This window comes from Acidithiobacillus sp. TH-A67 (assembly GCF_057473545.1).
The window spans coordinates 1-56,598 of the sequence record NZ_JBYCKU010000028.1 but is presented as its reverse complement, the minus strand read 5'-3'; the positions used below and the strand labels follow the sequence as shown (position 1 = coordinate 56,598).

Here is a 56,598-nt window from a genome sequence, read left to right as displayed (position 1 = left end):
CCAAATTCGTCGGCAATGATCTGCTGGAATCTGGCGACCAGTTCCGGTGCCCTCTGCCGCAGGCCGGGAGAGATCTGCACGGAGAATCCACTGCGCTCGTCGTAACCCAGCGTTTCAAGATCCGGCAACAACCCGTCCTGCACGGATCGCGGTGGCGGGGTCTTCCGTGGCGCCTCTTCCCGGATCGCCTGGCGAATACTGCGGCGAAGCAGATTCGACGAAGCGGATTTCTCCTCGCGCGCGGGCGCGCTGTTGGTATTTATTATATTTTTATTACTGGATATCGGAGTAAACGGATTATTGTTGTCGGCTTGCTCCGCCAACCCCCTGTCCAACCCCTGCCGGATTCCTGCGGGGAGTGGATGAATTTCTCCGGAAATTCCAGTGGTTAGCGGAATCCCCTGGCTGTCGGCTTGCTCCGCCCTCCCCCTGTCCAACCCCTGCTCACTTGTTTCCGTGACAAAAGCGCCGGTGGTCGCCTCTCGCCGCTGGTATTGGGCGAGAGAGACACAGTTCTGTGTTTCCTCCAGCGTTTGGGCAATCTCCCTGGCATAGACAGGATCCTGCAGTTTCTGCATCTGGGCGGCATCGGAATGGGCCAGGGGGAGCACAAACTGCAAGTGGTCGTTCTCCCGGTCGGTACAAAACGCCAACAGACCCTGCTTGACCATGCGACCGACCAGCCGCCGGGTCTGGGAGATCGTCGGGGTGACCGCGCGCCGTCCAGGTCCACCATCGCGATGGATCCATTCGGCCAGTTCGCCCCAGGTGATCCGCCGCTTGGGACCGCCAACGATCCCGGTCGCAAAATCCATGCGCCGGCGGAGTTTCAGATACAGGCTGGTCGCTTCCAGAGGACAGAGATCCAACGCATCACATTCTTCGTCATCGACAAAGGTCCGCATCTCATCGTCCTCCCCAAACCAGCCAACGGGGGGAAACCGCAACAGCTCGGAAGCCATTTGCATTCCTCGCAAAAATGGACATATAATTACCTCAGACTTTTGTTGTAAGGCCAACCTGGGCGGGTTGGCTTTTTTTTTTGCCCCGAGCCAGGCTGACTACGAGGCAACGCTTCGGCCCGTCGAGTGCCGGGCCTTATTTTTCTTGTAACACACAAAAACCTTTTTATTTCTGTTGGTTATGATCGATGTTCCGGGGAAAGAAAAAAGGTTTTCCGGGCCGTCACCGCTGCGGGTGAGGCTCCCGGAGCAGGTCGATCTCACACGACCCCAGGACGATCAACACCTTCCGGTGCCCCGTATGCGGTTGCCAATGCCACCGGGCAGGCGTGCCGGAGGAAAGCCCGCAAGCACTACCCAGATAGTCAGAGGCCTGCCGCACCACGCCGCCTCTGCCCCTCACCAGCACACGCCCACTGGGAGCGCGCAGCGCCCAGTCCCCGGGCGTTCCCCGCAGATTCCCCGTCAGCACTGGTAAAACCCAGCCGCGATCAGAGAGCGACAACGCCCGGTACTCGTGCGGCGACTCCCGAAGCAAAAGCCACCAAAGGCCAAAGCCCAACAGCAGGATTCCAACGAGCAGGAACCCCGCCCTTTTGCCAAGCCGGAAAAACCTTTTTTGTTTGCTGGAAATGGTAAAAATTGCAGTATCCCCTGGGTTCACATCGGAATGATGTTCACAGAAGACCGTTTTTGTTTACAAATAACCAAAGAAGGACTATTTTATTTTCAGATTTTCTATAGTTTATTTATCACTTTACGGAATCACCATTATGCGACATATATCGCCAGATTGCTGCTCCTCTACGCGCTAATACGCTCCGCTTCCGACGGCCGATTGATCAGGCTGTCCCGACTCATCGCGCAATGCACACAGAAACCCGTGCGCATTCCCTGTGGAAACACATACAACTGTTCAGGGAAAGCACAAAGTTGTTGCTTGATGACAAAGTTCAGGTAGTGCTCAATAGTGCTTGGCGACAGGTCCGCCACCTCCCGCACCCGCGCTTGTAGCCACAGACGAGCCTTATCCTTGCCGGCGTGCAGCTCTACCAGACGTTGAAATAATCCAGTGCCCAAAGAGAGAGACAGAGCCAAACCTGCAGACTCCCCCCGATATTCCAGAAATACATGGGACTGCTCTGCTTCCGCGACCGCATCCAAGGTTGCCTCTCGCAGTTCGTAAGACAATAATAACTTTCCCATGTCTCAACCCAGCTCTCATTTTATCTCGTCTTCTTCAAGTGTAGCACCAAATCAGGAGAACGTGCTGGCCGTTGAGAAAGAGAAATGCTTTCTGTCCCATGGCGTAAGCCAGACGATTGGCGCGCTGAAAGGTCAACCCTGGCACCCAGAAATGTCGTTCCCACCAGGCATCGGTCCCACCCCACATGGCCTGATAATATTGGCCTCCGAGCTTGCGCAACAAGCGTTGATCGCGTTTGCGATTGCGATATTCTGACTGCCAGCGTGAACCCGGATTCCAGGCGCCGAGTACAGCACCGTGCAGACGTGTGGGAGCACCAATCACGAATTCGACTTTTGAGTTTTCCACTCTGTAACGGGATCTTGTATAGGCTTCTTGCAGTTCCGGTGAAACTAGAACAGCGGGAAGGGTTCGCTGCTTTCGCTGCTGACGACGGCGACGTTCGGTCTCTTGTGTGTTACATACCTTGCCAGAAGCGCGAAGTCGCAGGTTGAACTTTCGGTAGATCAAAGCGCTAGACCGGAACCTGCAACTTCTCGTAGCGCTTCCGTTCCTGCTGAAACAACCCTGCCGGCATGAAGAATGCCAAGAGCAGGCTGGGAATCGCGGCAGCAAAACTGAGTAGGAAAAAGTGAAAATAACCCAGGTCTCGCACCAGGAAACCGCTGAAACTGCCCGCTACGGTAGCGGCGAGAGACATCAAGGCCGAGCCAATCGCGAAATGGGTAGCCTCAAACCCCTTCCGGCAACGTTGCATCAGAAAGACCATGAGCACTGCCGTACCCAGGCCACCGGCGAATTGCTCGAAAGCGGCAACAGCTGCAACTGAAAACACATCTGGCTTGGCCCAGGCAAGCCATGCGTAGGCAAGAATTGCAAAGGATTGAATGAAGGTCAGAACAAAAATGCTCCGTTGCAAACTCCAGCGTGCGATAATCAAGCCACCCAGAATAGAACCCGCGATTCCAGTGATGGTCCCCACGGCGCCAGTAAGTAAACCGCGTGCGATCAAACCATAGCCCAAGCTATGCAAAAATGGGGTAACCATCGCAAAAAGAAAGGCGTCGCCGGCGCGAAACAGCAATATGAATAGTAATGCCCAGACGATGTGTGGTTGCGCAAGATAGCTACGTACGGAGTTGATCACTTGCTCCCAGCGCTGCCCCTTGGGGGTCGTGCCTTTTTCCGGAACCGGCATCACGGCCCGATGCCAGAACGCCAAACCTAGCAACATCAATGCTGCAAGAGCGAAACAGGCAAACCAGGAGACCCACCCAGCAATGATCACCAGGGCCCCATTACCAACCAGCATTGCTACACGGTAGGCCGCAACCCGCAAACCGGAGTATCCGGCCTGCTCGCTTTCCGGTAAGGTCTGGATATAAAAACCATCGACGGACATGTCGTGGGTGGCGGACATCACCGCCATCAGCGCAAAAATCTTAAAGGCTAGTGACAGATCCATGGTCTGCGCGGGCCAGATGAGCAGCATGGCTACTCCCGCCAGGATCAGTTCCATAACAAAGATCCAGCGCTTTTTATTGCCGAAGAGATCAATCAGTGGGCTCCAGAACAACTTGAAGTTCCAGGGCAGCCCCAGCAGAGAGAGCAAACCAATTACGGGAGTGCCTGCCCCGGCCGCCGTAAAGAATTGCACAGACACTTGTTGTACCAGGGAAAACGGTAGCCCCTCAGCATAATAACTGCTGGCGATCCAAAATACTTTTCGCATAAAAAACCCCGCATGAAGCGGGGTTTGTATCATGAAACCAGCAGACTTATGAAGCCTTGGGCGGCGCGATGGGCTTTTGCGCCAGTACCCAGGAGGAAAGTTCTTTGGCTTGCGCAGGGGTAACATCCTGGGCCGGCATGGGCATACCGCCCCATACACCGCTGATACCATGCTGAATGGCATCCGCCAGTTTTCCTTCTGCCTTCGGATTGCCTTTGTACTTGTAGGCTACCCAGGCAAACGCCGGTCCTACGACCTTGACATCGACCTGATGACAAGCAAAACACCCCTTCGCCTCCGCCAGGGATTTGGCCTTGGCCATCTGGTCTGTGCTCATCGCTACTGGGACCAGATGAGCTGCGGGAGATGTCTGATAGGCCGCCGGTGAGCTGGTCTCTGCGCTGGATCCAGATTCTGCTGCCCCAGCACCACTGTCGCTGGAAGACATTGCCGTGCTGTCATTGCCACTTGCGGACGATGCTGCTGCATTGCTGCTTTCGTTACCTTTACCACAGGCTGCTGCAAGACCGATGATCCCCAGCATTACTACCGTCCGCGCCAGCGGATGAATACGCTTCCCTTCCATAACCATTGCAAAACCTCCCTTTGCTTCCGTGAGATCTTTCTCGCCCAACGTTCTGTAATTTGTGAAAGAGAATAAAACAAAATGGGCCGGTGGAGAAGAACCCACCGGCCCATTCCCGGATAGCCTCTATAGAGAGGATCAGTCGGTAGAGGTACTGGAGCTCCCATTTCCGTCATCACTGGAAGTCGCCGCATCCGAAGACTCGGTGCTGGCGGCGCCACTCATACCACTCATGTCAGAGGCCGTTGCTGCGGAACTCTCCGGCGCGGTGCTGGCTGCCGTGGCAGAACTCGTATTGGAGCTGGCAGCGGCAGAGGATTCGGTGGTGGCGCTGGAAGAAGCGGCGGCAGTGCTCTCCTCTTTCTTTGCGCAGGCACTGGCTAGGGCAATGACGCCAGCCAGCAGGACCAATCGGGTAACAGGCTTAATTTTGCTCATATCCAACATGCTCACACTCTCCCTGAATGAATGAGGAGGTAATCCCCGTTCAGCAATCTAGCACCATCATCTCCAAGCCTGCAAGAGAGTGAGAATCGGCTTGGAGAGAACCAGGGTTTGGGGCAGTGGTACTTGCTCTCCCTTTAAAATAAGGATATAAAGATACTAATACACTATGATGTTAGGGGGTTTGTGATGCTTCAAAATTCTCTGCAACAGGATCTGGCGCAGTTACGTCCCATCCGCCTACAGGAGCTGCGCGCGGCCATCCGGCCGGAACGTTATCAACAATCCATCACCCGAGCGCTGCTGGCTTACTTCTTTGACGCCCTGCTCTACCTGGGCGCGATTGCTGGTGCCCTGCTCGCTCCACATGGATGGCTGAAGCTGGTATTCGGGTTGTTGGCCGGTGCAGCCGTCGCCTTCATGTTTGTTTGGGCCCACGATGCGGCGCACGGTGCCCTCTTCCGCAGTCAGCGTTTATCGCGCTGGTTGGGGACGATTTTTATGCTGCCCTCTTTCAATATGTATCGCCTGTGGGCCTTCGGCCATAACCGCGTGCATCATGGCTTTACCAGTCTGAGTTCGGTTGACTGGATCTGGCGGCCCTGGACCCCTGCCGAATACCGCAAAAGCTCTTGGCCAAGGCGCCTGCTCTACCGCCTGGAGCGTACCCCCTATGCCTGTGCCCTGCACTATATTCTACGGGTCTGGTGGCCAGGCATGCTGCGTTTTCGTGGTGATGGGAAAAATCGCGCTGCATTTCGCAACGATAAAATTATTACCCTCGTCTTTTTTTTGGGATTTTCGGCAATTGTCTGGTGGATTGGGGGAATCTGGTCATGGATCTCAGCGGTGCTTCTGCCCTTCATCGTTTTCAACTACTTTATCGCGCTATTTGTCTTCCTGCATCACACGCACCCCGATCTACCCTTTTTCGCTGAAAAAGAGGACTGGGCACCGGCGCTGGGCCAGCTCTATTGCAGCACCATCGTACGTTGCTCGCGCATCAGTGAGATGCTGATCCACAACATCCTTATCCATACCCCGCATCATGTCGATGCCCGGATCCCTTTCTATCACCTGAAGGGGGCCTATGCCGATCTGCGCGAGCAGTATGGACAATATATCCACGAAATGCGCTTCAGTTTTCGCGCAGTATGGCGAATTTTTGCGCAGTGCCAGCTTTACGATTATGAACAGCATTGCTGGCTGCGTTTCCGCCAAGCGCGCTCGTGGCTTGCAACGCAGGAGCAGAATGGCCTGCTGACGCGGGTGATCGATGTCGCTCCGGTGGTCCGCAGGCAAGGGACTGCGCAGGGTTGAAAGGCTCTACTGGCCGCCGAAATAGTCGCGGTACCACGCAACGAAGCGTCCAAGCCCCGTCGCCAGGTCTGTGCGCGGGGCGAAATCCACCGTCCGCTGTAATTCGCTGACCTCGGCATAGGTGGCGTGCACGTCGCCATCCTGCATCGGCAGAAGCTCCAGTTCGGCGCTGCGTCCCAGCGCCTCCTCCAGCAGCCGAATAAATTCCAGCAACGCCACGGGCTGATGATTGCCGATGTTGTGAATGCGAAACGGCGCTGCGCTGCTTGCTGGATCTGCCGGCCAACTTTCCTGCGGCGCGGGCGCAAGAGGGAGCAGTCGCGTCACTGCCTCGACGATGTCATCGATATAGGTGAAGTCGCGCTGCATCTGCCCGTGATTGAATACCGGGATCTTTTCTCCGGCCAGGATTTTCTGGGTGAAACTGAAATAGGCCATATCTGGCCGACCCCAGGGGCCATAGACCGTAAAAAAACGTAAACCGGTGCAAGGGATGCGGTAGAGGTGGGCATAGCTATGCGCCATCAACTCGCCTGCCCGCTTGGTTGCGGCGTAGAGACTGACCGGATGATCGACGGGATCATGGGTGCTGTAGGGTAACTGGCTGTTGGCGCCATAGACAGAGCTGGAAGAAGCAAAGAGCAGATGTTGCACTTGCTGCTGCCGACAACCCTCCAGAACATTCAGAAAACCTTGCAAGTTACTGTCCACGTATTCGTGCGGCGCCTTCAGGGAATAGCGAACTCCCGCCTGGGCCGCCAGATTGATCACTACCGCAAAAGGCAAGCGTGAAAAGAGCGCTTCCATGCCGGCTCGATCAGCGAGATCGAGCCGTTGAAACTGAAAAGCGGGATGACTTTCCAACTGCGCCAGACGGGCGCGCTTGAGAGCGGGATCGTAATAGGCATTGAGGTTATCGATGCCATAGACCGAATACCCCTCAGCAAGCAGGCGGCGACTGAGGTGAAAGCCGATGAACCCTGCCGCTCCGGTTACCAGAATCCGTCCATTCATGCTCATTCCCTCTCACGCAGCCAGGCCAGATAGCGTCTCACGCCAGCTTCCACATCCAGGAAAGGAGCGGTGTAGCCCGCGGCGCGCAATTTTTCGATATCGGCCTGGGTATAACTCTGATATTTGCCATGCAGGGCTTCGGGCATGGGCATGTAGGTAATCACTCCCTGCTGTTGCAGTTCGGCGAGGGAGTGGGGCGCTTTGCCGGTTTCTGCGTCGATCGTCTGGATGACGGCGAGGGCGACATCATTGAAACTCTGCGCCCGGCCCGTTCCGACATTGTAGATGCCAGAATTTGGATGCTCCAAAAAGTGAAAATGGACCGCAACTACGTCGTCCACATGGATGAAATCGCGACGCTGTTCGCCATCCGCATAACCGGCACTGCCAGCAAAGAGGCGTACCTTGCCCTCCTGGCGATATTGCCGGGAAAAATGCAGAGCCACCGACGCCATACGCCCCTTGTGGAACTCCCGTGGCCCATAGACGTTGAAGAAGCGAAAGCCATGCACCGGTGCCTGCAAGGCGTGCCACTGGGCCCGCAGGTACTGATCGAACTGAAATTTGCTGAAGGCATAGACATTGAGGGGATCTTCCGCTGCACGCTCTTCGCAAAAACGACCGGTCATGCCATACACCGATGCGCTAGAGGCATAGAGGAACGGTACCCGGTTTTCCTGACACCAATGGAACAGGGCCTTGCTGTGGGCGTAGTTGTTGTCCATGACGTAGCGACCATCACTGGCCATGGTGTCGGAACAGGCGCCCTGATGAAAGATGGCGTCGATCTTACCCAGACGACCCGCAAGCAGTTCGGGCAGAAAGGCCTCGGCCTCGAAATAATCGCGAATGTCGAGATCGGCGAGATTGCGAAACTTGTCGGCACGTTGCAAATGATCACTGACCAGAATGTCAGAGATCCCGCGCTGATTGAGGGCGTGTACGAGATTGGCACCGATGAATCCAGCACCGCCAGTAACGATATACATGGGATTGGCCACCTCCTTTGCGCTATGATAGCAAAAACCCTGCTGGAAGGAGCCATGCCTGATCATTCTCTGCTGACGGTCGTTGTTCTGCTCGCCGCCGCAGTACTCACGGTGGCTGCGGCACGGAAAGTGCGCCTGCCCCCCATCATTTCCTATCTGCTGGTGGGAATGCTGCTCGGCCCACATGCCTTGGCGTTGGTGCCAGACGAAGAACGCATGCGACACTTGGCGCAATTTGGGGTCGTCTTCCTGATGTTCAGTATCGGGCTGGAGTTCAGCCTGGCGCAGTTCATTCGCATGCGTCGCTTGGTTTTTGGCCTCGGCAGCGCGCAGATGGTGTTAACCGCCATCGCCTTCCTTGGTGTTGCCCTACTCATTCCCCTATCGTGGCGGACTGGTGCCGTGCTCGGCGGGATTCTGGCGATGTCGTCCACCGCCATGGTGGTGCGCGCCCTAGCGGATCGTCTGGAAACCCAAAGCCGTCATGGCCGCATTGCCATCAGTATATTGCTGTTCCAGGATCTTGCGGTCATCCCTCTGCTCATTCTCATCCCGGCTCTCGCAGGTTCGCCCAAGGGCCTGCCCCATGATTTGGCTATTGCCGGTGGTAAAGCGGTTTTGGCTTTGCTGCTGCTGGTGGTCTTCGGTCGCCCGCTCGTCAGTCCCTGGTTTGAGTGGGTAGCTGCGCGCAAATCGAATGAGCTTTTCATGCTCAATCTCTTGCTCGTCACCCTCGGACTGGCCTGGATTACCGAGGCGGCCGGGTTGTCTTTGGCCCTGGGCGCTTTCATCGCCGGCATGCTGCTTGCCGAAACCGCCTATCGCTACCAGGTGGAGGCCGACATCGCTTCCTTCCGGGACATCCTGCTCGGGCTTTTTTTTGTGACCATCGGCATGATGGTCGATGTTCCTGTCTTGATTGAGTATCTACCCTGGGTCTTGCTGGTCCTGGTACTGATCTTCTTTCTCAAGGGCGGCCTGGTGTGGATCATTTGCCGTGTGACCGGCTTTGAGAACGGAGTGGCGCTACGTAGCGCAGTGGTCTTGGCGCAGGCGGGGGAGTTTGGCTTCGTGCTCATTTCGCTTGCCAGCCAGAAAAATCTGCTGCCGCCCGGCGTATTGCAACCGGTGTTGGGTGCGATGCTCCTGTCCATGCTCTTCGCGCCGGTGCTGGTGCAGTACAATGGGGCCATTGCCCGTCTCCTGGCTCCGGGTTACCGCAACCGCCGACAGCAGGATCTGGAAGAAGTCCGGCAGCAGGATCTGCGGGAACATGTCATCATCTGTGGCTATGGTCGCGTGGGGCAGAGCATCGCTCGCGTTCTCGAGGATGAGGGGGTTCCATACTTGGCCCTCGATCTCGACCCTACCCGGGTACGCCAGGCCCAGGCCGCAGGGGAAACCATTTTCTATGGGGACGCCAGTCGCCGCGACCTGCTGGAGGCAGCCGGTATTGGTCACGCCCGTGCCATCGTCATTACCTATGGCAATGTTCAGGAAACCGCCCGCGTGCTTGCCGTCGCCAAGGAGCTGCGGCCGCAGATTCCCAGTGTCGTCCGGGCGCATGACGACAGTCAGATGGCAGCCCTGGAGGCAGCCGGTGCCGATGAGGTCGTTCCGGAAGTTACCGAAGGGGCACTCATGCTTGCCTCCCAAACCTTGCTGCAAATCGGCTTTCCTCTAAGTACGGTATTGCGACGAGTGCGGCGTTTCCGGCAGGAACGCTACAGTCTCTTTCGCGGGAATTTTTGGGGTGGCTCAGCACCGGGAGAGGACCAGGAATCGCCCCGCCTCTACTCCATCGCTTTGGGCGAGACCGCCTATGCCCTCGGGCGCCGCCTGGGTGACTTAGAGCTGGAAAAGCGTGGGGTGCAAGTCGCCGCTGTGCGTCGCTTTGGAATTCGTGGGCGGGAACCTTCGCCAGAAACCAGACTCCGCCGCGGGGACGTTCTGGTACTTTTTGGTTCGCCAGAATCACTGACGGAGTCCGAGCGCTTCGTGTTGCATGGGGAGCAGGAGGAGAAAGACGCGAAAGGTGTGGAGGCAGTGTAGGTCGGAAATCACGCAATCGAGAGGAGATAGCGCTATGCGTTGGAGTTTGTTGGAAATTGCTGGTCGCGCGGAGATCGCCGTCTGGGTCGGAGAAAATGCCTTCCACCTGCGGGAATTGGACGCGAATCTGAGCGTAATCGATGTACTGAGCAGGAGTTCCCGCCTACGCGAGCAACTGGATCATATTCCGACACAATGCGCGCCCATCGATCAGCGCCAGATGCGTTATCTTCCTCCCCTGCTCGGCCAGAAGATTCTTTGTGCCGGACTCAATTATCGCGACCACATTGCCGAGACCGGGAGTGTTACACCAAAGTATCCCAATCTTTTTATTCGTTTCCCCGACTCACTGGTGGGGCACGAGGAGGCCCTGGAGATACCAGACGTCTCGGTTGAGTTCGATTATGAAGTGGAGCTAGCGGTGGTGCTCGGACAGCCTCTCTCTGGCCGGATCAGCCGGGAGCAGGCGTTGGCGGCAGTGTCCGGCTATACCATTTTCAACGATGGCAGCCTGCGAGATCTGCAGTTCCGCAGTAGTCAGTGGACCTTGGGCAAAAACGTAGCGCGCAGTGGCGCCATGGGCCCCTGGGTGGTAAGTGCCGACGATTTACCCGTCGGCGGCGCAGGGCTGCGCCTGCAGACCCGCATTGGTGAGGAAACCATGCAGGATGGCAATACCGGCGATCTTCTGTTCGATGTGGCGGACTTGCTGGTCGCCACTGCCGCTGCCCTGCCCTTGCGACCTGGCGATGTGTTGGCGACCGGCACGCCGGCGGGGGTAGGCTTCAGCCGCCAGCCGCCGCGCTTTCTGCAGGCCGGCGAGATCTGCGAATTGCAGATCGAGGGCATTGGCACGTTACGTAACCCGATTCGCCATGCCCGGTAATTCCTGTACTACTCCAGGTAGGTATAGCCCTGCAGACCATCGCGGAAGTCACGTAAAAAGCCCTCCCGTTCTGCGGCGGGGACACTGCCGGCGCCTGCCAGTTTCTGCTCGAACTGGCGGACCAGTTCCTCGGCAGAAAATTGCACATACTGCAACACCTCGGCCACCGAGTCTCCTGGCACTGCACCTTCCAGGCGCAGAGCGCCATCTTCTTCACAAATCACATTGACGGCATCGGTGTCGCCAAAAAGATTGTGCATATCGCCAAGAATCTCCTGGTAGGCGCCGACCAGAAACACCGCCAGATAATAGGGTTCGTCAGCGCGCAACCCATGAACTGGCAGCGTCGGCCCTAAACCATCAGCCGTGACGTAGGCATCAATGCGACCGTCGGAATCACAGGTGATATCCTCCAGGCGCGCGTGCCGCGTCGGGCGTTCATCCAGGCGGTGTACAGGCATGATCGGGAAAACCTGGTCGATCGCCCATACATCCGGCAGCGACTGAAACAGAGAAAAATTGGCAAAATATTTATCTACCAACTTTTCTTCGAGTTCATCCAGAACTTCACGATGGGCGCGCTTGGCGGGATCCAACAACGCGCGACAGCGCCACATCAGATGCGCGTACAAGCGCTCCGCCTGCGCTCGTTGGGCAAGGGTAATCAATCCGAGCTTGAACTCCTGTTGCTCCTCACCAATGCGGAACAGTGCTTCCTGATAAACCTCCAGGGCAGTATTGGCATCAGGGTGTTGCTGCACGCGACCAAGAAGGCGTCGCCACGGATGATTGATATCTTCCGGAAGATCATCGGCAGCCAAGGTCTCGCCCGAGGCGCGCTCGACATCGACCACATTGAACAGCAATACCGCGTGATGGGCGGTGAGGGCCCGACCGGATTCGGAAATGATTCGCGGCTGCGGCAAGTCTTCCTGATGGCAAATTTCCGCCAAGCCCCCCACCACCGCCTGGGCGTAGTCCCCCAGCCGGTAGTTAGTGGAACAGTAAGCCCGCGAGTGAGTGCCTTCGTAATCTACCCCCAGCCCGCCGCCGACATCGACCACCTGCACATCGGCACCCAGATGACGTAATTCCGCGTAGAGCCGCGCGCACTCGCGCATACCCCCGTGAATGAACTGGATATTGGGGATTTGTGAACCGAGATGAAAATGCAGGAGCTGCAGGCAGTCTAAAGCATCGGCGGCGGCGAGCTCGCTGAGGAGCTGCAGGATTTCCGTGGAGGAGAGCCCGAACTTGGATTTTTCGCCCCCCGTGTTCTGCCATTTTCCAGCACCTGCCGAAGCCAGACGAGCGCGCACCCCAATGCGGGGACGCACTTGCAATTCCTTGGCGATGCGCAAAATCAGCGGCAACTCGGCGCTTTTCTCGATCACGAGATACACCTGCAGGCCCAGACGTTCACCCATTAACGCCAAGCGAATGTATTCGGCATCTTTATAACCATTGCAGATGACGGTACCACCCACCGGCATCAATGCTAGCACGATCAGGAGTTCGGGCTTGCTACCGGCTTCCAGACCCAGTTGACCCTGCCCGGCGCGCAGGATCTCTTCCACCACGCGCCGTTGTTGATTTACCTTGATGGGATAAACCGGGGTGTAGGGGGCGACGTAACTCTCCCGCTGCATCGCCTCCTGGAAGGCAGTTTGCAGGGCTTCGACGCGCCGTTGCAGGATTTGCGGAAAGCGCAGGAGACAGGGTAACCCTAGATTTTGTCCGGCAAGCCGCTGAATGACGTCCAGCAGACCGGCGCGGCTACGAGCTTGCGGGCCATCGGGGGTGACCCAAAGCTGACCGTCTTCCCCGACCTGGAAAAACCGCTCGCCCCAATGGGGCAGATTATACAGATTGCTCGAGTCTTCCGGCGTCCAGCCCATCGTCCCTTCCTTCATTTGGCGCGCACAGTCTAGAAGTTGACAGGCTACGACTCAAGCTCTGCTAGAGCGCCTCGTTGGCATAATCCGCGAGACGCGAGCGTTCCCCGCGGCGCAGGGTGATATGGCCACTGTGTTCCCATTTCTTGAAACGATCGACGACATAAGTCAGGCCCGACGTCGTCTCCGTCAGGTAGGGGGTATCGATCTGGGCGATGTTACCCAGGCAAACGACCTTGGTTCCAGGACCGGCGCGGGTGATCAGGGTTTTCATTTCCTTGGGGGTAAGGTTCTGTGCCTCGTCGATGATGACGAACTTTTCCAGAAAGGTACGCCCGCGCATGAAGCTCATGGATTTGATACGCAGCCGTTTGCTGATCAGATCCTGGGTGGCGCTGCGCCCCCAACTGCCTGCCCCCTCGGGACCGCGCGACAGTATTTCGAGATTGTCCTCGATCGCCCCCATCCAGGGCTGCATCTTTTCCTCTTCGGTACCCGGCAGAAAGCCGATTTCATCACCGACGGGAACCGTTGCCCGGGTGATAATGGCTTCTGCGTAGCGCTTTTCCTCGAAAATCTGCTGCAGTGCCGCAGCCAAAGTCAGCAGGGTCTTGCCCGTACCTGCCGGCCCGAGAATGCTGATGAAGTCGATCTCGGGATCGAGCAGCAGGGCCAAGGCAAAATTCTGCTCGCGGTTGCGCGCACGAATACCCCATACTGCATTCCGTTCCGAGCCGTAATCGGTAATCCTCTCGATAATGGCATGATCGGGAGCCACCGTGCGGACGATGGCGGAAAAGTCTTCGCGCTGCTCCCCACCCGGACCCAATTGAATGAACTGGTTGGGGTACCAGTGTTCCACCGCCGGCCCACGCAGACGGTAGAAGCTGCGACCATTCTCCTGCCAGGCATCGAGGTCGCGACTGTGGTGCTCCCAGAAGTCCTGAGACAGGACGTCGACACCGGTATAGAGCAGATCGGCATCTTCCAAGGCGCGGTCATTGTGATAATCCTCTACACGAATGCCGAGGGTGCGGCCTTTGATGCGTAAGTTGATATCCTTGCTAACGAGGATGACCTCGCGATCGGGATGCATCCCTTGTAGCGCCAGAGTAACGGCAAGGATCTCATGGTCTGCCTTGCCACCCGCCAGATCTTCCGGCAGTTTTGCCTGATAGGCGGCCGTCTGAAAATAGAGTCGTCCCTGCGCATAGGGCAGCGGCAGGCCGAGCTCGAGGTCCGCGTCACTACCGAGCATTTCATCGAGATGCCGACTCACCTGGCGGACGTTACGGGCTTGCTCGCTTAAGCCCTTTTTGTGCTGATCCAACTCCTCCAGCACAATCATCGGCAGGAGGATGTCGTGTTCCTGAAAGCGGAACAGCGATGCCGGGTCGTGCATCAGGACATTGGTATCTAGCACATAGAGCCGCCTTTGTGCTGCCGCAGATCCCGCCGTCATCCGGCGAGCTTCTCGACGATGGCCAGGATATTTTCGGCGTGACCGGCTGCCTTCACCTTCCGTTCGATGTAGGCAAGTTTACCCTCGCGATCGATCACAAAGGTGCTGCGCTCGATCCCCAGATAGACCTTGCCGTAGTTCTTCTTTTCCCTGATGACGTCGTACGCCTTGCACAGGGTTTGGTCGGGGTCGGCAAGCAGGGAAAAGGGGAATTCGTATTTGCAAGCAAACTTCAGATGGCTGGCGACACTATCCCGGGATACCCCCAGTATTTCGGCGCCAGCCGCCTGAAACTTGGGGTAGAGGGCGGTAAATTCCTGCCCCTCGGTGGTGCAGCCAGGTGTATCATCTTTCGGATAGAAATAGAGCACGACGATCTTGCCCGGCAGGGAGCTCAGGGCGATATCCTCGCCTCGCTGATTTTTAGCGGTGAATTCTGGAGCAATTTGACCAATTTCGAGGCGTTCAGCCACGGCTTTTCTCCCATTGCGACGTCCTCGTGAATCTAACGCGCCCGCGACGTAGCTGTCCAGTTGCTTTGCTGACAGCGGATGCGCGGGGTACCATGCGGGGATGGAACGAGCGACGGATATTGCAGCACAAACAGTAGAGGCGGAACGGCGGGTTCGTGCCGCCGGTCAGCGTCCGACCCGTGCTCGCCTGCAAATCCTGCAATCTCTGCTCGATCTCGGGCAACCCGTGAGCCACAGCGAGATTCAGGAACACATCCAGACGCGCTGGGCAGAAAGCATCGACCGCGTCACGCTTTATCGGGGTCTGGAGTGGCTGGTGCAGCATCAGCTTACGCATCGTATCACCGCCGATGATCGCGTCTGGCGCTTCAGCGCCATCAACCTGGAGCACCCATCGCATCCCCATTTTCACTGTCTGCGCTGCGGCCAGGTGCTCTGCCTCCCGGAAAGTCAGCTCCCCGCGCCAAAGCTCCCCGCGGAGTACCGCGTGGAGGAGATCGAGGTGGTCGTCAACGGCGTCTGCCCGCACTGCCAACGACAGGATTAGTTCGGCATGGGCACATGGACGAGGATACCTGCCCTGCCGCTACCATCCGGGTTTAGCTCGCGGCGAGCCAATGCTCCAGCGTCTCCAGATCGACGACGACAGATGCGCCAGTGTCCCTTCCCTGCAGGATCCTTCCTGGATGCTCCGGCTCTCCGAGCTGATCGAGAACCCGTAATGCCCCGGTAAAGTCTTGTCCTTGGGTGTATTCCGTTTGCGTGATCAACACCGGCAGCCTGGCACCGAGCGCCGAGCGTAAACCATTCTCGGAGTCCTCCAAGGCCAGACAATCAGCGGCCATCAGGTCCAGGCGCTGCAAGACATGCTGATAAATGTCTGGCGCCGGTTTTTTCTGCGGGACGATATCGCCGGCACCGATGTAGTCAAAACGATTCCAGCCGCCCTCCCCCAAATTGCTTTGCAACAACGCCGCGACATTATCGGGGGTTGTGGTGGTGGCAATGGCCAAGCGCAGCCCCGCCGCGCGTGCGGACTCCAGCAGGCGTTTCACCCCAGGGCGCAAAGGAGCGATACCCTCGGCAATGATTTCTCCGTAGAGGGCGGTCTTGCGCCTGTGAATCTCGCGGATCTCGCTGTCACGCAGTTGCGGGTATTGGGGATGATCCTGCAAAAAGCCACGCAGACGCTCCTTGCCACCAGTAATCTTGAGGTATTTGCCATAGGTCGGCACATCCCACTCGAAAGGAAGACCAAACTCGGAAAATGCGCGATTGAAGGCGACGCGATGGGCATCGCGTTCGGTATCAGCCAAAGTTCCATCGACATCAAAAATGAGGGCGCGTAGGCGGGTCATGGCTACTATCTCCTGAGGATCGAATATTCTGGCTGGCTGCGAAGTGGGACGGATGGGACGCCTAGGATATACCGAAAAGCGCAGCGTTTGCCAAAGGCGAAAATCTCTGCTACACCATGCCCGATTTTCTCCACATCAAGATAGGAAGACAGACCATGACGGATAGCGCTGCGGCCATCAAAACTAGCAACCCGCAAGAGCTTCAGGCTTTCACCCCGTACCAGCCGGCGGCTGACGAAGAGTACATGAGCCCCGGCCAGATCGCCCACTTTCGCAAGATACTGGAAGACTGGCGAACCGAACTGATGGCGGAAGTCGATCGGACGGTCCAGAACCTGCAGATCGAGAATGTCAACTACTCCGATCCCAATGACCGTGCCAGCCTGGAGACCGACATGGGCCTCGAACTGCGCGCCCGCGACCGGGAGCGAAAGTTGATTCGCAAGATCAATCAGACCCTGGCACGGATCAATGCCGGTGAGTATGGGTACTGCGAGGCTTGCGGCGTGGAAATCGGCCTGCGGCGCCTGGAAGCCCGTCCCACCGCCACCCTCTGCATCGACTGCAAGACGTTGGAAGAAAAGCGTGAGCGGCAAATGGCGCAGGACTGATTCGCAGCTACCCGGGGGGGCTACCTCCGGCAGGCTTTGACGCAGGTAACGGAGATGCAATGGCGGAGATACAACGACTGCTGACCGAGGAAGATGCTGCCGAATTGCGTAGAGCCCGCGACCTTCTGGAAAACCCCGGCTTGGCAGCACGTCTTGTGGATCAGCTGGGGGCCCCTATCGAACAAGGTCTGCAACGACTGCCGCAAAAGTGGCACCGCGAGATTGGCCGAATCAGCGAGACGGCGCTGAATAAGGCTGCCGACGCGGCGCTTTTCACCCTGGATGACGCACCCTTCCGTACGCCATCTCTGCGTTGGCACCAGGCAGCCGTTGCGGCCTCTGGCGCAGTGGGGGGATTTTTTGGTCTTTCCGCCCTTGCTGTGGAGCTACCCATCTCGACCACGATCATGTTGCGTTCCATCATCGATATCGCCCGCAGTCAGGGAGAATCCATCAGCAGCCCTGCGACCAAAGCCGCTTGTCTGGAGGTCTTCGCCCTCGGGAGCACCAGGCAGGGCACAGATGATGCCGCAGAAACCGGCTACTACGCTGCGCGCATGGCCTTGAGTGGCCTGGTCAGCGAAGTTGGTCGGGCCGGTGCCAGTGGCGCCGGATCATCCGCCAGCGCCGCCCTATTGGCCTTACTGCGCAAGGTGGCTGAACGCTTTGGTGTAGCGGTGACCGACAAGGCCCTGGCGCAGCTTGTGCCTGCCCTGGGCGCCATTGGCGGCGCCACGATCAACAGCATTTTCATTACGTATTTTCAGGACATGGCGACCGGCCATTTCCTCGTCCGCAAGCTGGAACGCAAGTATGGGCGGGCATTAGTAGCAGACGCGTATCAGGGACTCGCCTGAGGAATCTTACGCTACGAGACAAGGGTACTCGCTTTCTGTGATGCCTTTTGCGGGCCCTCACAGGCCATCGGCAGGCCGGTCTCCTCCGATAGGCAGGGAGCCCGAAACAGCCTTCCCGTCCACATGCCAAGAAAGCTCTTGCGTGTTACGATCACCCAGAAAAACGCCAGCAGGATGGTAAAGACTGCTCCCAGGGGTTGGAAGACCCAGAAGCCGGTTTTGTCGGCCAGCAGGTACGTAGCCGCGTTGAACACCCCCAAAGGGAAGGTGAATCCCCACCAACCCATATTGAAAGGCAACCCCTCCCGCAAATAGCGCAGGGTGAAGAAGATCGCCATGCACATCCACCACAGGCCGAAGCCCCACAACAGCAAGGCGATCATGAGACCTGCCATCTGTGCGAAATGTGCCATTTCTGCTAGGACACCATGAAAACTGGCGAAATCGGCATTACCGAGGGTAATCATGGCCATCGCACCGGTACCGAGGGGGCCCAGGGTCAACCAGCTTGATACAGCCATGTCCTGATGCGGCAGCTTGTGCAAGGTCAGACGCAGTAGCAGGATGGCGAGGATCCCCATGGCCAGCAAAACCGAAATGGCCCACAGCACATAGCTCATGTAGATCACGTTCTCGGCTGCGGCGGAGGCCAGATGAGGAGCCACCAAACCGCCACTGGCCGCGGTAACCTCCGGTGGCACTATGGGGAGCAGCCAGGCTGCGGTCATCCGCTCCATACTGTGGCCTTGGCTGGTGAACATAAAATAGGGCACCAGCAGTACAGAAGTGAAAGCGAGAATTACATCCATCCACCAGAAGGCTGTTGCGACGGCCAGGCTTTCGGGACTCAAGGGCCAGATGATGAAAAAACCATTGACGATGGTGGCGAATCCCATGGGAATGGCACCGATGAAAAGAGACTGCACGGGATGGTCGAAGAGTTTCTGAAAATCCCGAAAGTAAAATATCGCCCGACTGAGGAACAGGATACTGAATAGCGCAAAGAAAAAGCTGTTGATGCACCACAGAGCCTTGGCAATCTCCGCTTGCCCCCAGTGGCCGTACGGAAAGAGGGCCAGCATCAGAGCCAGGATGCCCGTTCCCATATTGGCGGTGAACCAGTTGGGGGTAAAGTGACGAATCACCTGCCGGATGTCACCGTTTGGTACATGTGAGAGAAAACCCATGGCTGAGCACTCCTTACAGATTGGACTATGACATGTTATGCGCGCTAGAATATCAAATCCAATGCATTAAATTAATTTAGATGATTACAAAATCTAATTTTATGGAGAGGGCCGCATGGAGCGACGCATCGATCCCAGCCTGCTTTTGATTTGGGCACAAGCCGCACGTGCCGGAAACCTGCATCAGGCAGCCGAACGCCTGTTTCTTACCCAACCGGCCATTTCCCATCGTCTCAAACAGTTGCAGGAGCGTGTGGGGGAGCCTCTCTATCGTCGCACCCATCGTGGTATCAGCCCTACTCCTATGGGCATTGCTCTGTGGCGTATTGGTGAGCGCATCGAAGCCGCGTTGGCAGAAGCCGATTCCCTGTGCGCAGACAGTCAAAGCCTGCTGACCGGTACCGTGCACATGGCTGCCAGTCAAAGTAACGCCGAAGTGCTATTGCCCCGCCTGCTGGCGGAGTTTCACCGCGACTATCCTGGGATCCACTTGCAGGTTTGCGCGCTCAATAGCCGGCAAGCGCGACAAAACAAGGACGAATATGATCTGGTCTTTGTAGAAGACGAATTGCAACCGGGAGAGCAAGGGAACTGGCGCTTGGAAATCCTCGTCAAAACCGAGATCGGCCTGATCCTACCCATGCAACATCCATGGGCACAGGAAGGCTCGGCGATTCCCTTGCAAGTCCTGGCGGGCAAGGATCTGATCTGGCGGGAACCGGGCTCCGGCATTCGCGAGGCAGTGCAGCAGGCTGCCCGGCGCCTCGACATCGACTTGGCCATTCGCTATGAGTTCAGTGGCCACGCGGCCATCCGCGAAGGCGTTCGCAGTGGCTTGGGGTTTGGATTTTCTTCTTTTTATCGGAGCAATCTACCGGATGATCTGCGTCTGTTGCACTTCCATCCACCTATCCCGCATCGTCTCGCGGTCCTGTTCCGAGAAGATGCCAATCCGGCCACCCATACCCTGCTGCAAAGCTTGCGCTCGCATCTGCGAGGTGCCGACGCTTGAAACTACCTCCCCTTACCCCGGCAAAGCTATTGCGGCGTTATCAGCGCTTTCTTGCCGACTGTGAGCTCGAAAACGGAGAGGTGGTGCAGGTGCATTGTCCCAATCCCGGCAGCATGCGCAGTTGCGCCGAAGCAGGCCAGCCCGTCTTGTTGTCCTGGCATGCGGATAAAAAACGCAAGCTCCACTGGACTTGGGAACTCTACTGGAGTGGTGCGAGTTGGGTAACGATCAACACCCAAAGACCCAATGCCGTGGTGGCCGAAGCGTTGCGCGAGCAGCGGATCGTGGAGCTCGCCGGGTACCGCGAGCTACGCCGCGAAGTTGCCTACGGCGAGCGTGAACGAGTGGATTTTTGGCTGGGCGATCCCGAGCGCGGCGAGGTCTTCGTCGAGGTGAAGTCCTGCACTCTACTGGACGATGAAGGCGTGCTGCGCTTCCCGGACGCACACAGCAGTCGAGCTCTGCGGCATCTGCAGGCACTGGAAGGAGAACAATCACGCGGGCACCGTGCCGTCATGCTGTTTTTGCTGGGACGCGAGGATGGTCACGGTTTTGCACCCGCCGACGCGATCGACCCCAAGTATGGCGCCGCACTGCGCCAAGCCCGCGAGCGGGGTGTCGAGGTGCTTGCCTACCGAAGCCGAGTCAGGCCTGATAGTATAGAGCTTTGTGACGCGGAGCATCTGCTATTTTGAGTGGACCGCGCGAAGGAGCCTACATGTTACGCCGAGCCCAAGCCCGTCCCCCGGTAGTTGTTCACAACGCCGAAGAAATCGAAAAAATGCGCGTTGCCGGGCAACTGACCGCCATGGTCTTGAAAATGATTGCCGAGCATGTGCGTCCCGGCATCAGCACGGGCGAACTCGATAAGATCTGTCACGACTATATCGTCAACGATCTGCAGGGGATCCCGGCCCCCCTCAACTACCAGCCCAGCCCGGAGTATCCGCCCTTTCCCAAGTCCGTGTGCATCTCGGTCAATCACGTTATCTGCCACGGTATTCCTGGTGACCGCATTCTCAAAGACGGCGATATTCTCAATATCGATGTCACCGTTATCAAAGATGGCTTTCATGGTGACAGTAGCAAGATGTTCCTGGTGGGTAACGTCCCCTTGAAGGCGCGGCGCGTCGTCGAAGTGGCGCACGAATGCATGGTGCGTGGCATCGAAGTCGTGCGGCCCGGGGCAACTCTGGGAGATATCGGGCACGCCATTCAGAGTTATGCCGAAGCGCAGCATTGCTCGGTCGTACGCGAATTTTGTGGTCACGGTATTGGCCGCAAATTTCATGACGAACCACAGATCTTGCATTACGGCGAGCCTGGCAAGGGACTGGCCTTGCAGGTCGGGCAAACCTTCACCATCGAGCCCATGATCAATGCTGGCAAGCGGCATATCAAGGCCCTGCCCGACGGCTGGACCATCGTCACTAAAGATCACAGCCCCTCGGCGCAGTGGGAACACACGGTTCTGGTAACGGAGACCGGCTATGAGGTACTCACCCAGTTACCGGGAGATCCCCTCTGAGAGCAGCGGCCTTGGCCTCTGACAGCGAGTCGGTGCTTCACCCCGCCGATGTGGCGTTGCCGCCGCCTTTTCCCGCTACGGGCGGCATCACTCAGCGGCTGCGGGGTTTTGCGCGGGAAACCGATTCCCTGTTGCAGACCCTCTGGCACCAGTTCGAGCCGCCTGCTGGGCTTAGCCTGATTGCTGTTGGCGGTTATGGGCGCGGCGTCCTCTTTCCCTTCTCGGATCTCGATCTGCTGCTGTTGCGCGCGCCCGACTGCGTAGCGGAAGACTTTGTCAGACAATTTCTGACATCTCTCTGGGATCAGGGGCGGCAGGTTGGTGCCTCTTTGCGCACAATAGACGAATCCCTCGAGGCGGCGCGGGACGACTTGACTGTCGCAACCACTTTGCTGGAATGCCGCTTTCTTGCCGGCGATGCAGAACTCTGGCATGACCTGCAAACACGACTGCGGAACAATCCCCCCTGGTCCATCAATGCCTTTTTTGCCGCCAAGGTGGCCGAACAGGAGACACGCCATCGTCGTTTCCGTGACACCGCCTATCACCTGGAACCGCAGATCAAGGATGGCCCGGGGGGCTTGCGCGATGTGCACCAGCTGCTCTGGTTTGCAGGGCGCGTTTGGCAACGGCCAGAGCTGGCGATGTTCAAGCGAGTCGATATCCTGGATGCGGCGGACTTGCGCCAGTTGCGCGCGGCCGAGCGTTTCATCGCCCAAGTGCGGGTAGCCATGCATCTGCGTAGCGGACGTGCCGAGGATCGGCTGCGCCTGGAGTTACAGGAAGCCATTGCGAAGGATCTTGGTTTCTCGGCAAAACGCGGCAGAAGTGCGGCGGAGCGTCTGATGCAACGTCTCTACCAGTCCTTTGCCGAAATCCAGAGTTTGGCGGCCATTGTTGAGGAGGCGATTGCGCACTACCTGGCCACGGGAGAATCCCTCGACAGCTCCGTCGATGCCGAGGAGAGTCCGAGTGCGCTGCTACGCCATTGGGGACAACGAGCGAGTGTCGCGGCGGATTTGCCCGCCCAGATGCTGCGCGCCGCTCGGCGCCAAAAAAGAAATTGGAAACCACAACTGTTTTCCGATCCAGCCTTTCGTGTGGCATTTTTGCGGGCCATCGTCGAGCCTGTGCGCGCAAGCCGAATGCTGAACTGGTTGCATCGTGCCGACTTACTTGGGCGCATCCTCCCCGCATTCCAGCGGGTCAGCGGACTAATTCAGCATGATCTGTTTCATGCCTACACCGTCGATCAGCACACCCTCTTCTTGATCGATCAACTTGCGGAGCTCTGGCGCGACGAGGAGACCGGCAGCATACGCAGAGCCCGGCGCGAAATCGATCAACCGGCCTACCTGGTCCTGGCCGGACTCTTTCACGACGTAGGCAAAGGTCGCGGTGGGGATCATTCGCGTATCGGGGCACGGGAATGGCGCAGCTTCGCACGACGGCTACAGCTCCCGGAAAGCGAGCGCGCTCTGGTCGCCTGGCTCGTGGAAGAGCACCTGCAGATGTCCTCCATCTCGCAGCGACGCGACCTCGACGATCCGGAAATCATTCGCCAGTTTGCCCTCTGGGCGGGTACCCGCAAGCGTCTGGCGCACCTGTTTCTATTGACCGTAGCGGATATGCGGGCCACCAATCCAGAGCTCTGGAATGACTGGAAAGCCAGCCTTCTCTACAAGCTTTATGAGCGCGCCGACGCTTTTCTCGCCTCCGATACCGCCCCGGATGATCGCTTGGAAACTGCGCGCCAGCGCATCGAAATGCTGGGTCGAGATTTTCCCTCTATGCAGCGCGAACGACTAGAGCGGTTGTGGCGCGCACTGCCGGTAGGGTACTTTCTCCGCTACGATAGCGAGGAGCTGCTTTGGCAGGCACGACAGATCCTGCAAAGAGACGAAGAGTATCGCGTCGCCATCCGGCGCCATCGCCATCAGGGAGAGCAAATTTTTCTTTTCGGTCCCGATCGGCCAGGTTTGTTTCAGGATATTGCCGCGCTCCTCGATCGTCATTCCCTGGCGGTTCTGGATGCGCGGATCGATACCAGCGACAATGGTCTCGCTCTGGATACCTTTCACGTACTCGACGAAACACGCGCCTTTCAACGGTCGGCGGCGGCCCATGATGAGTTGGCGACGGAGCTCCGCAACATGCTGCATCTGAGGATAACCAGCCAACCCCACTTCGGGCTGCGCCACCGCGATGCGCGCCATCGTTTTTTCGCCAGCATTCCGCTGCAACTGCATCTGGATAACGATGCATTCCGGACGATACCTTGCTGGAAGTACAGGCCTGTGACCAGATGGGATTGCTCTATACCGTTGGTGCGGTGATTGCGGGTCTCGGATTCAGCGTCGTTGCCGCAAAGGTCTCCACCTTTGGCGAGCGTGTGGAAGATACCTTTTTTATCCGTAATGGGCAGGGGGAAAAATTGCGCCGCCGGGAGCGTCGACTCTTGCTGGCAGCCTTGGAACAACGACTGAACGACAAATTTCCCTCGGAAAGGGCGAAAGTTCATTGATCTCCCAGTTTCTACCCGCAGCACAACGTCTGCCTGATCGCTGCCTCGCCCTGGCAGGAATGCTCCGTGCCGCGCTCGAGGTGCAGGAAGCAGCGCGGCGCGGGCGTAGCGACAATCACCTATTGCTACTTAGCGTGCAGAGCATTCTGGCGATCAACGCGCAGGACAGCATTGCTGCCCTGGCGGGCCTCGAGGGATTGCAGCGTGGCTTGCAGGCCCTCTGCCCATTGCTGCATAGGGGCCCGGCACAGGCGGAGGAAGCAGAAATCTTGCGCTATACCCTCTCGCTGGCCAAGTTGAGCGGCCGCCTTCTGGCGCAGCCAAAGGCCCTGGATCGCGTGCAACGGGGCATAGAGCAGGCGCGGCGCCAAGTCGATCATTTTGGCGAGCTGCTGCATCCCAGTGTCCTGGCAGGTCTGGCCGACACCTATGCCGAGGGTATCGGTACACTCTCGCCGCGCATCATCGTGTCTGGGGAAAGCCGTTTTCTCACCCGCGACGAGGATACTGCCCGTATTCGCACCCTCCTCCTCGGGGGAATCCGTGCCGGCGTGCTGTGGCGCCAAGCGGGAGGCAGGATTTGGAGCACGCTGCTCGAACGGGGAAAACTCTGCGAGTGCAGCCGCGACTACCTGCGTCAGTTACCCGGCCGCTCCTGACTGGCTCCATAGGCACAACGCCTGCGTAACGGACATTGACCGCAAAATGGGCGGCGCGGTCGGCAAATATTTTTGCCCAGTTCCACAAGCAAGGCGTGTAATTCATTGCGCATTACGACATCGCCAGGTACCAGAGCCGACTCGATGTCACGCTGTAGCTCCGCGTAAGTCACCCGCTCTGTGCACCAGCCAAGACGGCTGGCGATGCGCTTGGTATAGGCATCGACAACCATGACCGGCAGATGGAGCGCGTAGAGCAGAATGGAGTCGGCGGTTTCCTCCCCAACCCCATGCACCTGCAGCAACTTCCCGCGCAGGTTGGGCAGACTCCGCCGCTCACGCAAGGACTCCGGCAGCTCGGCACAGCCCTCTTCCTGCAAAAAGGCACACAGGGCACGCAGGCGACGGGCCTTCACCCGATAATAGCCGGAGGGATGCAGACAGGACTCCAGATTCGCATCATTGCTGGTGAGAATCTTCTCGACGCGCATTAGGTCGGCAGCCTCCAGGCGTGCAATCGCCTTCTCCACATTCGACCAGGCAGTATTCTGCGTAAGGATGGCACCGACCATTACCTCGAAGGGTGTTTTGGCGGGCCACCAGTGTTGCACTCCCCAACGATCCAGCAATTGGCGGTACAACCATTGCCAATCGTTTACCGAAGCCCTCATCGCCGGGGTGGCATCCGCCGACCGCGTGCCGTACCAGAAGGGTTTCCCGGCGCGCGTTTTGCGGGTAGGTCGTCTTTTTCCTGCCAATCGATCTCTGCAAAAAGCGCCGCACGCTCCTCCTCCGGTAACTCCTCGAAGTACCCACTCTTCAAATGCCTGGGCATTTCGATAGGACCATAGCGTACGCGGATCAGACGGCTCACCGCCAGGTTCAGGGCACTGAACATACGCCGCACCTCGCGATTGCGGCCCTCCTCCAGGGTGACATGATACCAGTGATTTGCCCCTTCCCCGCCGGCATCTTCGATCTGCAGAAATTTGGCGGGACCGTCTTCCAGCTCCACGCCGCTGAGCAGTTGGTTTATCTGCTGATCCGATAGCCGACCGAGCACACGCACCGCATATTCCCGATGCAGCCCATAGCGCGGATGCATCAGCCGATTGGCCAGATCTCCATCATTGCTGAGGAGGAGCAGACCCTCGGAATTCAGATCCAGCCTACCGATCGAGACCCAGCGGCTGGCGCGCAGGCGCGGCAAGCGGTCGAAGACCGAAGGCCGGCCCTCGGGGTCACGACGACTGCAGATCTCCCCAGCCGGTTTGTGGTAGCGCAAAATCCGCAGCCGTCCCTGCGTCCAGGCGGGAATCTGCAGGGGCTTGCCATCCACCAGGATTTCCGCGTTTGCGTTTACGCGATCGCCCAGTTTGGCAACCTGCCCATTGACGCTGATGCGACCGGCGGCAATCCACTCCTCCAAGGCCCGACGCGAGCCCAGGCCGTAGCGCGCCAGCACCTTTTGCAACTTCTCATCCATTTGGCTGCCTCCCGGCAGTAACAAAACGGCCCCACCAAGCTGGTGGGGCCGATACTGGAGACGTCAGCGTGCCTCAGGAAGCCTTGCGCTGCTCGACTTCTGTCTCTTCCTTGAGACGGGTGATACCCATCATCTTGAAGAGCACGCGCTCGTAGAAGGGCTCGGAGACACCCATCTTCATCTTGCGGATGAAGTACTTCTCGAAGGCGACCTTGGCCAGATGGACCCAACGGCCGTACGCGAAGACATCCACTTTCCGCGGCTTGATCTGTGGCAGCGCCACAAAGGCGGCGCCACGATCACCCATATCCGCAAAGCAGACGGCATTCCAGGTACCCATGGTTTTGTCGCCCACGCGGCCTTCGATGTCCGCCTTGATGTTGTGTACCGAGGCGCTGACCATGGATTCGATCATATAACCGGTCTTGGGGGCACCAGTCGGTACCGGGGTCGCTTCCACGGGCGGAATGGCGATGGCAATGCCAACGGCGTAGATGTTGGAGTATTTCTTGCTGCGCTGGTTCTCATCGACAATGACAAAGCCGCCCGGATTGCAGAGCCCTTCGACATTGGCAACCGCAGGAATACCGCGGAAAGCGGGGATCATCATGCCAAACTTCACTGGCAGGGTGAATTCCTTGACGGTCTCGCCCTTGTCGTTGACCTGGGTGATGAACATTTCTCCATTCTCGACCTTGTTCACCTTGCAGTTGGTGTAGGCTTTGATGCCTTCTTCTTCCAGGCCTTTACTCAGGATGCCTGTGGAATCACCAACGCCGGAGATACCCAGATGGCCAATATAGGGCTCACTGGTGACAAAGGAGAAGGAAGGAATCTTGTCGCGCATCCCGCGCTTCTTGAGATCGGAAGCCACAATCATGGCGTACTCGTACGCAGGGCCGAAGCAACTGGCACCGGCCATAGCACCGATGACGATGGGACCGGGATTTTCGAGTAGTTCTTGGTACTTGCCATAGGCGAGTTCAGCATGATCGGTGGTGCAGACAGACTGCACTGGTCCTTCATGCGGGTCAGAGCCCGGGACCAGCTCAAAGGCCAGACGTGGTCCGGTGGCGATCATCAGATAGTCGTAATGCACCGAACTACCATCCGCCAAGGTAATGGTCTGCGCTTCGGCGTCGATCTTTTCCGCATTCTTGGCGATGAACTTGATGCCACGGCGTTCTACATAGGGCCGAATGGGGAAGGTAATATCTTCGCGCTTGGACCAGCCCACGCCCAGCCAGGGGTTAGACGGCACGAACTGAAAGTAGTCGTTGGTGCTGATCAATGTAACTTCGTGGCCCGCTCCCAGAGCGTGCTTCATCTCATACGCGGCTGGCATTCCACCCGTGCCTGCGCCCAAAATCACCACATGTGCCATGGCCTTGCTCCTCAAAGTTCTGCCCAATGCAAAAGTCGATATCGTCGGCAAAGATTTTTGTTCTCAGCTCCGTGTGAAACTATCAATCAGCGCGGGGCCACAGTCAAATCAGCAGTTTCTAATCTTTTCATCATATTTCCTTATGATTCTGGTAGCGCATTTTCCAGATTCGCCGCGGGTAATTCGGCCAAGGAGGATAGGCCAAAATGACGCAAGAATTCCGTCGTTGTCCCCCACAGCGCCGGTCGTCCTGGGGCATCGCGATGCCCCTTGATTTCTATCCAGTCAAAGTCCTGTAGTTGCTGCAGAATTCCACTGCCCAGAGCAACCCCCCGCCAATCTTCGATTTCGGGCCGCGTGACCGGCTGATGGTAGGCGATAATGGCCAGAGTTTCCAAAAGGGCCTTGCGCAACGGGCGCGGCTTTTCCAGCTGCAGCTCTTGGAGAAGATACAGATACCGCGGACGCAGGCGCGCCTGCACCTGTCCTCCCTGCGCAATCACCTGCAAAGGCCCGAAACCGGTCTCCACAAGCTCGGCCAGCTTTATCCGCCACTGTGGATGGTCGTTGGCGAGCAAAGCATCCAAGTCCTCCTCGCTTATACCGTCTGTACGCAAGAGCAAAATCGCCAGGAGGAGGTCGCGCAGGGGATCTTCAGACATTCTCGTCCCCGGCGACGGCACTCAGCAACCATACCTCATCTTGCCAGAGCAGATACAATGCCTGTTGCCGCAAGAGCTCAAGAATGGCCAGTAGATTCAGTCCCACTTGTAAGCGATCTCGTTGCCGCGGCAGGATTTCATGAAAATGCAGTGGGCGGATGGCACTACGACAGCATTGCAACACCTCGAGAATGCGTTGCCGCAGGTCGAAGGCGAAGCGTGGCGCTGGTGCGCGCGCCTGTCTGTGTCGGCGACGCTGCTCGATCTGTCGCAACAGCTCTGGCAGTCGGGATACGGCAAGCACCGGCGGTACGAGCGGCACCGGTTCATGGGCAAGGGTGGCGGGAAGCAGAAAATCCAGGCCGGCCCGCGGTAGGGTCGCCAACGCCTCGGCTTCCGCCTGTACCTGAGCGAGCTTGGCCAGGCGCAGCGTGAGCTCGGCGCGCGGATCCTCAGCCTCCGCCTCCTCACTGGGCGGCAGGGGTAAGAGCATGCGTGCCTTGATCTCTGCCAGCCAGGCTGCCATCAACAGGTAATCTGCCGCCAATTCCAGCCGTCGCCGCCGTGCCTCCTCCAGGTAGCTAAGATACTGGCGGGTGACTTCCGCGACAGGAACGTCGCGAATATCCATCCGATTACGGCGAATGAGCCATAAAAGCAGATCCAGCGGCCCGGAAAACTGATCGAGAATGACCTCCAGGGCATCGGGCGGAATATACAGCCCCTCGGGGATGGGCATGGCCTCCCCGGACGCAACTCCCTGATCAGCCGGCATTCAGGCCCATGACCTCACGGACGCGAATCAGGGTCTGCTCGGCGCGGGATCGTGCCTTCTCGGCCCCATGCGCAGCAATTTCCCGAAGCCGTTGCGGCCGTGCCGCCCAGTCCTCGGCGCGTGCACGGATGGGCTCCTGCTCCTCCAACACCTTGTCCACCAGTACGCTCTTGCACTCCACGCAGCCAATGCCAGCACTCCGACAGCCTTCTTGCACCCAGGCACGGGTGGTCTCATTGGAATAAATCTGGTGCAACGGCCAGACCGGGCAGCGCTCCGGGTCACCGGGATCGTGCCGCCCCACCCGCGCCGGGTCCGTCGGCATGGTGAGCAGCTTTTTGCGCACTATTTCCGGCTCCTCTCGCAGGGCGATGGCGTTGCCATAGGATTTGCTCATTTTACGCCCGTCCAACCCCGGCATTTTTGCGGCTTCCGTCAGTAGCGGTTGCGGTTCGATGAGAATCGTCCGTCCCTTGCCTTCGAGATTGGCAAGCAGCAGGATGCGAGTTGCCTCGTTGATACTGGCAGCGCTGTCGAGGAGTTCGCGTGCCTGCGCGACCGCACTGCCGTCGCCATCCTGTTGAAAACGCTCCAGCAGGCGCTGATATTGCTGCTTGCCTTTTTTGCCCAGGGCGCGCAGGCCTGCCGTGAGTGCCTCGCTATCCGCCTGGCTGCGGCCATAGAGGCTGTTGAAACGACGCGCCAGTTCGCGACAGATTTCCAGGTGCGCCACCTGATCGGCACCGACCGGCACCCAGGCAGCGTCATAGAGCAGGATATCGGCGCTCATCAAGGCCGGGTAGCCCAAAAACCCGAAGGTTGCCAGATCGCGGTCGCGCAACTGCTCCTGCTGATCTTTGAAGGTGGGCACCCGCTCCAACCAGGACAACGGCGTCAGCATGCCGAGCAGGAGGGCCAACTCGGCATGCTGGGGTACCCAACTCTGCACGAAAAGCGTTGCCTTTTCCGGATCGAGCCCTACCGCCAGCCATTCGATCAGCAGATCCCAGGTCGACTGGCGAATCCCCTCTGGATGCTCGTAGTGCGTGGTGAGGGCATGCAGATCGGCCACAAAGAAAAAGCTCTCCTGTTGCTCCTGCAAACGCAGCCAGTTTTTCAAGACTCCATGGTAATGGCCGAGGTGCAGGCGTCCCGTGGGACGCATGCCAGAGACGACCGTTGCGCTCATGCCAGCCCTCCTAGCCGAAAAAAGAATCCCTGAAACCATGTAAAGGCGGGGCCCAGCACCGTCCATAGGATCCCGGTAAAGAGCAGGACAATCAGAATGATGAAGCCATAAGGCTCGACCCGACTGAGGGCGTTGGACGCGTCACGGGGCAATAGACCCACCGCTACCCGCCCGCCATCAAGAGGCGGAATAGGAATGAGATTGAACAGAATCAGTACCCCATTGATCAGGATGCCCGCCTGTCCCATCAACTGCATCGGCTCGGCAAAATACGGCGCAGTACCTGCCAACTGCACCCCCAGCCAGAGGATCATCGTCCAGAAGATCGCCATGATCAGATTGGCGGCAGGTCCGGCGATGGCAACCAACACCATGTCGCGCTTGGGATCGCGCAGGCCTGCGAAATTGACCGGCACCGGTTTGGCGTAGCCGAACAGGAAGGGTGAATGGAACAGCAGCAACATGGCGGGCAGCAGGATCGTGCCAAAGGGATCGATGTGCTTGAGCGGATTCAGGGTCAGGCGACCCATCAGCATGGCCGTGGGATCGCCGCGTTTCCAGGCCATCCAGCCATGAGCGACCTCGTGCACGGTGATCGCGAAGAGCACCGGAATCGCCCAGATACTGATCTGCCGGATAATATTCTCGATATCGTTCATGCGCCGACTATACCTCTTCTGTGATCGGATTTCCGGTATCGGCAAGTTCGATTCCCAAAGAGTCCGGGTCACCCAGGCCGCGGCGAAGAAGACGTGGCGGCCACTCACCCAGATCAATCACCGTAGAGCACTGGGTTCCGCCGTCCTCGGCGCGGAGAAGTACATCCACGCGATTACCGATCCGATCCGTGATTTCATACACTTCGTGTAACGGCAGAGAATCACCAGGAAGCTGCAGAGTGGAGCTCATCAGCGGTTCTCCCAGCTCGGCAAGGAGCCCCTGTACCACCGGGGCATCCGGCACACGTACCCCGATGCTGCGCCGTCGCGGCTCCGCTAGGCGCCGCGGGACGTCGTGGGTTGCGGGCAAAATAAAGGTGAACGGACCAGGTAAGACCCGCTTCAGGATGGCAAAGCTGCGATCATCGAGCTTGGCGTATTCCGTTAGCTGCGAAATACTGGAAAATAGCAAGGACAGGTCGTGATGGACGTCGAGCTGACGGATCTGCCGCAGGCGCTCCTGCGCCGCCTTGGCGCTCATGCAGCATCCCAGCGCATAGCAGGTGTCGGTGGGATACACCAGAAGCCCACCGGCGCGGGCCTGCTCTGCCGCCTGCCGGAGAAGACGCGCTTGCGGGTTTTGCGGATGGACATCCAGTATCAGGGTCAAAGAGTTCTCGATAGGCAAGGAGAAAACTGCGGCATGATAGACCAAGTACAACAGTTGCTGCCAGCTCTAGCGGGAGGCAGCCGCATACTCCTGCTGATGAGTGGCGGAGTCGAGAGCAGTACACTATTGCGCCTTCTGCAGCGCGCAGGCCATGCACCGGAACCGTTTTTTCTGGATTACGCGCAGCGCGCTGCGACGCAGGAGTGGCGATCGGTGCTGGCGCAGTGCGGACAACTGGGGATCGCTGCCCGGCGCATACCTATGGGAGAATTGGGCGAGGCGCTTGGCGAACTTCGACCGCACCGCTTCCATGTGCCCGTGCTCTATCGCAACCTGATTGCCATCAGCGTGGCGGCTAGCGCCGCGGGCGCTTTGGGAATTCCACACATCTGCATAGGTATTACTGCTGATGACGCCGCTGTGGACAGCGGATCGCGTGCGGAAACATTGGCCCCGCTGCGGAACAGTCTGGCAGCGCTGGGACGTACTCTGTTGCTGCCGCTGTCAGAATTGACCAAGGCGGAAGTCGTGGCATTGGGTCAGGACTTGGGCGTCGAGTGGAATTTATCGTACAGTTGTCTGCTTGGGAGGGCGCAGCATTGTGGCGTTTGCCCGCAGTGCCTGAAGCGACGGGAAGCATTCCGTCGCGCTGGCCTGCGGTCCGTAGACGTCCAGTACGCCCGCAATGAATGATTGACAGAACAGGAGAGCTCCCTCGAATGGCCAACAACCTCCGCCATCCTCGCTGGTCTCTGCAAGATATTCCCTTTGACCGCATAGAGTGCGCCGCCCTCGCTGACGAAAGTGACTGGTTTTATCTTTTGGCTGGCGCTTCTTTCGTCGAGACCTTATCGGACCTCTACGCTCGCAATCTGGCGGAGTATTATGGGAGCGATTCGGAGGCGCAGTCGTGGCTCCGGGAGCAGTGGGAACAAGAAGAGGTCCAGCACGGCCACGCCCTGCGCGCCTACGTTTTGGCGGTTTGGCCAGATTTCGATTGGGAGGCCGCTTACGCACGATTCGTGGCGGAATACGGCCCTCTCTGCCAGACCGAAAATCTGGGACCCACCCCGGCACTGGAGATGGCGGCGCGTTGCGTGGTCGAGACCGGCACCGCCAGTTTTTATACGATGATTCAACAGGCAAGCCCGGAACCCGTATTACGTGAGCTTGCGGCTCGTATCCGCGCCGACGAGGTACAACACTATAAGTACTTTTATCGCTTCTTCCGGGAGTACCAAACGCGGGAAAGAATTTCTCGCTGGCGTATTCTGCGCGGGTTGTGGCATCGTGCCGCCGAGGCAGACCTCGAGGACAGCTTTTTGGCCATTCGTTGCGCGTTTGAACTGCGCAATCCAGGGCAGGCTTTTACCCCAAACGACTTTCGCGCCTTCCGCAAACGTCTGAGCGTCTGGATTCGCCGTCACTATCCCTTTGAGATGGCAATCAAGATGTTGATGAAGCCGGTTGCCCTGCCACCGATGCTACAACGCCTGCTCCTTCCCTTGCTCATGCGCGGAGCCCGGCGCGCAATTACCTGAGCCGTCTAGCATGACCTCAGGGAAGCTGTCGCAATCGCTGTTGCGGGCCTGCCTCGGCTTGCTGTTGGCATGCGGACTGCTTTCCTCCCTGGCGTCAGCTAGCCCAACGAGCGCCTTCGCCGGTGATGCTAGTGTACTGCACCACATTCATGATTCGTTGAACGGCTCGGTCAGCCTCCAGCAACTGCGTCAATGGCAAAGGCAGACGCAGGCCATGGTTGCCTCCGCCAACGCCTGTACCCAGAGGCAGCAGGCATCACTCAACACCATCGAAAAATCTCTGCATATTCTGGGTCCTCCAGTCGCAGGCGAGCCGGCTGAGCTCGGTCAATTACGACAGAAGCTCGAATCCCAGCAGAAACAGGTCAACGGGCAACTCGCTGCCTGCAAGGTACTATATGTCGGTGGGAACACCGTCCTCGGCGAACTGCACGCTAGGGAAGCCCGTATCCATACCCAGGAACTGTTACAGTGCGGCCCCGATTTTATCCAGCAAATTTCGCAGATTGCCAGCACCCCCAAAAAAACATGGGAACAAGAAAGAGATTTTTGGATTCGTTGGAATGCTATCGCGATATTCAACGACCCTGATTTTCAGGGTGCCTGGGGAATCGGCATCGCTGTTTACCTACTAGCGATGATTCTGCGCCGTAACTCCAGATCTGCAATTCGTGAGTTATATCCGCTGCTCGCTATCGTCGCCTGGCTACTGGCAAGTGTTCTGCTCGGTGTTTTACTGCCGATCAGCGAGCTGGTGCTAACGACTTTGTCCGCGTATATCCTCAGCACCTGGCTCGCCCGCTCCATGCTGCGCCACCTGGCCGACATACCCACTCGTGCGCAGCGAGAAGCCGTGTTATTGCGGGTATTGTGGCGTCCGTTGCGCTTCATCATCACCTTTGGCGTCTTTGTGCTGATGTACCAGTCCCTTGATCCGCAGGGAAGCAGCATCATCGCCGAATACACGGCCCTGTTGACGATAATCCATACAGCAATTCTCTCCAGCATTATCTGGGTACTTTGGCGCGCCCGACGCTTCACCTTTCTCAAGAACTGGCGATGGCTGCAAGCCCTTCTTTTTGGCCTGGCCACGGTTCTCATCCTGCTCAATTTCATTGGCTTCTCTCAGCTTGCCAATTATCTCACCGATGGTTTCGTCACCACTTTGGTAGCCGTCATCGTTGCCCGAGTCGTGGCCTGGTTCATAGACGACATCTGGGGGGAAGGGGATGAAGACAACGGTGCCCTGCCGCGTCTCCTTCGGCAACACCTGGGATTCTCCACGCAAGGCAGTTCGTGGTTGTCCTGGCTGCGAATTCTCATCCACGCCTCCCTCTGGGTGCTGGTATTAGCCATCAGTTTGCTTGCCTGGGGCCTAACACATAGTAGCTTCCACTACTTTTGGCAATATTTCATTCAAGGTTTCACCGTCGGGAACTTTCATATTCAGCCGTTTCGCTGGTTGATCGCAATCTTCTTGTTGATTTTTCTATTTAATGTCAATCAATGGATACAGAGTCGTCTAGCCAGTGCACGCGGCATTTTTCGCCATTTTGACATTGGTTCCCGTCATTCCATCCTCGCTATTTTTCGCTATGTCGGCTTTATCATTGCCATTCTTCTATCGCTATCGACGGCGGGAGTGGCCTTGCACAATCTCGCCATCATTGCCGGTGCGCTGTCCGTCGGAATTGGTTTTGGTTTGCAGAATATCGTCAACAACTTCGTTTCTGGAATCATTCTACTGCTGGAACGTCCCATTCGCGTTGGTGACTGGGTCAGGGTGGGAACGACGGAAGGTTATGTACAGCGGCTCAGCATACGCTCGACGCTGATCCTGACCTTCGACCGCACGGAAGTTTTTGTGCCGAATTCCGAGCTCATATCCGGTCAGGTCACCAATTGGACGTACAGCAATAACGTACTGCGACTCATGATTCCATTACGGGTACGGCATGACTCGGACATTGACGAAGTGCGCGAAATTCTGGAAGAAGTTGGTCAAAATCATCCTGATGTTTTACAGGATGATCCGCGCGGTATTCCACCCACGGCGTTACTGCTGGATGTAACCGAAAACTCTCTAGTGTTTTATCTACGCGTGTACATCGGTGACTGCAACAACAGCTTTACCATTCAGACAGAACTGCGTGCCCGAGCGGTTGAGGCGTTATATCGCCGCGGCATACGCCTCGCGCACCAGCAGCAGGATCTTTATTTCCCGGAGCGTGCTCCCGCCGCCGAGTGCAATGGCTCGGCTCAGGTCTGACTGCGTACCAGATTATCGCGGTGAATTGCAACGCGAAAATCATCAGAAACATCGCCCTCTTCGGCCAATTGCAGACGACAGTGTTGGAGCAGATGAAAATCCAGATTGATCAGACCGCGAGCAATCTCGCGTCCACTTGGATCGAGACAACTGACGAGATCTCCCCGCCGAAATTCACCTTCCTGTCCTTTGATACCGAAAACCAGGAGACTCGCACCCTCCGCTCGAACAGCCTCGGATGCCCCAGCGTCAAGATATAACTTACCATGCACACGTAAGTGGTCAGAGAGCCAGCGCTTACGCGCTGTCAGAACAGGTTTTCTGGCTTCGAGCAGGGTACCAACTGACTCTCCTGCTGCAATACGGAGCAACACCCGTGCCTCGAGACCGCCAGCGATGATTGTGGAGGTTCCTGAACGCGCCGCCCGTGCCGCTGCCTTCACCTTTGCCAACATCCCACCCGTACCTACCGAGGATCCACCGGAACCAGCCAAACGTTCCAGGCGCGCCTCACCTGCCTTGGCATGATGGATTAACTTTGCTTCTGGATGCGTGCGCGGATCCGCATCAAACAGACCGGACTGATCCGTCAGCAAAACAAGCAGGTCTGCATCCCATAAATTAGCTACCAACGCCCCCAGAGTATCGTTGTCGCCCAGCTGTATGGCACGATGCGAGATGGCGTCGTTTTCATTGACGATGGGTAATACGCCGTGATCGATCAAGGTGCGCAAGGTTTCGCGGGCATTCAGGTAACGCGAGCGATTGCGCAGCTCCTCATGCGTGAGCAGGACTTGGCCACAGTGCAAGGCAGGGTGGTTTTCCCGCTGAATCTGGTGCAAGATTTTCTCGTAGCCATGCATGAGAATAGACTGGCCGACGCTGGCAGCGGCTTGCCGATCGGCGAGCCGCGTCGGTCGGCTTTCCCAGCCCATACGCCGAGCTCCAACTCCAACCGCTCCAGAAGACACCAGTACGATCTGATGCCCATCCTGGATCAGCGCCTGCATCTGCGATAGCCAGTCGGAAACCCGATCTTCTGCAAGCCTTCCCATGCCATTCATGAGTAGGCTGCTGCCGATTTTGACCACCCATTTTCTTCCTGCGGAAGGACGCTCCCGCTGGTTTTCACTCACGGTGCACCAACCCCACGCCTACCCAAACTTCGCATGTAGACCCGAATCTCGTGATCAGAGACAGCACTATGCACTGCCCAGTAAAAAATCGCAAGGCTGAATGCAGCGATGATGGCCATTCCCTCGTAGAACCCGAGCATCCCAATCCCTCCCAACGATTTGGGGCTAATCCAAGACACTCCCCATATACCAAGGAAATAAGGAATAATCCACCACATGTATTGCCAACCCATTTCGCGCAGGGGTTCTTTGCGGAAAACACCCCAAATAGCATAGAGCGTAAGCAGTACAAATAGTGTTCCAAAAATAAAATTGAGGGTATGCAATCCGGACCAGTAGACGATCCAGGTTCCAACAACAAAAGAAATCGGCGCGATCACCTTTGCTCCAGGAAGGGTGAAGGGACGCTCCAGGTTTGGCATCGCCTTGCGTAGCTGCATCAACGCAATGGGGCCGATGACATACGACAATACGGTCATGGAAGCGATATACCCAACCATTTTCTGCCAGGACGGAAAAGGCAGGAAGAAAATGGCTCCCACAATGTAGAGCAAAATCAGACTGGTCCAGGGCACGCCATGCCCGTTGATCTTACCCAGAATCTTAGGGAACGCCCCACTTTCTGCCGTTGCCAGGGTGACACGGGCGGAAGTAGCAGTGTATATCAATGCTGTCCCGGCTGGCGATACAAAGGCATCCACGTACAGAAGGACAGCGAGCCAGGAAATTCCAATACTGGCGGCGAGCGCCGCAAATGGCCCATTGATGCCGGGAAAGTGCAAATGTTCCCAGCCACCATTGGCCAGATCTTCTGGTCGCACCGCAGCGATGAAGGCGACCTGGACAAGGATATAGATACTGCCTGCGATCAGCACCGAAAGAATGGTCGCTAAAGGCAGATCACGTTTGGGATTTTTACTTTCACCCGCCAGATCGATGGCGTGGCGAAAGCCCAACAGAGAGAAAATGACGCCGCCGGTTGCCACGGCAACAAACATTCCTTGAATATTACTGGAAGCATTTCCCGCAGCGCTGTGAAAATTTCCCGAATGCCAGCCGAGAACAATAAACGCAATTCCAGTGAGCGCTGGAATTGCTATTTTCCACCAGGTGGCACCGTTATTGATCCGAAAAATCCAGCGTACCGAAAGAAAGTTCAGTGCCACGAAAAACGCCAAAGCGAAAAGCGCGTAGAAATATCCATGACTACTCAGCAAGCTACTATTGGGCTGCAAAAAATGGGGAAAATAATTATTTCCGTAGGTAAGCAACGCCGTCACTTCGATAGGAGCAATCGTCGCGTATGACAAAAACAAAATCCACGTCCACATGTTACCGACGATAGGACCATTGCCAATGTTCGCCAGATGAACCACCGCACCGGCTTTGGGAATCAGCGGTGCAAGTTCGGCGAAAACCACAGCAAGCAAAAGAATGGCAATCATGCCGATCACCCACGAACCTATCGCATAAGGGCCAGCCATCTGGGCCGTATATAGCGGACCAAATAGCCAGCCGGAACCAATTGAAGCACCAACGCAGGCAAGGATTAGGCCCTGCAATTTTCCTTCCCGCCGTAAACCCTTCTTATCATCTCGTAGTGGTTGATCTTTCAAAATGATTCTCCTTTTTCTGATGATAATGTTATCTTACCTTGCCATAAAAATAAATGTGTGTCAAATCATGATAATCATATTACGAAGTTTTTCTTATTTTGCAACAAGAAATCAGGATAGCTACTATATTGTACGTGGTGAATTTGGATTTTGCGATCATCTGCATAACATGAGATATCAATTGTGTGATGGTACTGACTCTTCTAGCGAATCCTCATTTTCCCTTCGGACATCCAGGTACAACTTTTGCTTAATGAAATGTATGCCGCTGTAGTGACTGATAAGGAACGCCAATGCTTGACCGCTCGAACAATAGAATTGCGCCAAATGAAGATCTCAATTGCCAGAGCGTCGCGCGAAAGATCTCCTTGCCCTTGGCAGTGCGTCCAGAACAAGACTGCGTTACGGCCGTGCAGCGCTATCTCGAAGATCTCTCCTGGGATGCCGTCGTAGAGCGCTCTGCACCTTGGATCCAGGGCGCACGCGAGTCACAACGCCACAATTTCCTGGGCATGGAAGCCCTGTTGGCAGAATATCCACTGGATAGCGCGAGCGGACTTGCTCTCATGCGACTGTCCGAGGCCTTGCTGCGCGTCCCGGACCGCGCTACCGCAAGTGTTCTCGCCGCAGACCAGCTGCGGCGCGGATTCTCCGAGCCAGACTGGCGCCAGGACAACACTGGCTCCCTCATTACACCGATGCTACGCATGGCAGCCCAATGGCTTCCAGACCCAACACAGAGCTCTTCGCCAAAGCAGACCCTGCGCGCCCGCAGCGTCCTGCATGCGGCTACCCAGGCGGTTCGCTTCATCGGCCATCAGTTCATCTTGGGAGAGAGCATAGAGCAGGCGCAGAAACGAGCTGCAAGTCAGCGTCGCTTGTCTGACAACTGGCGCTTTTCCTTTGACATGCTGGGGGAGAGTGCGCGCTGTCAGGAGGACGCCGAACGATACTACCAAGCCTACCAAAAAGTTCTTACCCAGTTGCGGCTGCAAGAACAGAAAGGAGGGCCTATAGAGCGAGATGGTCTCTCTATCAAGCTCTCCGCCCTCGAGCCACGCCTCGAAGCGGTGCAATCTGAGATCCTCCTCCCCCGCTTGCTCCCTAAGTTAGTGCACCTGGCGAAAATGGCAGCAGAGGCGAGGGTAGGTCTGACTATTGATGCGGAGGAATGCGAGCGCCTGGAGCTGACCCTGCAGATCCTGGAAGCACTCCTTGCAGCAATTGCGGATGATGCCGACTGCGCGGGGTGGGCGGGACTAGGCATTGCGATCCAGGCCTATCAGACACGTGCTTTGGAAACCGTCGATACAGCGCTTTCCCTAGCACAACAATTTCAGCGTCCACTGATGCTGCGCTTGGTAAAGGGGGCCTACTGGGATAGCGAAATCAAGCGGGCGCAAGAACTAGGCTTGCCAGGGTATCCAGTGTACACCCGCAAACGTCATACGGATTTATCCTACCTCGCCTGCGCGCGGAAAATGTTGGCGGCGGCTTCTGAAGGACATATTTTCGCACAGTTTGCCACGCACAATGCGACGACAATTTCCGCGATTCTTCTCATGGCGGAAGGATTGCCACAAGACACTTTTGAGCTGCAGAAATTACACGGGATGGGAGATGCCATCTATGCAGAAGTGCTGGCATCAGAATCTCTTCCCGTGCGGGTCTATGCGCCAGTGGGCATACATCGCGATCTGCTTGCCTATCTGGTCCGACGGCTTTTGGAAAACGGTGCCAACAGTTCTTTCGTGCACCAATTGGCACAAAAGCGTGTTCCTCTTTCAGCGCTTCTCGCCAACCCCTTTATGGGGGACAGTGACTCCCCCCTCCCCTTACCGGTGGAAATATATGGTGAGATCGCCGGCGCGCAGCGTCCCAATCCCATAGGGGCAGACGTGTCAGAGAAAAGCCAGCGCTCGGCCCTGATGCAGGCCTGGCACGAGCTGCCACCGCAAAAAACGCGCAAGGAAGATCCATGCGATAGCATTCCCGAGCGTATGCGCAAACTGCAAGAGGCGCAGCAACGATGGAATTCCTTGCCCCTTGCGGAGCGTTGCGCCTGCCTGTTGCGCGCAGCGGATTTGCTGGAGGCACAGCGTGATTCCTTCACCGCTCTGGTGGTCTGGGAAGGGCACAAAAGCTGGGTCGATGCCATCGCCGAGGTACGCGAGACCATCGACTATTGCCGCTATTACGGTCTGTTGGCGCAGGAGCAATTGGCTGATCGTCGTCTGCCGGGACCCACTGGCGAGTCCAATGTTCTGCGCATGGAAGGTCGTGGCAGCATGGTATGCATCAGTCCCTGGAACTTTCCTCTCGCCATCTTCGCCGGACAACTGCTCGCTGCCATCGTTTGCGGTAACAGCGTGGCGGTCAAACCGGCAGAGCAGACGCCGGCGATTGCGGAGGCCTTCGTCACCGTGCTGCAGCACGCCGGCATCCCGGTTGGCGTGGTCGATCTGTTTCATGGTCCGGGACGCAGCCTTGGCGCCGAATTGGTGCGCGCGGCGGGAGTAGCTGGTGTCCTCTTCACCGGCTCCACCGGTGTGGCAAAGCAGATTCAGAGAAATCTGGCCGCAAGCGACGGTCCGATTGTGCCCTTGGTTGCTGAAACTGGTGGGCTCAACGCCATGATCGTGGATTCCACCGCCCTCCCGGAACAGGTAGTGGATCATGTGCTGCTGAGCGCCTTTCGCAGTGCCGGACAGCGTTGTTCTGCCCTGCGTCTGCTTTTTGTGCAAGATGATACCGCCGATGCTCTGACGGAAATGTTGAGCGGTGCAATGGCACTCTTACAGATTGGGGCACCCGAGGATTTTGCCAGCGATGTGGGTCCCGTCATCGACGTCACTGCCCAAAAACGAATCCTTGCGCAAATCCAAAGATTGGAATTACAGGGGGGAAAGTTACTGGCGCGTAGTCCCTGGCCCTCCGCGGCAAACATCACCGACAATGGTAGCGCCGCCATCATGCGGGACAGTCTGGGACGAGAACTGCGTTTTATTGCGCCCAGTCTGTATGCCGTCACGCCAGAGCAGATTCTGGCCGAAGAAATCTTTGGACCGGTCCTGCAGATGGTCCGTTGGTCGGGTTCCTGGGAGGACGTCGTAGAACAGATCAATGCCTTTGGCTACGGTCTGACCTTGGGCATCCAGACGCGAATTGACAGTCGCGCAGAGCGCATCAGCCGCCTCGCCCGCGTCGGAAATATCTACATCAATCGTGGCATGACGGGTGCCGTCGTCGGCGTACAACCCTTTGGTGGCGCAGGACTTTCCGGTACCGGACCGAAAGCGGGAGGACCACACTTCCTGGCTCGTTTGTGTCAAGAAAAAAGCATCAGCATCAACACGGCAGCAGCGGGAGGAAATGCAAGTCTGCTCAGCCAGTCAAGGTGGTGACAAGACTGAGTACTTTGACTTGTTCCCGGTATACGGAGTAGGTCAGCGCCGATGTTGCCCCTTTACTGAAAATCCCGTGAGGCCGCACGCAGATCAGAAAGGCGCGTAGAATAATCCTGTATTTCTTCGACAATGATGTTATGAACATAGGGGCCGTTCTTTTCGAGACGCCCCCGCACTGCCAGGAGCCTGCCGTGCAACACCGGACGCCGCCACTCCTCCACCCGCTGTGGCCAGACGATGAGGTTGGCACTGCCCGACTCATCGACAATGGTCAGGAACACCGTACCGTGCGCAGTGCTGGGGCGCTGGCGATGGGTCACCAAGCCGGCGACGCGCACCTTTGTACCCGAAGGCCGGCGCAGAGACTGCACAATGCTACGGTAACCTTCCCGTTCCAACTGTGGCCGTAAAAAAGACAACGGATGGGGACCCAGGCTCAAGCCCAACTGTTGATAATCGTCGCGACAAAGACTTTGCGCAGATGGTGGCGGCAGCGTAGAAGGTTGTTTGGAAGCTACGGGTAGCGCTAGCGCCGTATTCTTGCATAGCGCCAGGATTTGCCACAGTGCCTCACGCCGATGTCCGAGCAAGGCATCGAAGGCGCCAGCACGTGCCAGCTTTTCCAAGCTTTGCCGTCCAACTCCGGCGTCTTGAAATAAGGTCCCAGGATCGAGATTGCCATCTGCCTCACGCCAGACAAGGCAGCGCTCGACATCGCTACGCAGCAGTCCCTTGACTTGATGCAACCCCAGACGCACACGCCGGCCGCGGGCCCGGCTTTCCCAATGACTGCGACGGATATCCACAGGCAATACCTGCACGCCCTGACGCTTTGCTTCTTCGATGATCTGTGCTGGCGCATAAAAACCCATCGGCTGGCTGTTAAGCAGAGCAGCAGTGAATACCGCCGGATGATGGCATTTGATCCATGCCGAGGCATAAACCAGTAGCGCAAAGCTTGCGGCATGGGATTCGGGAAAGCCATATTCGGCAAAGCCACGAATCTGCTCACAGAGCTGCTGGGCAAAATCTTCTGCATAGCCGCGGGCCGCCAGACCCTCCAAGAGACGTTGCTGATATGGTCCTAGATTCCCCTTGCGCCGCCAGGCAGCCATGGCGCGGCGCAGACCGTCGGCCGCATCGCCATCAAAGCCGGCCGCTTCCATGGCGATCTGCATCACCTGCTCTTGAAAGATCGGTACCCCCAAGGTGCGCTCCAGAACCTTCTGGACCTCGGGGCCGGGATACGATACTGCCTCCTGACCCGCCCGACGACGCAGATAGGGATGTACCATCCCTCCCTGAATGGGACCGGGACGGATGATGGCGACTTCAATCACCAGATCGTAAAAGCAGTGGGGCTTCAATCGGGGTAGCATCCCCATCTGCGCTCGCGATTCTACCTGAAAGACCCCCAGGCTCTCGCCGCGCTGCAGCATGGCATAGACTTGTGGATCTTCTGCGGGAAGGTCGGCGAGCCGCATGTGCAAATCCGCCAAGGCGCGACGCAACACACTCAGCATTCCCAAAGCAAGCAGATCCACCTTCAATATGCCGAGCAGATCCAGATCGTTTTTATCCCACTGCAACACCGTACGTTCCGGCATCCGGGCAGGCTCGATAGGGACCAGGGCATCGAGCGGCGTCTCGGAAAGGACCACCCCCCCCACATGCTGCGAAAGATGGCGCGGCATCCCTACCAAGGCATTGACTACAATAATGAGGCGTTGCACGGCGGGATGTTGCGGATCGAAGCCGGCCTCTTGCAGACGTTCGGGAAGCACCCGGCGACCATCCCACCACGCCAATTGCTGACAAAGTTGATCCTGCTCGCTGGCGGAGAAAGCGAGGGCACGAGCCGCATCCCGCATGGCGCTGCGCGGGCGATAATGGATGATACTGGCAGTCAAGGCGGCGTGCCGGCGACCGTAGCGACGAAAGACGTATTGGATGACCTCCTCCCGCCGCTCGTGTTCAAAGTCGATATCGATATCCGGTGGCTCTCCCCGTTCGCGGGATAAAAACCGGGAAAAGAGCAGATGCGCACGTGCCGGATCCACCTCGGTGATGCCCAGGGCATAACAAAGTACGGAATTGGCTGCCGATCCACGTCCTTGGCAGAGAATGTCGCGCTCCCTGGCAAAACTGACAATCTCGTATACCGTCAGAAAGTAATTGGCGTAGCCCAGCTCGGCGACAATGCGCAATTCTTCCCGCAATTGCTGCCGGACCGCCTCTGGCGCGCCATGAGGATAGCGTCGCAGCAGACCTTTTTCTGCTTCTTGTTGCAGATATTTCTGTGAGCTTTGTGAAGCCGGGCAGGATCCTTGCGGATAGTGGTAGCGCAGTTCCTGCAGAGAAAATCGACAGCGCTGTGCAATATGGACGCTTTCTGCCAGCAGTTCTGCTGGATAGAGCTGCGCCAGTTGCTGGCGTGTGCGCAAGTGCTGCTCGCCATTTCTGGGCAGATCCCAGCCTACCGCAGAGATCGGCTTGCGCAAACGGATGGCCGTAAGGACATCCAATAAAAAGCGCTCGGAACGCCGCGCCATGCGCGCGCCGGTACAGGCGACCGCGGGAAGCTGGAAGTGCTGCTGCCAGTGGCGCAGAGCCGTCAGCTGCCGTTGTTGATCGCCGCTATAGCGTAACGAAAGTCCAAAGCACAGCCGCGCGCCACCCCAGGTAGCACGTAGCTCCGTTACCAAGTGGTCTTCTGCGGGCGCGTTGCGATACTCCGGCAGGAGAATCGCCAAGAGTCCAGACAAAGGTAGCAGATCGGCAAGGAAGATGCGGTATCCCCCCTTCTCCGCCCGGCTGCGGGCAAGGCTGATCAACTGCGCCAGCGCCGCATATCCTACCCGGTCCTCTACCAGCAAGACGAGACGCAATCCCTCTTCCAGTTGCAGGGTACAACCAATCAGCAAAGGAAAGGCGATTGTCTGGGCATGAACATGGGCGCGCGGCGCGCTATACAGAGAGCATTCTTCGGTAATGGCGAGTGCCGCATAGCCCAGTGCCTTTGCGCGATCGAGCAGATCTTCGATATTTGCCGTTGCCTGCAGAAAACTCAGATTACTTAGGCAATAGAGCTCAGCGTAGGCAGGATCAGGCAAAGTATCCATGCAGAAAATATCTAGCAGAGCGGCGATCGCGGAAAACCCAGCACTCCGCCCCATCGCTCCGTCGCCAACGGAAATAATCCCGACTGACGTCGTGACCATCCCACCAACCACCCTCGATCCGCTCCAGTTCGGTAGTTTCTGGCTCATGCAGCACAGAAACCGGGATGGGCTCAGGTAACAACCACAGAGGGCGCGGGCGAAGATCGGGAAGAGCAGTGTTCGTCTCTGAATCTTCCGGCACGACGGAATGCCACGCGTATTCCGGACGATGATCCGCACGGGGCCGTACACGATAAATGCTATCCACCCCCAGGCGGGCGCGCAAACGATCCAGCAATTGCCCTTGCTCCCGCAGCAGATTCTGCTCCCAGAACGCGCCCTGCTCTCCTGCCCAGTTCTCCGTATCCATGGCACGCAGCTGCAGGTGCCGAGCAGCAAAACCCCAAGGATGTCGTTGCAGACGCTCCCGCCAAAGCTGCAGAAAGAGCTCCGCACTGGTCAGAGGATCACGACTGTGCAACAACTGACGATATTGTACATCCCTCCCCTGCAAGAGAAGCTCCCAGCGCGTGCTGGCCCGATGACGCAAGCGTAGACGCAATTCTTGAAAGGCACGCCGCAGGGGAAAGCGTAAGCCTTGCCAATCAGAGACTTCCTGCAGCAGAGGAAAGGCGACCGCAAACTCTTCCTGCAGGGGCCAAGGGCTACGCGGGTCTGCTCTTATTCCGCGCAGGCGGTCCAAAAAGCTCTCCCATTCCGGCCCAAAACGCAGCGCCCGCTCCCGCCGATCGAGGCGCAGCCAATCGCCGCAACTATAAAGACCCAGACTTTCCCAGCGGACGTGCAGCATGTTGTTTGCGGGGAGAAGTTTCAAGGGGATCTCCTGCCAGCACTCTGTAAAAGAGCGGTCTGCGGGCCAGTGACACAATTCCCCATCCTCTCCCTGCCAAGCCAACAATGCCGCTGCCAGGGACGTGGGTGCTAGGCCCAAACGAACCCGCAACCGTTCTCCAGCAAATTCACGAATAGCCTGGAGCAGCGATTGGGGCCTTGCCCGCCAACGCGAGTTGCCTTGCAGCTCGACGGCCAATGCGTGCGGCCATTCCTGCAGGGCTACCACCTGCGGTCCCCAGGCATACAGCAGTTGCGCGCAACGGTCGAGAAGATTGAACTCGCGCTCTGCATCCCGCTGCATAACCTGCAGTTGCGGCGCCAGAGCACGCGCCTGGGCAGCGCTCATGCCGATCTGAATACCCTGGTTTGCCGCCCCAGCATCCATCTGCCATACCCGCTGCCGGGTCTCGGCGATCCAGACACCAGGCAGAGTACCGTCAAGATTCCACAACTCCGCAGCCAGGGCGGGAAAAATCACCGCGAGCCATTGCTCTGCCATGAGGCATCCTCTTAGATCGCCAGAGGCAATTCCAGATTGGCCACTGCTGGTACCGTAGCACCGCGACGCTTTTCCACCTGTACCCGCGTGTGCTCACCAGCGGGCTGCAGTCGCAGGCGCAAGGCAGCCGGACTACGCTGGCTCACGACATCCCGATAAAAGAAAAAACCCATGCTGTTGCCGGTCTCCGCAGCGAGTTGCAGACGCCGTTGGGCTGCTTCCTCCAACGCCGGTGGCCAAGCCAGTACAGCGCTGCAGGTACCCGATCGCAGAGCCGACTCCAGCGTCCATAGCTGATCCTGACGCTGGCGTGGATGGATTACCAGCATTCGCTCCAAGTGTACGCCTGCCGCCGCCAGGGCTGGCGCGTACGGAATATACGGCGGTAGACACCAGAGTACCCAACGTTTTTCTTGCTGGCTCAAGGCAGCGATGGTGGGCAGAAGCAGGCGGAGTTCACCGATACCTTCTACCTGACTATGGATTTCGGTAATGGCCCTGCGAGGCCAGCCACCCAGCAAATCGCGCACTTCGCTGTGCCCGGGATCTTGCAGATGCTTCTGACGCCCAGGCTTTCCGGCTTCGGCGCGCCACAAACGCTGTGGATGACGGGCTAACAGTTCTTCGACAGCAGTTTTCATCACAGACCTCCTAAACGAAGCAATCCCACCACCAATCCTTCCAGGCGGAGATCCTGCTTACGCAAATCGACTTCTATGGGAGAAAAATCCGGATTTTCCGGCAATAAAAATACCTGGTGTCCATCCTTACGCCAGCGCTTGACGGTAACTTCACCATCCACACGAGCCACCACCACTTGCCCATTGTGTGCTTCACTGCATTGCTGCACAGCAAGAATATCGCCATCAAGGATGCCCGCATCGCGCATACTCATTCCTTGTACGCGCAGAAGATAGTCCGCGCCCGGAAAGAGTTGTGGATCGATAGGCAAACGCCCTTCCTGCTGGCCCTCGGCCAGAATCGGGGCACCTGCGGGTACCCGGCCAATGAGGGGCAAGCCGCTTTCTTCGATCAGCTCGCTGACCAGACGAATGCCGCGCGCCCGGCCCTCCTGCAAGACCAGATATCCCTTGCGGGCCAAGGTACGCACATGACTTTCAGCAGCGTTGGGGGAACGGAAGTGAAAGGCCTCCTGTAGCTCGGCCCGTGTAGGGGGCAGGCCATGCTTGGCAATTTGCTCTTGAATCCATTGCAAAATTTGCTGTTGCCGATGTGTCAGAGCTTCCACAAGCATCCTCCGTAACCAGTAACTGTATTTTTATACAGTATTCACGAGGAATGCAAGCGCTCTGGCAAAAATCTAGCGAGGATGTGGCAGGGTCCAGTGGCGATAGATGCTGAGCGTACGCAGAACAAAGGTACAGGAAGCCCCAAGCAGAAGACTGAGCCACGCCGGAAGCTGCAGCCAGTCACCGCCGAGCAGCAGGATGGCACCGAGCAGTGCGGCCGACGCATAGATATCACCGCGCAAGACGACGGGGACTTGTGCCGTCAGCACGTCGCGCACCATGCCACCGCCGATGCCGCTGATCATGCCCAGTACGGCCGCCATCTCCGGCGCCAACCCATAGTCCAGCGCCTTTTGCGTTCCAGTAACGGCAAACAACCCCAGACCCGCGGCATCAAACAGCAAGACCGGATATTGCATGCGTTCAAACAGCCGATGAAAGAAAAACACCAACAAGCCCGCCACTACCGCCAAGGCGATGCCGTGCCAGTCACGGATAGATTGCGGCGGAATCGCGCCGATCAGGACATCCCGCACGATTCCTCCGGACACCGCCGTAACCACGGCCAATACCACAATCCCAAAAATATCCAGACCGGCGCGAACGCCGCGCATAGCGCCACTCACGGCAAAGACGAAAATGCCGATGAAATTGAAGATGTCCAAAAACAAGGAAAAATGCATGGCAGAGGCTTCAAAACGAAAGCGCGCATGGTAGCCCATTCCAGGCCTGGCAGAAAAATCTGCAGATCCTAAACTACGACGCAAAGAACCGCTCTCTGTCCTGTGCTACACTAATTAGCGTTGAGTCAGGGCCCCACTTTGTTGCCGGGGCCGCCACCGACCCACCGAAAATCTATAAGGAGTATCCATGAACGAACGACAAAAGACCGCTGTAGTGACCGGCGCCTCCTCCGGCATTGGCGCTGCCACTGTTCAAGTGCTCAGTGCAGCTGGCTATCACGTGATTCTGGCGGCGCGGCGGCGCGAGCGCCTGGAAAAAATCGCCCGCGAATATGGTGGAATGCCTCTGGAGCTGGATGTCACCTCCAGCGCGTCTGTCGCTGCTTTTGCCGCGCAGATCGATATCCCGGTCGATGTACTGGTGAACAATGCCGGTGGCGCCCTCGGAAAGGAAACGCTGGTGGAGTTCGACGAGGAACATTGGCTGCAGATGTATCAGAGCAATGTTCTTGGGCTGGCTCGGGTTACTCGCGCTCTCTGGCCACGGCTACAGCAGTCCCCTGCTGCCACGGTCATCAACATCGGCTCGGTGGCTGGCGAGGAAACCTATGCGGGAGGTGCCGGGTACACCGCTTGCAAACATGCGGTACGGGCCATCAGCGAAACCATGCGCCTGGAATGGTTGGGACAGCCAATTCGCGTCACCGAGATTGATCCTGGACTGGTAGAGACGGAATTTTCCCTGGTGCGCTTTGCTGGCGACGCGAAAGCGGCCAAGGCCGTATACGAAGGCATGACCCCGCTGGTGGCGGAAGACATTGCTGAGGCCATTCGTTGGGTAGTGTCTCTGCCCGAGCATGTGAACATCGATCGTCTGGTCATCAAACCTCGGGATCAGGCCCGCGTAGACAAGGTGGTTCGCCACTAGTCAGCAACCACGCAAGCAAAAACGGCGCCTTACGGGCGCCGTTTTGCAATCAACACAGATCGCTAAATGCAGGTCAGAGCGGAATCTTGGGATTGCTGCTTTTGCCCTGCTCCGTCGAAAGTGTTTGCCAATGAACCTGGTACATGCCCTGCTGCCACGGCGCAACGCCAGACGGCTGTACCTGCTGGGCTTTGGGAGACGGCGCCGGCGCCACCCCTGTCGGAGCCGACGGGATACCGAGCAACGGGAAAAGCACTGGTACAGGCGCTTGCACCATTGGCAGCCCGGGCATGGCAAAGGCGGCCCGCATCATTTGGTTCATCATCGCCATCTGTTGCTCCATGGCGACCTGTATTTGCCGCATCTGCAAGGCATTCTGCTGCATCAACGCTTCTGCCTGGGCGGCATTCAGGGAGTGAAAGGCTACCTGCGCCTGCGGTCCGCTGCCATAGCTGATGCTTTCAATATGAATGACGCCGCCGGGAACGTGCATGGTTTTTTGTTCTACATGCACCGGAACCGTTTTACCATCCACCAGCATGTAGGGTGCGGCAACGGCCAGGCCACTTGCCAACAAAGTACCGGCCAAACCCACAGCGAGTGCGGCCTTGATGGCCCTTGAAGTATGTTTCTGCATGAAAAACCTCCACTCTCACAAAACCTACGGCTTTGACCGTAACCAAGCCCAGCGGTTCCACAAGGCGGCAAGGACCTGGCAAATTGGCTATCATGCCCATTCCATTACCTGCAGGAGCAAGAATGGCCGGCAATCCGTGGCAGCGCCCAACTAGCAAAAACTGGCATGCACTCTTTGCGCTACTGCCTTTCCTGCGTCCACGAGTCTGGTTATTGATTCTCTACGCCATCGCCTTGTTGTTGAGTGCGGCAGGTACCCTTGTTCTGCCCCAGGGGGCACGATACCTTCTCGATCACGGCTTTGACAACGCCCGGGTTTTGCTCCTGGCCAGCCTGGCCCTGTTGCTGCTCGGCATCTTCACCACTGCCGCCCGTGCCGCACGCGAGGCGCTGGCAACCTGGATCGGGCAAAAGGTGGTTGCCGATCTGCGGGAACGGGTTTTTGCCCATGCGGTGCATCTGCCCGCCCTGTTTTACGAGAAGTTCCGCACCGGCGAGGTGATTTCGCGGCTGAGCAGTGACGTCACCATCCTGCGCTTTGGCCTGGCCGGGGTACTGGGCGGGGCTTTACAGCACGGGCTGACGTTGATCGGCTCTTTGATCATGATGTTGGTTACCGCCCCCATCCTCGTCCTGCCGGTGGTCATCGTGGTGCCGCCACTCGTCTGGGTCAATCTGCGTTCTGGACGCTTGCAACGCAAATATAGTCGCCTGGAGCAGGACTACCTTGCGGATCTCTCGTCTCACACCGAGGAAAGCATCAATGCCATCCGCACAGTGCAGGCATTGACGCGCGAAAATGCCGCCAAGGATACCTATCGGGCAGGTATTCAAGGCGTTTTGCAACAGGTACGTGCTCGTATCAAGGTACAGGCGGGAGCATCCTTGCTGAGTGGGTTTCTCATTTTTCTCCTTTTGGCGGGCATGCTCTATCTGGGCGGCTGGCGAATTCTGCATCATCGCGGCAGTATCGGTGGGCTCACCGCCTTCCTGATCTACGCCATGTTTGCCACCTCCGCCCTGTCTTCCCTAGGCAGCTTGTGGGGACAATTGGGACGGCTACTCGGTGCCATCGAGCGCCTGCTCGCACTCCTGGAGCAGGAACCGGAGGAGTCGCCAGCGCAAAGGGCGACAGAAAGTCCTGTGACGGCATCGCCCTCGGCTGCCAGCCTGCGTTTTGCCCAAGTATATTTTTCTTATCCCAGCCGCAGTGATATCGCCACCCTTGAAAATATCGACCTGATCATCGAGGCAGGCGAACATCTGGCGCTGGTTGGCGCCTCCGGGGCCGGTAAAAGCACGTTTTTCGACCTATTACTGCGCCATTACGCGCCAACGCAAGGACAGATACTACTCGATGGCCAAGATATCAGCCAAATGCGCGTACACGATCTGCGCCAGCAAATTGCGATCGTTCCCCAACACCCGGCCATTTTCTCGCTCAGCGTCGCTGATAATATCCGACTCGCCCAACCTGGCGCCCCGGCTTCTGCCTTGCAGGCCGCCATGCGGGCTGCACGCGTCGACGAGTTTGTCGAACGTTTGCCCGAGGGCATGCACACCCATGTCGGCGAGAAGGGAATCACGCTGTCGGGCGGACAACGGCAACGCATTGCCATTGCTCGTGCCCTGCTCCGCAATCCGCGCATTCTGATTCTGGACGAGGCCACCAGCGCCCTCGATGCTGAAAATGAGCGTCTGATACAGGAAGCTTTGGCCGAACTGATTCGCGGTCGCACCACCCTGGTTGCCGCGCATCGTCTGGCAACCATTCGTGATGCCGACCGTATCGTAGTGCTGGAAGCCGGGCGCATCACGGCGATTGGCGACCACGCAAATCTGCTACACAACTCTACCGTGTATCGCCATTTCGCCAGCCTGCAATCCCTGGATGAACACCCACAGCCCAAAATCGCCACGTCGTGATCTGACAACAAGATTACACAATCTTTTCAAAATGTTAGCACGGCACACGAAGAATCCGTCGGGACGTCCCAACAAGAACCAAGCCATCGTTTATCGGGATAATACCGTATCTCTATGTTTTTTATAGGTATAAAAAATTGGCATGCTGATTGCTAAGAAAACATCGCAGTTCAACCTAACCTTTTAAGGAGAAGTATCATGTCTGTAAAAACTTCCGCTATCGTCGTTGCTTTGGCCTCTTTGTTTGCCGTCTCCAGCGCATTTGCTGCCACCACCCCCGCCGCTCCCGAGAAGCCGGCTGCCAAGATGGAAGCTCACAAGGCTCCCGTGAAGAAGGAAATGAAGAAAGCCGAGCATAAGGCCCCAATGAAGAAAGCCATGAAGAAGGCTCCTGAGCACAAGGTAGAGGCAAAGAAGGCACCCGCCAAGAAGGTAGAAGCCAAGAAGGCCGAAGCCAAGGCGGGCTAATCTCCGCGCAGTAAAGTTAAAGAAGCATGCATGGGGGCCAATCGGCCCCCTTCGCATATCTGGAACTCCGCTGCGCTGTGGTACTCTTACGCCATAGCAAGCCGCAGATATCAGGTAGCCATGAAATACAAAGTCCTACTTTTGACCGCAGCCCTTGTCACCATTGCTCCACTTGGTAGCCTTGCTGCAGGTACCTCTTTGAGTGCTGCAAAAATCGAGCAGCTGCAACGCTCAGCACAACTTGGATACGGACCAGCCCAGTATGAGCTAGGTCTGGCTTACGCTGCGGGCGACGGGGTGCCGCAAAATTTGCAGCTCGCTGTTTTCTGGTGGCGGAAAGCGGCAGAAAATCTCGACGCTGCCGCGCAGTTGCAGCTTGGAACCGCGTACGCGCATGGTTGGGGTGTCCAGAAAAACATGGATCAAGCGATTTACTGGTGGCAAAAAGCGGCGCAGGACGGCGATCGAGCGGTTGCTGAACAAGCGCGTCTATTACTCGATCAGGCAGCATAGACGCAGCTCCCGCAAGCGGCGGCAAGAGCAAGGACAAACGCTCGACGCACTGCTATACTCACTTACTCTGCCCAAGTGGCGAAATCGGTAGACGCAAGGGACTTAAAATCCCTCGGCTTATGCCGTGCCGGTTCGAGTCCGGCCTTGGGCACCACTTGAAAAATAAAGAATTTGTCAGAACTCTTCTGTGGTGGACCCCACTGTCAAGACAAAATTTTGTCTAGTTTAAGCTAGTACTGGCCTTTTCAGTCGCAGTGGATTGGCGCTGTCCCAGGTTTTCCTCACCGGACTGTTGATCCGGCTTCGGATACTTATCCACGATACAGGCTCCGCCACCCATATCGGATCGATAGATTTGGTCGGGGGTAGCGTACCCCAGGGATTGATGGGGACGGCGGCTGTTGTAGAACTCGAAATATTCCGTGGGCCCTATCAGCAGTTCCGGCACACCATCATAGGCCTTCAGGTACACATCTTCGTATTTGACGCTCCGCCATAGCCGCTCGACGAAGACGTTATCCAGGCCCGGGAAATCCCCATCCTGTCGATGACAAAAACCTCAACGCTCGCGTCGATGCGATCCTGACTTCCCGACGTTGTTCAGAAAAATACCGACCTGCTGCCGACCATCCCTGGCATCGCTATCCCACCACAGATTTCCCTTGAAAGTAACCAATACCCAGGAGAACCGGACATCTCTATGAAACCATCGACACGACGACGCCGGCAGGGCGCATGATGACGCAACTCGTTGGGTCTTTCGCCGAGTTCGAGCGAGCCATGCTGCGGAAGCGCATGCGCGCTGGGATCGATGCGGCACGCGAGGCTGGTCGTGTTGGTGGTCGCCGTCCAAAGCTCACCCCCCTACAGCGGCAGCAGGTCGTGTCGATGGTTAGCTCAGGACAGAAGACTGCAACAGATGCCGCGCGCCTGTTCAATGTCCATCCGTTCACCGTGGCCAGGCTCTTAGCTAAGAGCAAGGAATGACGCCACTCGAGCGTAGACGGCCACGCCATCCACAAGTCCAAACTGGTCGGTGACTTCGTCGCTATCCAGGAGGGTCGATTGCAGCTCTTCTACTTGCCCCCGTATGCACCCCACCCCAACCCGGATGAGCTGGTCTGGGGCCATGTGAAGAAACAGGTCAGCAGGCAGATCCTCCAGAGTCAGAACGACCTCAAGTTCCTGGTCTTGTCCGCGCTCCGTCGCCTGCGAAAGCTGCCATACATCGTCGCCGGATTCTTCCGCCATCCAACCTGTCGTTACGCCATCAGATTATGGCTTTACTTTTTATAAAGTTATCAGCTCGCGCAGCAGGACAATTGCGTCACGTCCTTGTTGAAGATCTGAGCCGCGAGCTTCAATCCCTCGACCATCGTTAGATAGGGAAACAACTGGTCGGCCAGTTCCTGCACCGTCATGCGGTTGCGAATCGCCAGCGCCGCCGTCTGGATCAGTTCACCTGCCTCGGATGCGACCGTCTGCACGCCGATCAAGCGTCCTGAGTCTCTCTCTACGACCAGTTTGATGAAACCGCGCGTGTCGAAGTTGGCTAGCGCACGCGGCACATTGTCCAGCGTGAGCGTGCGGCTGTCGGTTTCGAGGCCGGCGTGCTGCGCTTCCCGCTCGCTCAAACCCACGGTGGCGACCTGTGGGTCGGTGAACACCACCGCCGGCATCGCCGTCAGGTCCAGTGCCGCATCGCCGCCGGTCATGTTGATCGCCGCGCGAGTCCCGGCCGCGGCGGCCACGTAGACGAACTGCGGTAGGTCGGTGCAGTCGCCGGCGGCATAGATATGCGGCGCACTCGTACGCATGCTGGCGTCGATGACGATGGCGCCCTGCGCATTCACGGCAACCCCTGACGCATCGAGGTTGAGATCGCGCGTATTCGCTGCGCGGCCGGAGGCGACGAGCAGCCGGTCGGCGCGCAACTCGCTATTCGGGAGTGTCAGCACGAACTCGTCATTCACGTGGGCGACCTGGCTGGCCTGTGTGTGCTCCAGCACCTCGATCCCTTCGCTGCGGAAGGCGGCTGTGAGTGCTTCGCCAATGGCCAGGTCTTCGCGGAACAGCAACGTATGGCGCGCCAGGATTCTGACCCGGCTGCCGAGCCGGGCGAAGGCCTGCGCCAGTTCCACGGCTACCACCGATGAGCCGATCACGACGAGGCGTTCCGGAATCGTCGCGCTCACCAGCGCCTCAGTGGACGTCCAGTAGGGCGTCTCCTTGAGGCCGGGGATCGGTGGCACCGCCGCGCTCGCACCGGTGGCGATCAGGCAGCGGTCGAACGTCACGCTGCGTTCGCCGTCATCATTCAGTTGCACGATCAGGCTCTGAGCATCTTTGAAGCGGGCGGTGCCGCGCAACACAGTGATGGCTGGATTGCTGTCCAGGATGTTCTCGTACTTCGCGTGGCGTAGCTCATCGACACGCGCTTGCTGCTGCGCCAGCAGACGTTCGCGCAGGATGGGCGGCGGTGTGGGCGGTATGCCGGCATCGAATGGGCTTTCGCTGCGCAGGTGGGCGATATGGGCGGCGCGGATCATGATTTTCGAGGGCACGCAGCCGACATTGACGCAGGTGCCGCCGATGGTGCCGCGCTCGATGAGTGTGACGCGCGCGCCGCGCTCGACCGCCTTGAGCGCTGCCGCCATCGCGGCCCCGCCGCTGCCGATGACGGCGACGTGCGGTCCGGATACAGTTGCCTTGCGGGATGTACTGCAATAGTCATTCATGGACGGTCTCCCCGGGCCGGAATTGCGCACCTTTCTTCCGTGCAGCGCCGATTGGCCGGGGACACTAGATCCCAGGCTGAGACCGCCAGCATCAGACCGATGCCGGTATATGTCGCATAACTGCTCCAGGCGTATTGAAACCAGGGGTAGAGCGACAAAAGCAGAATACCGGGACCGAGTATGCCGAGCAGGCTGCGGTGCCATTGCCGGTGACTGAGCCAGCCTAGCGCGCCGGTTTTGTCGCCGAAGCGGGTCAGCAAGCCGAACGGATTCGTGATCATGAGGCATACCTTTAGGCTGTTGTCTGGATGTGCTAACCTTACTTCCGTAGCAAGGTACAGAGTCAATCGGTATGGCGAAGACGGCTGAGAGCATGACCATCGGTGTGCTGGCGAAGTCGGCCGGCGTCAATGTCGAGACGATCCGGTTCTATCAGCGCAAGGGGTTACTACCCGAGCCCGAGAAACCCTATGGCGGCATTCGCCGTTACAGTGTCGCCGATGTGGGGCGCGTAAAGTTCGTGAAATCCGCTCAGCGCCTGGGCTTCAAACTGGACGAGATCGGCGAGCTGCTACGACTGGAGGATGGCACCCACTGTAGTGACGCTAGCCGACTGGCCGAGCGCAAGCTCAAGGATGTGCGCGAGAAGCTGGCGGACCTGGCACGCATGGAGCGCGAGCTCTCCGAGCTGGTGCGTGCCTGTCACGCGCGTAGTGGCAATGTCTCGTGTCCATTGATCGCGTCGTTGCAGGAAGGCGATCCGCCTGCGCCGATAAGACGGGCGAAGTGATTGTCAGCTCAGTATCCGCAGTGGGCAATTACGTGAACAGCGTCGCCGAATATCGATGGGCCGTATGGACCGCGTTGCCGCGCGCAGTCCTGCTTACAGCCGGTTGCGCCGCTGTGAAAGCACCCGACCTGAAGCGGCTCCATACGCATACCGGAACCGTCGACGATCAGCCACCCGTCATTCTGATCCACGGGGTCATGGGTAGCGGACTCCGGGAAATGTCCTCATCTGCGATTGGCGTTACCGCACCGTGTTACTGCGCCATAACAAGCAGTCGCCCCAAGGTGATGCACTCCCTGTCCAATGGCGACGGGTGCTGCAAAATGGAGTCATATGTCCCTGGACCCGCCCTACGGTACTACTTAGGCGGAGCATGCTGCGAGTCGGCACCGACTGAGCTTGCGCAGGCATGTTTACTGGTCACCCAACCGAACGGTTGGGTGACAGTAGAAACAGAGAAGCTCCATCCGCCAAAAAGTGTCTCGTGCCCCATCATTTTTTCGGGTATTCGTAATTTGTTGTGTATGGCCGCTCAACTCTGAGCGTGTGTTCGGTTTCCAACATCGTAATATCTTGTGTATGGGGTGTGGCATGTTCAC

General features: G+C 57.8%; 54 protein-coding genes, 1 tRNA gene and 2 pseudogenes (1 of these 57 only partly in view). 25 read left to right on the top strand and 32 right to left on the bottom strand.

Annotation, left to right across the window (positions count from 1 at the left end; translation table 11 throughout):
• The 6 genes from AC2VNM_RS03765 to AC2VNM_RS03740 form a co-directional block, all read right to left on the bottom strand.
• Window positions 1-962 carry the 5' portion of a hypothetical protein gene (locus tag AC2VNM_RS03765; RefSeq protein ID WP_486912900.1) on the bottom strand. It extends 22 nt beyond the left edge of the window, so only the first 962 of its 984 coding nucleotides appear in the window; it begins with the start codon at window positions 960-962; its stop codon lies beyond the left edge, outside the window.
• Between the two features lie 223 nt (window positions 963-1,185).
• The gene (locus AC2VNM_RS03760; RefSeq protein ID WP_486912899.1) at window positions 1,186-1,524 is read right to left on the bottom strand and encodes a hypothetical protein; all 339 of its coding nucleotides are present in this window, start codon (window positions 1,522-1,524) and stop codon (window positions 1,186-1,188) included.
• Between the two features lie 242 nt (window positions 1,525-1,766).
• Entirely contained in the window at window positions 1,767-2,168 is a 402-nt protein-coding gene (locus AC2VNM_RS03755) for a hypothetical protein (RefSeq protein WP_483164963.1), read from the bottom strand.
• A 34-nt stretch (window positions 2,169-2,202) separates the two neighbouring features.
• On the bottom strand, window positions 2,203-2,517 hold the full coding sequence (locus AC2VNM_RS03750) for a DUF3293 domain-containing protein (protein WP_483164964.1): 315 nt from the start codon (window positions 2,515-2,517) through the stop codon (window positions 2,203-2,205).
• A gap of 166 nt (window positions 2,518-2,683) precedes the next feature.
• A complete protein-coding gene (locus tag AC2VNM_RS03745) occupies window positions 2,684-3,901 on the bottom strand; it encodes an MFS transporter (RefSeq protein WP_483164965.1) in 1,218 nt (405 codons plus the stop codon).
• Window positions 3,902-3,947: 46 nt separating this feature from the next.
• Window positions 3,948-4,487, bottom strand: coding sequence for a c-type cytochrome (locus AC2VNM_RS03740; protein WP_483164966.1), 540 nt, complete (start codon window positions 4,485-4,487; stop codon window positions 3,948-3,950).
• A gap of 61 nt (window positions 4,488-4,548) precedes the next feature.
• On the opposite strand from AC2VNM_RS03740, the gene AC2VNM_RS03735 reads away from it, so the two are divergent.
• Together AC2VNM_RS03735 and AC2VNM_RS03730 are read left to right on the top strand one after the other, a co-directional pair.
• Entirely contained in the window at window positions 4,549-4,959 is a 411-nt protein-coding gene (locus AC2VNM_RS03735) for a hypothetical protein (protein WP_483164967.1), read from the top strand.
• Between the two features lie 161 nt (window positions 4,960-5,120).
• Window positions 5,121-6,251, top strand: a complete 1,131-nt coding sequence (locus tag AC2VNM_RS03730; RefSeq protein WP_483164968.1) for a fatty acid desaturase — start codon at window positions 5,121-5,123, stop codon at window positions 6,249-6,251.
• Between the two features lie 6 nt (window positions 6,252-6,257).
• Here the strand turns inward: AC2VNM_RS03730 and AC2VNM_RS03725 are convergent, their stop codons facing one another.
• Window positions 6,258-7,265 carry an NAD-dependent epimerase gene (locus AC2VNM_RS03725; protein ID WP_483164969.1) on the bottom strand — a complete coding sequence of 336 codons (1,008 nt, stop codon included), beginning with the start codon at window positions 7,263-7,265 and terminating at the stop codon, window positions 6,258-6,260.
• A gap of 2 nt (window positions 7,266-7,267) precedes the next feature.
• The gene (gene rfaD / locus AC2VNM_RS03720) at window positions 7,268-8,254 is read right to left on the bottom strand and encodes an ADP-glyceromanno-heptose 6-epimerase (protein WP_483164970.1); all 987 of its coding nucleotides are present in this window, start codon (window positions 8,252-8,254) and stop codon (window positions 7,268-7,270) included.
• Between the two features lie 54 nt (window positions 8,255-8,308).
• Between rfaD and AC2VNM_RS03715 the strand changes: the two genes are divergently transcribed.
• Together AC2VNM_RS03715 and AC2VNM_RS03710 are read left to right on the top strand one after the other, a co-directional pair.
• Window positions 8,309-10,306: a monovalent cation:proton antiporter family protein gene (locus AC2VNM_RS03715; RefSeq protein WP_483164971.1), complete on the top strand. Its 1,998-nt coding sequence runs from the start codon at window positions 8,309-8,311 to the stop codon at window positions 10,304-10,306.
• A gap of 34 nt (window positions 10,307-10,340) precedes the next feature.
• Entirely contained in the window at window positions 10,341-11,192 is an 852-nt protein-coding gene (locus AC2VNM_RS03710) for a fumarylacetoacetate hydrolase family protein (RefSeq protein WP_483164972.1), read from the top strand.
• Between the two features lie 8 nt (window positions 11,193-11,200).
• Here the strand turns inward: AC2VNM_RS03710 and speA are convergent, their stop codons facing one another.
• The 3 genes from speA to AC2VNM_RS03695 all read right to left on the bottom strand — a co-directional run bounded on the left by speA (window position 11,201) and on the right by AC2VNM_RS03695 (window position 15,022).
• Entirely contained in the window at window positions 11,201-13,090 is a 1,890-nt protein-coding gene (gene speA / locus AC2VNM_RS03705) for a biosynthetic arginine decarboxylase (RefSeq protein ID WP_483164973.1), read from the bottom strand.
• 61 nt (window positions 13,091-13,151) lie between these two features.
• Entirely contained in the window at window positions 13,152-14,549 is a 1,398-nt protein-coding gene (locus AC2VNM_RS03700) for a PhoH family protein (RefSeq protein ID WP_483164974.1), read from the bottom strand.
• Window positions 14,546-15,022, bottom strand: coding sequence for a peroxiredoxin (locus tag AC2VNM_RS03695; RefSeq protein WP_483164975.1), 477 nt, complete (start codon window positions 15,020-15,022; stop codon window positions 14,546-14,548). The genes AC2VNM_RS03700 and AC2VNM_RS03695 overlap by 4 nt, the downstream gene beginning before the upstream one ends.
• A gap of 100 nt (window positions 15,023-15,122) precedes the next feature.
• Here AC2VNM_RS03695 and AC2VNM_RS03690 point away from each other — a divergent pair, with 100 nt between their 5' ends.
• Window positions 15,123-15,569 (top strand): Fur family transcriptional regulator, encoded by a 447-nt coding sequence (locus AC2VNM_RS03690; protein WP_483164976.1) that lies wholly within the window; start codon window positions 15,123-15,125, stop codon window positions 15,567-15,569.
• Window positions 15,570-15,621: 52 nt separating this feature from the next.
• Here the strand turns inward: AC2VNM_RS03690 and AC2VNM_RS03685 are convergent, their stop codons facing one another.
• A complete protein-coding gene (locus AC2VNM_RS03685; protein WP_483164977.1) occupies window positions 15,622-16,380 on the bottom strand; it encodes an HAD-IA family hydrolase in 759 nt (252 codons plus the stop codon).
• A 155-nt stretch (window positions 16,381-16,535) separates the two neighbouring features.
• Between AC2VNM_RS03685 and dksA the strand changes: the two genes are divergently transcribed.
• Together dksA and AC2VNM_RS03675 are read left to right on the top strand one after the other, a co-directional pair.
• Window positions 16,536-16,991, top strand: a complete 456-nt coding sequence (gene dksA / locus AC2VNM_RS03680; protein ID WP_483164978.1) for an RNA polymerase-binding protein DksA — start codon at window positions 16,536-16,538, stop codon at window positions 16,989-16,991.
• A 59-nt stretch (window positions 16,992-17,050) separates the two neighbouring features.
• Window positions 17,051-17,848, top strand: coding sequence for an EcsC family protein (locus AC2VNM_RS03675; protein WP_483164979.1), 798 nt, complete (start codon window positions 17,051-17,053; stop codon window positions 17,846-17,848).
• A gap of 11 nt (window positions 17,849-17,859) precedes the next feature.
• Here the strand turns inward: AC2VNM_RS03675 and AC2VNM_RS03670 are convergent, their stop codons facing one another.
• Window positions 17,860-19,035, bottom strand: coding sequence for a TDT family transporter (locus AC2VNM_RS03670; RefSeq protein WP_483164980.1), 1,176 nt, complete (start codon window positions 19,033-19,035; stop codon window positions 17,860-17,862).
• Window positions 19,036-19,150: 115 nt separating this feature from the next.
• Here AC2VNM_RS03670 and AC2VNM_RS03665 point away from each other — a divergent pair, with 115 nt between their 5' ends.
• From AC2VNM_RS03665 to hflD, 6 genes are read left to right on the top strand one after another with little or no spacing between them, the layout of a single operon-like run.
• A complete protein-coding gene (locus AC2VNM_RS03665) occupies window positions 19,151-20,047 on the top strand; it encodes a LysR family transcriptional regulator (protein ID WP_483164981.1) in 897 nt (298 codons plus the stop codon).
• On the top strand, window positions 20,044-20,742 hold the full coding sequence (sfsA, locus tag AC2VNM_RS03660; RefSeq protein WP_483164982.1) for a DNA/RNA nuclease SfsA: 699 nt from the start codon (window positions 20,044-20,046) through the stop codon (window positions 20,740-20,742). Before AC2VNM_RS03665 ends, sfsA begins: the two co-directional genes overlap by 4 nt.
• 23 nt (window positions 20,743-20,765) lie before the next feature.
• The gene (gene map / locus AC2VNM_RS03655; protein ID WP_483164983.1) at window positions 20,766-21,575 is read left to right on the top strand and encodes a type I methionyl aminopeptidase; all 810 of its coding nucleotides are present in this window, start codon (window positions 20,766-20,768) and stop codon (window positions 21,573-21,575) included.
• Window positions 21,576-21,586: 11 nt separating this feature from the next.
• Complete coding sequence (gene glnD / locus AC2VNM_RS03650) at window positions 21,587-23,911, top strand: [protein-PII] uridylyltransferase (protein WP_486912896.1); 2,325 nt, start codon at window positions 21,587-21,589, stop codon at window positions 23,909-23,911.
• Entirely contained in the window at window positions 23,854-24,099 is a 246-nt protein-coding gene (locus tag AC2VNM_RS03645; RefSeq protein ID WP_486912894.1) for an ACT domain-containing protein, read from the top strand. Before glnD ends, AC2VNM_RS03645 begins: the two co-directional genes overlap by 58 nt.
• Complete coding sequence (gene hflD / locus AC2VNM_RS03640) at window positions 24,096-24,758, top strand: high frequency lysogenization protein HflD (protein ID WP_483164985.1); 663 nt, start codon at window positions 24,096-24,098, stop codon at window positions 24,756-24,758. The genes AC2VNM_RS03645 and hflD overlap by 4 nt, the downstream gene beginning before the upstream one ends.
• Here the strand turns inward: hflD and AC2VNM_RS03635 are convergent.
• The 8 genes from AC2VNM_RS03635 to AC2VNM_RS03600 form a co-directional block, all read right to left on the bottom strand.
• Window positions 24,737-25,429: an endonuclease gene (locus AC2VNM_RS03635; RefSeq protein WP_483164986.1), complete on the bottom strand. Its 693-nt coding sequence runs from the start codon at window positions 25,427-25,429 to the stop codon at window positions 24,737-24,739. The two genes, hflD and AC2VNM_RS03635, sit on opposite strands and share 22 nt — an antisense overlap.
• Entirely contained in the window at window positions 25,426-26,244 is an 819-nt protein-coding gene (gene rluB / locus AC2VNM_RS03630; RefSeq protein WP_483164987.1) for a 23S rRNA pseudouridine(2605) synthase RluB, read from the bottom strand. Before rluB ends, AC2VNM_RS03635 begins: the two co-directional genes overlap by 4 nt.
• 73 nt (window positions 26,245-26,317) lie before the next feature.
• Window positions 26,318-27,628, bottom strand: coding sequence for an NAD(P)/FAD-dependent oxidoreductase (locus AC2VNM_RS03625; protein ID WP_483164988.1), 1,311 nt, complete (start codon window positions 27,626-27,628; stop codon window positions 26,318-26,320).
• Window positions 27,629-27,768: 140 nt separating this feature from the next.
• Window positions 27,769-28,290: an SMC-Scp complex subunit ScpB gene (gene scpB / locus AC2VNM_RS03620; protein WP_483164989.1), complete on the bottom strand. Its 522-nt coding sequence runs from the start codon at window positions 28,288-28,290 to the stop codon at window positions 27,769-27,771.
• Window positions 28,283-29,065, bottom strand: coding sequence for a segregation and condensation protein A (locus AC2VNM_RS03615; protein ID WP_483167203.1), 783 nt, complete (start codon window positions 29,063-29,065; stop codon window positions 28,283-28,285). The genes scpB and AC2VNM_RS03615 overlap by 8 nt, the downstream gene beginning before the upstream one ends.
• Window positions 29,055-30,254, bottom strand: a complete 1,200-nt coding sequence (locus tag AC2VNM_RS03610; RefSeq protein ID WP_483189706.1) for a tryptophan--tRNA ligase — start codon at window positions 30,252-30,254, stop codon at window positions 29,055-29,057. Before AC2VNM_RS03610 ends, AC2VNM_RS03615 begins: the two co-directional genes overlap by 11 nt.
• Window positions 30,251-30,913, bottom strand: a complete 663-nt coding sequence (locus tag AC2VNM_RS03605; RefSeq protein WP_483164992.1) for a site-2 protease family protein — start codon at window positions 30,911-30,913, stop codon at window positions 30,251-30,253. The genes AC2VNM_RS03610 and AC2VNM_RS03605 overlap by 4 nt, the downstream gene beginning before the upstream one ends.
• 7 nt (window positions 30,914-30,920) lie before the next feature.
• Window positions 30,921-31,583 carry an L-threonylcarbamoyladenylate synthase gene (locus AC2VNM_RS03600; protein ID WP_486912889.1) on the bottom strand — a complete coding sequence of 221 codons (663 nt, stop codon included), beginning with the start codon at window positions 31,581-31,583 and terminating at the stop codon, window positions 30,921-30,923.
• Window positions 31,584-31,616: 33 nt separating this feature from the next.
• Between AC2VNM_RS03600 and AC2VNM_RS03595 the strand changes: the two genes are divergently transcribed.
• Genes AC2VNM_RS03595 through AC2VNM_RS03585 form a run of 3 tightly spaced genes read left to right on the top strand, consistent with a single transcriptional unit; the run spans window position 31,617 to window position 35,393 of the window.
• Window positions 31,617-32,276 (top strand): 7-cyano-7-deazaguanine synthase, encoded by a 660-nt coding sequence (locus AC2VNM_RS03595; RefSeq protein WP_483164994.1) that lies wholly within the window; start codon window positions 31,617-31,619, stop codon window positions 32,274-32,276.
• A 26-nt stretch (window positions 32,277-32,302) separates the two neighbouring features.
• Window positions 32,303-33,124, top strand: coding sequence for a ferritin-like domain-containing protein (locus AC2VNM_RS03590; protein ID WP_483164995.1), 822 nt, complete (start codon window positions 32,303-32,305; stop codon window positions 33,122-33,124).
• Window positions 33,125-33,134: 10 nt separating this feature from the next.
• Window positions 33,135-35,393: a mechanosensitive ion channel family protein gene (locus AC2VNM_RS03585; RefSeq protein WP_483164996.1), complete on the top strand. Its 2,259-nt coding sequence runs from the start codon at window positions 33,135-33,137 to the stop codon at window positions 35,391-35,393.
• Here the strand turns inward: AC2VNM_RS03585 and proB are convergent.
• Together proB and AC2VNM_RS03575 are read right to left on the bottom strand one after the other, a co-directional pair.
• Entirely contained in the window at window positions 35,384-36,529 is a 1,146-nt protein-coding gene (gene proB / locus AC2VNM_RS03580) for a glutamate 5-kinase (protein WP_483189705.1), read from the bottom strand. The genes AC2VNM_RS03585 and proB overlap by 10 nt on opposite strands.
• Window positions 36,526-38,145, bottom strand: a complete 1,620-nt coding sequence (locus AC2VNM_RS03575) for an APC family permease (protein ID WP_483164998.1) — start codon at window positions 38,143-38,145, stop codon at window positions 36,526-36,528. The genes proB and AC2VNM_RS03575 overlap by 4 nt, the downstream gene beginning before the upstream one ends.
• A gap of 380 nt (window positions 38,146-38,525) precedes the next feature.
• On the opposite strand from AC2VNM_RS03575, the gene AC2VNM_RS03570 reads away from it, so the two are divergent.
• The gene (locus AC2VNM_RS03570; protein ID WP_483165113.1) at window positions 38,526-41,549 is read left to right on the top strand and encodes an L-glutamate gamma-semialdehyde dehydrogenase; all 3,024 of its coding nucleotides are present in this window, start codon (window positions 38,526-38,528) and stop codon (window positions 41,547-41,549) included.
• Between the two features lie 62 nt (window positions 41,550-41,611).
• Here AC2VNM_RS03570 and AC2VNM_RS03565 read toward each other — a convergent pair whose 3' ends face one another.
• The 5 genes from AC2VNM_RS03565 to AC2VNM_RS03545 form a co-directional block, all read right to left on the bottom strand.
• A complete protein-coding gene (locus AC2VNM_RS03565) occupies window positions 41,612-44,674 on the bottom strand; it encodes an error-prone DNA polymerase (RefSeq protein WP_483164999.1) in 3,063 nt (1,020 codons plus the stop codon).
• Entirely contained in the window at window positions 44,658-46,067 is a 1,410-nt protein-coding gene (locus AC2VNM_RS03560; protein ID WP_483165000.1) for a Y-family DNA polymerase, read from the bottom strand. The genes AC2VNM_RS03565 and AC2VNM_RS03560 overlap by 17 nt, the downstream gene beginning before the upstream one ends.
• Window positions 46,068-46,078: 11 nt before the next feature.
• Window positions 46,079-46,708: a translesion DNA synthesis-associated protein ImuA gene (gene imuA / locus AC2VNM_RS03555; RefSeq protein WP_483165001.1), complete on the bottom strand. Its 630-nt coding sequence runs from the start codon at window positions 46,706-46,708 to the stop codon at window positions 46,079-46,081.
• The gene (gene lexA, locus AC2VNM_RS03550; RefSeq protein WP_483165002.1) at window positions 46,708-47,316 is read right to left on the bottom strand and encodes a transcriptional repressor LexA; all 609 of its coding nucleotides are present in this window, start codon (window positions 47,314-47,316) and stop codon (window positions 46,708-46,710) included. Before lexA ends, imuA begins: the two co-directional genes overlap by 1 nt.
• Before the next feature lie 72 nt (window positions 47,317-47,388).
• Window positions 47,389-48,000, bottom strand: coding sequence for a trimeric intracellular cation channel family protein (locus tag AC2VNM_RS03545; protein ID WP_483165003.1), 612 nt, complete (start codon window positions 47,998-48,000; stop codon window positions 47,389-47,391).
• 187 nt (window positions 48,001-48,187) lie between these two features.
• Between AC2VNM_RS03545 and AC2VNM_RS03540 the strand changes: the two genes are divergently transcribed.
• On the top strand, window positions 48,188-48,928 hold the full coding sequence (locus AC2VNM_RS03540; RefSeq protein ID WP_483165004.1) for an SDR family NAD(P)-dependent oxidoreductase: 741 nt from the start codon (window positions 48,188-48,190) through the stop codon (window positions 48,926-48,928).
• A gap of 73 nt (window positions 48,929-49,001) precedes the next feature.
• Here the strand turns inward: AC2VNM_RS03540 and AC2VNM_RS03535 are convergent, their stop codons facing one another.
• On the bottom strand, window positions 49,002-49,565 hold the full coding sequence (locus AC2VNM_RS03535; RefSeq protein WP_483165005.1) for a hypothetical protein: 564 nt from the start codon (window positions 49,563-49,565) through the stop codon (window positions 49,002-49,004).
• A gap of 122 nt (window positions 49,566-49,687) precedes the next feature.
• On the opposite strand from AC2VNM_RS03535, the gene AC2VNM_RS03530 reads away from it, so the two are divergent.
• The 4 genes from AC2VNM_RS03530 to AC2VNM_RS03515 all read left to right on the top strand — a co-directional run bounded on the left by AC2VNM_RS03530 (window position 49,688) and on the right by AC2VNM_RS03515 (window position 52,625).
• Window positions 49,688-51,490 (top strand): ABC transporter ATP-binding protein, encoded by a 1,803-nt coding sequence (locus tag AC2VNM_RS03530; RefSeq protein WP_483165006.1) that lies wholly within the window; start codon window positions 49,688-49,690, stop codon window positions 51,488-51,490.
• 198 nt (window positions 51,491-51,688) lie between these two features.
• Window positions 51,689-51,958 carry a hypothetical protein gene (locus tag AC2VNM_RS03525; RefSeq protein ID WP_483165007.1) on the top strand — a complete coding sequence of 90 codons (270 nt, stop codon included), beginning with the start codon at window positions 51,689-51,691 and terminating at the stop codon, window positions 51,956-51,958.
• Between the two features lie 120 nt (window positions 51,959-52,078).
• A complete protein-coding gene (locus AC2VNM_RS03520; protein ID WP_483165008.1) occupies window positions 52,079-52,471 on the top strand; it encodes a tetratricopeptide repeat protein in 393 nt (130 codons plus the stop codon).
• A 69-nt stretch (window positions 52,472-52,540) separates the two neighbouring features.
• Window positions 52,541-52,625: transfer RNA gene (locus AC2VNM_RS03515), tRNA-Leu, on the top strand.
• Between the two features lie 66 nt (window positions 52,626-52,691).
• Here AC2VNM_RS03515 and AC2VNM_RS03510 read toward each other — a convergent pair.
• Window positions 52,692-53,012 (bottom strand): annotated as a pseudogene (locus AC2VNM_RS03510) (integrase core domain-containing protein); the annotation flags it as partial.
• Window positions 53,013-53,146: 134 nt separating this feature from the next.
• Here AC2VNM_RS03510 and AC2VNM_RS03505 point away from each other — a divergent pair.
• Together AC2VNM_RS03505 and AC2VNM_RS03500 are read left to right on the top strand one after the other, a co-directional pair.
• Window positions 53,147-53,458 (top strand): recombinase family protein, encoded by a 312-nt coding sequence (locus AC2VNM_RS03505; protein WP_483167208.1) that lies wholly within the window; start codon window positions 53,147-53,149, stop codon window positions 53,456-53,458.
• Window positions 53,459-53,485: 27 nt separating this feature from the next.
• Window positions 53,486-53,767 carry a transposase gene (locus tag AC2VNM_RS03500; RefSeq protein WP_483167207.1) on the top strand — a complete coding sequence of 94 codons (282 nt, stop codon included), beginning with the start codon at window positions 53,486-53,488 and terminating at the stop codon, window positions 53,765-53,767.
• Window positions 53,768-53,772: 5 nt separating this feature from the next.
• Here the strand turns inward: AC2VNM_RS03500 and merA are convergent.
• Window positions 53,773-55,182, bottom strand: a pseudogene (gene merA / locus AC2VNM_RS03495) (mercury(II) reductase); the annotation flags it as partial.
• A 23-nt stretch (window positions 55,183-55,205) separates the two neighbouring features.
• On the bottom strand, window positions 55,206-55,490 hold the full coding sequence (locus AC2VNM_RS03490; protein WP_483165009.1) for a MerC family mercury resistance protein: 285 nt from the start codon (window positions 55,488-55,490) through the stop codon (window positions 55,206-55,208).
• A gap of 71 nt (window positions 55,491-55,561) precedes the next feature.
• Between AC2VNM_RS03490 and merR the strand changes: the two genes are divergently transcribed.
• Window positions 55,562-55,999 carry a mercury resistance transcriptional regulator MerR gene (gene merR / locus AC2VNM_RS03485; protein ID WP_483165010.1) on the top strand — a complete coding sequence of 146 codons (438 nt, stop codon included), beginning with the start codon at window positions 55,562-55,564 and terminating at the stop codon, window positions 55,997-55,999.
• The last annotated feature ends 599 nt before the right edge of the window (window positions 56,000-56,598 follow it).

What these genes read in the sequence shown, in the direction of transcription:
- AC2VNM_RS03560 (WP_483165000.1), bottom strand. Translation starts at nt 46,067, where the DNA reads ATGGCAGAGCAATGGCTCGCGGTGATTTTTCCCGCCCTGGCTGCGGAG.
- imuA (WP_483165001.1), bottom strand. Translation starts at nt 46,708, where the DNA reads ATGAAAACTGCTGTCGAAGAACTGTTAGCCCGTCATCCACAGCGTTTG.
- map (WP_483164983.1), top strand. Translation starts at nt 20,766, where the DNA reads ATGTTACGCCGAGCCCAAGCCCGTCCCCCGGTAGTTGTTCACAACGCC.
- AC2VNM_RS03545 (WP_483165003.1), bottom strand. Translation starts at nt 48,000, where the DNA reads ATGCATTTTTCCTTGTTTTTGGACATCTTCAATTTCATCGGCATTTTC.
- AC2VNM_RS03610 (WP_483189706.1), bottom strand. Translation starts at nt 30,254, where the DNA reads ATGAGCGCAACGGTCGTCTCTGGCATGCGTCCCACGGGACGCCTGCAC.
- AC2VNM_RS03700 (WP_483164974.1), bottom strand. Translation starts at nt 14,549, where the DNA reads ATGACGGCGGGATCTGCGGCAGCACAAAGGCGGCTCTATGTGCTAGAT.
- AC2VNM_RS03535 (WP_483165005.1), bottom strand. Translation starts at nt 49,565, where the DNA reads ATGCAGAAACATACTTCAAGGGCCATCAAGGCCGCACTCGCTGTGGGT.
- AC2VNM_RS03625 (WP_483164988.1), bottom strand. Translation starts at nt 27,628, where the DNA reads ATGGCACATGTGGTGATTTTGGGCGCAGGCACGGGTGGAATGCCAGCC.
- AC2VNM_RS03710 (WP_483164972.1), top strand. Translation starts at nt 10,341, where the DNA reads ATGCGTTGGAGTTTGTTGGAAATTGCTGGTCGCGCGGAGATCGCCGTC.
- AC2VNM_RS03665 (WP_483164981.1), top strand. Translation starts at nt 19,151, where the DNA reads ATGGAGCGACGCATCGATCCCAGCCTGCTTTTGATTTGGGCACAAGCC.
- AC2VNM_RS03605 (WP_483164992.1), bottom strand. Translation starts at nt 30,913, where the DNA reads ATGAACGATATCGAGAATATTATCCGGCAGATCAGTATCTGGGCGATT.
- AC2VNM_RS03730 (WP_483164968.1), top strand. Translation starts at nt 5,121, where the DNA reads ATGCTTCAAAATTCTCTGCAACAGGATCTGGCGCAGTTACGTCCCATC.
- merR (WP_483165010.1), top strand. Translation starts at nt 55,562, where the DNA reads ATGGCGAAGACGGCTGAGAGCATGACCATCGGTGTGCTGGCGAAGTCG.
- AC2VNM_RS03525 (WP_483165007.1), top strand. Translation starts at nt 51,689, where the DNA reads ATGTCTGTAAAAACTTCCGCTATCGTCGTTGCTTTGGCCTCTTTGTTT.
- AC2VNM_RS03725 (WP_483164969.1), bottom strand. Translation starts at nt 7,265, where the DNA reads ATGAATGGACGGATTCTGGTAACCGGAGCGGCAGGGTTCATCGGCTTT.
- AC2VNM_RS03490 (WP_483165009.1), bottom strand. Translation starts at nt 55,490, where the DNA reads ATGATCACGAATCCGTTCGGCTTGCTGACCCGCTTCGGCGACAAAACC.
- AC2VNM_RS03675 (WP_483164979.1), top strand. Translation starts at nt 17,051, where the DNA reads ATGGCGGAGATACAACGACTGCTGACCGAGGAAGATGCTGCCGAATTG.
- speA (WP_483164973.1), bottom strand. Translation starts at nt 13,090, where the DNA reads ATGGGCTGGACGCCGGAAGACTCGAGCAATCTGTATAATCTGCCCCAT.
- AC2VNM_RS03635 (WP_483164986.1), bottom strand. Translation starts at nt 25,429, where the DNA reads ATGAGGGCTTCGGTAAACGATTGGCAATGGTTGTACCGCCAATTGCTG.
- AC2VNM_RS03690 (WP_483164976.1), top strand. Translation starts at nt 15,123, where the DNA reads ATGGAACGAGCGACGGATATTGCAGCACAAACAGTAGAGGCGGAACGG.
- AC2VNM_RS03745 (WP_483164965.1), bottom strand. Translation starts at nt 3,901, where the DNA reads ATGCGAAAAGTATTTTGGATCGCCAGCAGTTATTATGCTGAGGGGCTA.
- AC2VNM_RS03755 (WP_483164963.1), bottom strand. Translation starts at nt 2,168, where the DNA reads ATGGGAAAGTTATTATTGTCTTACGAACTGCGAGAGGCAACCTTGGAT.
- AC2VNM_RS03585 (WP_483164996.1), top strand. Translation starts at nt 33,135, where the DNA reads ATGACCTCAGGGAAGCTGTCGCAATCGCTGTTGCGGGCCTGCCTCGGC.
- AC2VNM_RS03715 (WP_483164971.1), top strand. Translation starts at nt 8,309, where the DNA reads ATGCCTGATCATTCTCTGCTGACGGTCGTTGTTCTGCTCGCCGCCGCA.
- AC2VNM_RS03670 (WP_483164980.1), bottom strand. Translation starts at nt 19,035, where the DNA reads ATGGGTTTTCTCTCACATGTACCAAACGGTGACATCCGGCAGGTGATT.
- AC2VNM_RS03520 (WP_483165008.1), top strand. Translation starts at nt 52,079, where the DNA reads ATGAAATACAAAGTCCTACTTTTGACCGCAGCCCTTGTCACCATTGCT.
- dksA (WP_483164978.1), top strand. Translation starts at nt 16,536, where the DNA reads ATGACGGATAGCGCTGCGGCCATCAAAACTAGCAACCCGCAAGAGCTT.
- scpB (WP_483164989.1), bottom strand. Translation starts at nt 28,290, where the DNA reads ATGTCTGAAGATCCCCTGCGCGACCTCCTCCTGGCGATTTTGCTCTTG.
- AC2VNM_RS03595 (WP_483164994.1), top strand. Translation starts at nt 31,617, where the DNA reads ATGATAGACCAAGTACAACAGTTGCTGCCAGCTCTAGCGGGAGGCAGC.
- AC2VNM_RS03540 (WP_483165004.1), top strand. Translation starts at nt 48,188, where the DNA reads ATGAACGAACGACAAAAGACCGCTGTAGTGACCGGCGCCTCCTCCGGC.
- rfaD (WP_483164970.1), bottom strand. Translation starts at nt 8,254, where the DNA reads ATGTATATCGTTACTGGCGGTGCTGGATTCATCGGTGCCAATCTCGTA.
- AC2VNM_RS03565 (WP_483164999.1), bottom strand. Translation starts at nt 44,674, where the DNA reads ATGGATACTTTGCCTGATCCTGCCTACGCTGAGCTCTATTGCCTAAGT.
- AC2VNM_RS03590 (WP_483164995.1), top strand. Translation starts at nt 32,303, where the DNA reads ATGGCCAACAACCTCCGCCATCCTCGCTGGTCTCTGCAAGATATTCCC.
- AC2VNM_RS03615 (WP_483167203.1), bottom strand. Translation starts at nt 29,065, where the DNA reads ATGCCGGCTGATCAGGGAGTTGCGTCCGGGGAGGCCATGCCCATCCCC.
- AC2VNM_RS03740 (WP_483164966.1), bottom strand. Translation starts at nt 4,487, where the DNA reads ATGGAAGGGAAGCGTATTCATCCGCTGGCGCGGACGGTAGTAATGCTG.
- AC2VNM_RS03530 (WP_483165006.1), top strand. Translation starts at nt 49,688, where the DNA reads ATGGCCGGCAATCCGTGGCAGCGCCCAACTAGCAAAAACTGGCATGCA.
- AC2VNM_RS03685 (WP_483164977.1), bottom strand. Translation starts at nt 16,380, where the DNA reads ATGACCCGCCTACGCGCCCTCATTTTTGATGTCGATGGAACTTTGGCT.
- rluB (WP_483164987.1), bottom strand. Translation starts at nt 26,244, where the DNA reads ATGGATGAGAAGTTGCAAAAGGTGCTGGCGCGCTACGGCCTGGGCTCG.